Source organism: Salinimicrobium aquimaris (assembly GCF_035607535.1).
Taxonomy (GTDB): domain Bacteria; phylum Bacteroidota; class Bacteroidia; order Flavobacteriales; family Flavobacteriaceae; genus Salinimicrobium.
Genome location: NZ_JAYDZX010000017.1, coordinates 346030 through 403700, shown reverse-complemented (window position 1 = coordinate 403700; position 57671 = coordinate 346030). Strand labels below are relative to the sequence as shown.

The 57671-nt window shown below is 40.8% G+C and carries 58 protein-coding genes (2 of these 58 only partly in view); 30 read left to right on the top strand and 28 right to left on the bottom strand.

Annotated features, from left to right (window positions below; genetic code table 11):
• From VR862_RS15485 to VR862_RS15420, 14 genes are all read right to left on the bottom strand, one after another.
• Positions 1–784 carry the 5' portion of a glycosyltransferase family 2 protein gene (locus VR862_RS15485; protein ID WP_324721946.1) on the bottom strand. Its footprint begins 161 nt before the window's first position, so 784 of the gene's 945 nt are visible here — the first part of the coding sequence; it begins with the start codon at positions 782–784; the stop codon falls past the left edge of the window.
• Positions 785–1588, bottom strand: a complete 804-nt coding sequence (locus tag VR862_RS15480) for a glycosyltransferase (protein WP_324721945.1) — start codon at positions 1586–1588, stop codon at positions 785–787.
• Positions 1588–2691 carry a glycosyltransferase gene (locus tag VR862_RS15475; protein ID WP_324721944.1) on the bottom strand — a complete coding sequence of 368 codons (1104 nt, stop codon included), beginning with the start codon at positions 2689–2691 and terminating at the stop codon, positions 1588–1590. The genes VR862_RS15480 and VR862_RS15475 overlap by 1 nt, the downstream gene beginning before the upstream one ends.
• Complete coding sequence (locus tag VR862_RS15470; RefSeq protein WP_324721943.1) at positions 2688–3596, bottom strand: glycosyltransferase family 2 protein; 909 nt, start codon at positions 3594–3596, stop codon at positions 2688–2690. The genes VR862_RS15475 and VR862_RS15470 overlap by 4 nt, the downstream gene beginning before the upstream one ends.
• A gap of 32 nt (positions 3597–3628) precedes the next feature.
• Positions 3629–4672, bottom strand: a complete 1044-nt coding sequence (locus VR862_RS15465; protein ID WP_324721942.1) for a glycosyltransferase family 2 protein — start codon at positions 4670–4672, stop codon at positions 3629–3631.
• A 9-nt stretch (positions 4673–4681) separates the two neighbouring features.
• On the bottom strand, positions 4682–5182 hold the full coding sequence (locus VR862_RS15460; protein WP_324721940.1) for a DapH/DapD/GlmU-related protein: 501 nt from the start codon (positions 5180–5182) through the stop codon (positions 4682–4684).
• Positions 5183–6109, bottom strand: coding sequence for a hypothetical protein (locus VR862_RS15455; RefSeq protein WP_324721938.1), 927 nt, complete (start codon positions 6107–6109; stop codon positions 5183–5185). It lies immediately after the preceding gene.
• 30 nt (positions 6110–6139) lie between these two features.
• Entirely contained in the window at positions 6140–7204 is a 1065-nt protein-coding gene (locus tag VR862_RS15450) for a DegT/DnrJ/EryC1/StrS family aminotransferase (RefSeq protein ID WP_324721937.1), read from the bottom strand.
• Positions 7188–8423 carry an ABC transporter ATP-binding protein gene (locus tag VR862_RS15445; RefSeq protein ID WP_324721936.1) on the bottom strand — a complete coding sequence of 412 codons (1236 nt, stop codon included), beginning with the start codon at positions 8421–8423 and terminating at the stop codon, positions 7188–7190. The genes VR862_RS15450 and VR862_RS15445 overlap by 17 nt, the downstream gene beginning before the upstream one ends.
• A gap of 1 nt (position 8424) precedes the next feature.
• Positions 8425–9267 (bottom strand): ABC transporter permease, encoded by an 843-nt coding sequence (locus VR862_RS15440; RefSeq protein WP_324721935.1) that lies wholly within the window; start codon positions 9265–9267, stop codon positions 8425–8427.
• Between the two features lie 37 nt (positions 9268–9304).
• Positions 9305–10228: a glycosyltransferase family 2 protein gene (locus VR862_RS15435; protein ID WP_324721934.1), complete on the bottom strand. Its 924-nt coding sequence runs from the start codon at positions 10226–10228 to the stop codon at positions 9305–9307.
• Positions 10218–10880, bottom strand: coding sequence for a class I SAM-dependent methyltransferase (locus VR862_RS15430; protein ID WP_324721933.1), 663 nt, complete (start codon positions 10878–10880; stop codon positions 10218–10220). The genes VR862_RS15435 and VR862_RS15430 overlap by 11 nt, the downstream gene beginning before the upstream one ends.
• A 13-nt stretch (positions 10881–10893) precedes the next feature.
• Positions 10894–11730 (bottom strand): class I SAM-dependent methyltransferase, encoded by an 837-nt coding sequence (locus tag VR862_RS15425; RefSeq protein ID WP_324721932.1) that lies wholly within the window; start codon positions 11728–11730, stop codon positions 10894–10896.
• A gap of 113 nt (positions 11731–11843) precedes the next feature.
• Positions 11844–12683 (bottom strand): polysaccharide pyruvyl transferase family protein, encoded by an 840-nt coding sequence (locus VR862_RS15420; RefSeq protein WP_324721931.1) that lies wholly within the window; start codon positions 12681–12683, stop codon positions 11844–11846.
• Positions 12684–12842: 159 nt separating this feature from the next.
• On the opposite strand from VR862_RS15420, the gene VR862_RS15415 reads away from it, so the two are divergent.
• The 4 genes from VR862_RS15415 to neuC all read left to right on the top strand — a co-directional run bounded on the left by VR862_RS15415 (position 12843) and on the right by neuC (position 18512).
• On the top strand, positions 12843–14240 hold the full coding sequence (locus VR862_RS15415) for a CDP-glycerol glycerophosphotransferase family protein (protein ID WP_324721930.1): 1398 nt from the start codon (positions 12843–12845) through the stop codon (positions 14238–14240).
• Positions 14231–15535, top strand: a complete 1305-nt coding sequence (locus VR862_RS15410) for a hypothetical protein (RefSeq protein WP_324721929.1) — start codon at positions 14231–14233, stop codon at positions 15533–15535. The genes VR862_RS15415 and VR862_RS15410 overlap by 10 nt, the downstream gene beginning before the upstream one ends.
• 6 nt (positions 15536–15541) lie before the next feature.
• Positions 15542–16705: a glycosyltransferase family 4 protein gene (locus tag VR862_RS15405; protein WP_324721928.1), complete on the top strand. Its 1164-nt coding sequence runs from the start codon at positions 15542–15544 to the stop codon at positions 16703–16705.
• 649 nt (positions 16706–17354) lie between these two features.
• Complete coding sequence (gene neuC, locus VR862_RS15400; protein WP_324721927.1) at positions 17355–18512, top strand: UDP-N-acetylglucosamine 2-epimerase; 1158 nt, start codon at positions 17355–17357, stop codon at positions 18510–18512.
• Positions 18513–18842: 330 nt separating this feature from the next.
• On the opposite strand, the gene VR862_RS15395 is transcribed toward neuC, so the two are convergent.
• Positions 18843–18998, bottom strand: coding sequence for a GIY-YIG nuclease family protein (locus VR862_RS15395; RefSeq protein WP_324721926.1), 156 nt, complete (start codon positions 18996–18998; stop codon positions 18843–18845).
• Between the two features lie 110 nt (positions 18999–19108).
• Between VR862_RS15395 and VR862_RS15390 the strand changes: the two genes are divergently transcribed.
• The 4 genes from VR862_RS15390 (at position 19109) to asnB (ending at position 23847) form a co-directional block, all read left to right on the top strand.
• Entirely contained in the window at positions 19109–20092 is a 984-nt protein-coding gene (locus VR862_RS15390; protein WP_324721925.1) for a polysaccharide deacetylase family protein, read from the top strand.
• Positions 20064–20852 carry a formyltransferase family protein gene (locus VR862_RS15385; RefSeq protein ID WP_324721924.1) on the top strand — a complete coding sequence of 263 codons (789 nt, stop codon included), beginning with the start codon at positions 20064–20066 and terminating at the stop codon, positions 20850–20852. Before VR862_RS15390 ends, VR862_RS15385 begins: the two co-directional genes overlap by 29 nt.
• 312 nt (positions 20853–21164) lie before the next feature.
• Positions 21165–21863: an acylneuraminate cytidylyltransferase family protein gene (locus VR862_RS15380; protein WP_324721922.1), complete on the top strand. Its 699-nt coding sequence runs from the start codon at positions 21165–21167 to the stop codon at positions 21861–21863.
• Between the two features lie 280 nt (positions 21864–22143).
• On the top strand, positions 22144–23847 hold the full coding sequence (asnB, locus tag VR862_RS15375; RefSeq protein ID WP_324721921.1) for an asparagine synthase (glutamine-hydrolyzing): 1704 nt from the start codon (positions 22144–22146) through the stop codon (positions 23845–23847).
• Positions 23848–23937: 90 nt separating this feature from the next.
• Here asnB and VR862_RS15370 read toward each other — a convergent pair whose 3' ends face one another.
• From VR862_RS15370 to VR862_RS15350, 5 genes are all read right to left on the bottom strand, one after another.
• Positions 23938–24309 carry a four helix bundle protein gene (locus VR862_RS15370; RefSeq protein ID WP_324721919.1) on the bottom strand — a complete coding sequence of 124 codons (372 nt, stop codon included), beginning with the start codon at positions 24307–24309 and terminating at the stop codon, positions 23938–23940.
• A gap of 122 nt (positions 24310–24431) precedes the next feature.
• Complete coding sequence (locus VR862_RS15365) at positions 24432–26903, bottom strand: exopolysaccharide transport family protein (protein ID WP_324721918.1); 2472 nt, start codon at positions 26901–26903, stop codon at positions 24432–24434.
• A 3-nt stretch (positions 26904–26906) separates the two neighbouring features.
• Positions 26907–27656, bottom strand: coding sequence for a polysaccharide biosynthesis/export family protein (locus tag VR862_RS15360; RefSeq protein ID WP_324721917.1), 750 nt, complete (start codon positions 27654–27656; stop codon positions 26907–26909).
• A gap of 427 nt (positions 27657–28083) precedes the next feature.
• A complete protein-coding gene (locus tag VR862_RS15355; protein ID WP_324721916.1) occupies positions 28084–28782 on the bottom strand; it encodes an outer membrane beta-barrel protein in 699 nt (232 codons plus the stop codon).
• A gap of 120 nt (positions 28783–28902) precedes the next feature.
• Entirely contained in the window at positions 28903–29073 is a 171-nt protein-coding gene (locus VR862_RS15350) for a hypothetical protein (protein WP_324721915.1), read from the bottom strand.
• Positions 29074–29196: 123 nt separating this feature from the next.
• On the opposite strand from VR862_RS15350, the gene VR862_RS15345 reads away from it, so the two are divergent.
• The 12 genes from VR862_RS15345 (at position 29197) to VR862_RS15290 (ending at position 42180) form a co-directional block, all read left to right on the top strand.
• Positions 29197–31065: an ABC-F family ATP-binding cassette domain-containing protein gene (locus tag VR862_RS15345; RefSeq protein ID WP_324721914.1), complete on the top strand. Its 1869-nt coding sequence runs from the start codon at positions 29197–29199 to the stop codon at positions 31063–31065.
• A gap of 91 nt (positions 31066–31156) precedes the next feature.
• Complete coding sequence (locus VR862_RS15340; RefSeq protein WP_324721913.1) at positions 31157–32080, top strand: O-methyltransferase; 924 nt, start codon at positions 31157–31159, stop codon at positions 32078–32080.
• 729 nt (positions 32081–32809) lie between these two features.
• Complete coding sequence (locus tag VR862_RS15335) at positions 32810–33517, top strand: ABC transporter ATP-binding protein (protein WP_324721912.1); 708 nt, start codon at positions 32810–32812, stop codon at positions 33515–33517.
• Between the two features lie 135 nt (positions 33518–33652).
• Positions 33653–33817 (top strand): hypothetical protein, encoded by a 165-nt coding sequence (locus VR862_RS15330; protein ID WP_324721911.1) that lies wholly within the window; start codon positions 33653–33655, stop codon positions 33815–33817.
• 80 nt (positions 33818–33897) lie between these two features.
• On the top strand, positions 33898–34092 hold the full coding sequence (locus VR862_RS15325; protein WP_324721910.1) for a hypothetical protein: 195 nt from the start codon (positions 33898–33900) through the stop codon (positions 34090–34092).
• A gap of 438 nt (positions 34093–34530) precedes the next feature.
• Positions 34531–35106, top strand: a complete 576-nt coding sequence (locus VR862_RS15320) for a cob(I)yrinic acid a,c-diamide adenosyltransferase (RefSeq protein WP_324721909.1) — start codon at positions 34531–34533, stop codon at positions 35104–35106.
• Between the two features lie 153 nt (positions 35107–35259).
• Positions 35260–35481 carry a DUF2795 domain-containing protein gene (locus VR862_RS15315; protein WP_008272287.1) on the top strand — a complete coding sequence of 74 codons (222 nt, stop codon included), beginning with the start codon at positions 35260–35262 and terminating at the stop codon, positions 35479–35481.
• Between the two features lie 87 nt (positions 35482–35568).
• Positions 35569–38928 (top strand): preprotein translocase subunit SecA, encoded by a 3360-nt coding sequence (secA, locus tag VR862_RS15310; protein ID WP_324721907.1) that lies wholly within the window; start codon positions 35569–35571, stop codon positions 38926–38928.
• A 586-nt stretch (positions 38929–39514) separates the two neighbouring features.
• On the top strand, positions 39515–40033 hold the full coding sequence (locus VR862_RS15305; protein ID WP_324721906.1) for a DUF4199 domain-containing protein: 519 nt from the start codon (positions 39515–39517) through the stop codon (positions 40031–40033).
• 218 nt (positions 40034–40251) lie between these two features.
• Complete coding sequence (locus VR862_RS15300) at positions 40252–40782, top strand: iron transporter (protein WP_324721905.1); 531 nt, start codon at positions 40252–40254, stop codon at positions 40780–40782.
• A 21-nt stretch (positions 40783–40803) separates the two neighbouring features.
• Positions 40804–41535 carry a VIT1/CCC1 transporter family protein gene (locus VR862_RS15295; RefSeq protein ID WP_324721904.1) on the top strand — a complete coding sequence of 244 codons (732 nt, stop codon included), beginning with the start codon at positions 40804–40806 and terminating at the stop codon, positions 41533–41535.
• A gap of 147 nt (positions 41536–41682) precedes the next feature.
• Positions 41683–42180, top strand: a complete 498-nt coding sequence (locus VR862_RS15290; RefSeq protein WP_324721903.1) for a DUF2383 domain-containing protein — start codon at positions 41683–41685, stop codon at positions 42178–42180.
• Positions 42181–42340: 160 nt separating this feature from the next.
• On the opposite strand, the gene VR862_RS15285 is transcribed toward VR862_RS15290, so the two are convergent.
• Positions 42341–42541 carry a hypothetical protein gene (locus VR862_RS15285; protein WP_324721902.1) on the bottom strand — a complete coding sequence of 67 codons (201 nt, stop codon included), beginning with the start codon at positions 42539–42541 and terminating at the stop codon, positions 42341–42343.
• A 107-nt stretch (positions 42542–42648) separates the two neighbouring features.
• Here VR862_RS15285 and VR862_RS15280 point away from each other — a divergent pair, with 107 nt between their 5' ends.
• Both VR862_RS15280 and tnpA read left to right on the top strand, forming a co-directional pair.
• Positions 42649–43233: a DUF2911 domain-containing protein gene (locus VR862_RS15280; protein ID WP_324721901.1), complete on the top strand. Its 585-nt coding sequence runs from the start codon at positions 42649–42651 to the stop codon at positions 43231–43233.
• A gap of 181 nt (positions 43234–43414) precedes the next feature.
• Positions 43415–43876 (top strand): IS200/IS605 family transposase, encoded by a 462-nt coding sequence (gene tnpA / locus VR862_RS15275; protein WP_324721900.1) that lies wholly within the window; start codon positions 43415–43417, stop codon positions 43874–43876.
• A gap of 331 nt (positions 43877–44207) precedes the next feature.
• Here the strand turns inward: tnpA and VR862_RS15270 are convergent, their stop codons facing one another.
• The 4 genes from VR862_RS15270 to VR862_RS15255 are packed head-to-tail and all read right to left on the bottom strand — an operon-like array spanning position 44208 to position 47451.
• On the bottom strand, positions 44208–44903 hold the full coding sequence (locus VR862_RS15270) for a peptidoglycan DD-metalloendopeptidase family protein (protein ID WP_324721898.1): 696 nt from the start codon (positions 44901–44903) through the stop codon (positions 44208–44210).
• 23 nt (positions 44904–44926) lie between these two features.
• The gene (locus VR862_RS15265) at positions 44927–46324 is read right to left on the bottom strand and encodes a YggN family protein (protein WP_324721897.1); all 1398 of its coding nucleotides are present in this window, start codon (positions 46322–46324) and stop codon (positions 44927–44929) included.
• A complete protein-coding gene (locus VR862_RS15260; protein ID WP_324721896.1) occupies positions 46305–46922 on the bottom strand; it encodes a hypothetical protein in 618 nt (205 codons plus the stop codon). The genes VR862_RS15265 and VR862_RS15260 overlap by 20 nt, the downstream gene beginning before the upstream one ends.
• On the bottom strand, positions 46906–47451 hold the full coding sequence (locus VR862_RS15255; RefSeq protein ID WP_324721895.1) for an RNA polymerase sigma factor: 546 nt from the start codon (positions 47449–47451) through the stop codon (positions 46906–46908). Before VR862_RS15255 ends, VR862_RS15260 begins: the two co-directional genes overlap by 17 nt.
• A gap of 207 nt (positions 47452–47658) precedes the next feature.
• On the opposite strand from VR862_RS15255, the gene VR862_RS15250 reads away from it, so the two are divergent.
• Positions 47659–47970, top strand: a complete 312-nt coding sequence (locus tag VR862_RS15250; protein WP_324721894.1) for a GIY-YIG nuclease family protein — start codon at positions 47659–47661, stop codon at positions 47968–47970.
• Positions 47971–48658: 688 nt separating this feature from the next.
• Here the strand turns inward: VR862_RS15250 and VR862_RS15245 are convergent.
• Positions 48659–50005, bottom strand: coding sequence for an FAD-dependent oxidoreductase (locus VR862_RS15245; protein ID WP_324721892.1), 1347 nt, complete (start codon positions 50003–50005; stop codon positions 48659–48661).
• A gap of 340 nt (positions 50006–50345) precedes the next feature.
• Here VR862_RS15245 and VR862_RS15240 point away from each other — a divergent pair, with 340 nt between their 5' ends.
• From VR862_RS15240 to VR862_RS15210, 7 genes are all read left to right on the top strand, one after another.
• Positions 50346–50501: a lmo0937 family membrane protein gene (locus VR862_RS15240; RefSeq protein ID WP_029038389.1), complete on the top strand. Its 156-nt coding sequence runs from the start codon at positions 50346–50348 to the stop codon at positions 50499–50501.
• A 315-nt stretch (positions 50502–50816) separates the two neighbouring features.
• On the top strand, positions 50817–51572 hold the full coding sequence (locus VR862_RS15235) for an SDR family oxidoreductase (protein ID WP_324721891.1): 756 nt from the start codon (positions 50817–50819) through the stop codon (positions 51570–51572).
• A 412-nt stretch (positions 51573–51984) separates the two neighbouring features.
• Entirely contained in the window at positions 51985–53931 is a 1947-nt protein-coding gene (thrS, locus tag VR862_RS15230) for a threonine--tRNA ligase (RefSeq protein ID WP_324721890.1), read from the top strand.
• Between the two features lie 58 nt (positions 53932–53989).
• The gene (infC, locus tag VR862_RS15225) at positions 53990–54511 is read left to right on the top strand and encodes a translation initiation factor IF-3 (RefSeq protein ID WP_324721978.1); all 522 of its coding nucleotides are present in this window, start codon (positions 53990–53992) and stop codon (positions 54509–54511) included.
• Positions 54512–54577: 66 nt separating this feature from the next.
• A complete protein-coding gene (rpmI, locus tag VR862_RS15220) occupies positions 54578–54775 on the top strand; it encodes a 50S ribosomal protein L35 (RefSeq protein ID WP_324721889.1) in 198 nt (65 codons plus the stop codon).
• Between the two features lie 134 nt (positions 54776–54909).
• Positions 54910–55254, top strand: a complete 345-nt coding sequence (gene rplT, locus VR862_RS15215; RefSeq protein WP_324721888.1) for a 50S ribosomal protein L20 — start codon at positions 54910–54912, stop codon at positions 55252–55254.
• Positions 55255–55377: 123 nt separating this feature from the next.
• The gene (locus VR862_RS15210; RefSeq protein WP_324721887.1) at positions 55378–55608 is read left to right on the top strand and encodes a hypothetical protein; all 231 of its coding nucleotides are present in this window, start codon (positions 55378–55380) and stop codon (positions 55606–55608) included.
• Between the two features lie 67 nt (positions 55609–55675).
• Here VR862_RS15210 and VR862_RS15205 read toward each other — a convergent pair whose 3' ends face one another.
• Both VR862_RS15205 and bshC read right to left on the bottom strand, forming a co-directional pair.
• The gene (locus tag VR862_RS15205; RefSeq protein WP_324721885.1) at positions 55676–57052 is read right to left on the bottom strand and encodes a pyridoxal phosphate-dependent decarboxylase family protein; all 1377 of its coding nucleotides are present in this window, start codon (positions 57050–57052) and stop codon (positions 55676–55678) included.
• Positions 57053–57057: 5 nt separating this feature from the next.
• A protein-coding gene (gene bshC, locus VR862_RS15200) for a bacillithiol biosynthesis cysteine-adding enzyme BshC (RefSeq protein ID WP_324721883.1) crosses the window boundary here: on the bottom strand, positions 57058–57671 show its final stretch. Its footprint extends 1006 nt past the window's final position; 614 of the gene's 1620 nt are visible here — the last part of the coding sequence; its start codon lies beyond the right edge, outside the window; it ends in the stop codon at positions 57058–57060.

Below are 57671 nucleotides of genomic sequence, written 5' to 3'. Positions count from 1 at the left end.
ATTTTTTAAAGCTATTCAAGAGATATTTTTTTAAGAAATTATCAGCTTGTACCCCATACTTCAGATTTTTATTTCTGTATATTTTTAACCTCGCTAAAAAATAGTGCCAGCTTCGCTCTTTTTCATTTTCCTGATAAGTAATACTTTGGTTATGTTTTCTAATAAAATCTAAACTTTCTTCTAAACTATGGTAATTTGGATACTGTGCTAAAACCCTTGAATGGAATTCCCATTCTTGTGCTGCCCTGAGATCTTCATCAAAGAGATATTTCAGATTTTCTAAGGTTTTTTTTCTCCATAATACAGAAGGTGTCATCCATCCAATATTCATTTCTAAATAATCCTGAAAAGGTGTGGCTGAATTCTGCCTCATAAATCTGAGTCCTTCAATATTTTTACGAGAATTTTTGAACGTAACCGCTTTACATACACAAAATGGAAAATCACTTTCAGAAAGTGCTACTTTTTGCACCTCAAGTTTTTTTGGATGCATTAAATCGTCATCATCAAACCAATTGACATATTCTCCCTTACATCTTTCGAATCCATAATTCCTGCAGGCATTTGCACCTTTTTTTCGATTTTTAGGCCGTTTATAATAGATAATTCTGGAATCTAAATTTTGATAGAATTCCATAAGCTCTCCCGTATTATCGGTAGAGCCATCATCAATTACCAAACACTCCCAATCCGTATAAGTTTGAGAAATTATAGAATCTAATGTTTCCCCAAGCAAATGGGCACGATTAAAGGTTGGAATAATAATAGAAATTAATGGCTGCACTTAAACTGCTTTGCGGTAATTCTTCAATATTTGCTTTTTAAGCCTGTAATAAAGTACATTTAAGTTATACTCAATGCCAAATGAAAGTTTCTTTACCGGAACACTTTTTAACCGGGAGGAAAAGACCAGATCACCTTTAAACCTATTAGCCATGTTTTTACTATGTGTCACCTGTAGCCATGCATCCTTAAGGTCAACAGGGTAGATCATAAATTCACTATCCCACTTGTCATGTTCAGTGCAAAAAACTGTTTTAAGTTCCTTTTCTCTATTTTCTAACAGGCTAACAAACTGGTTAAGCGGGTAGTAGGAAGATGCTAATCGATTATTATTACGAAGATCAAGAAACAGACCACGAGGGAAATGCAAAACTTTATTATGTATTGGAATATTTACAGATTTCTGAAGCTCAAACATAAAATCTTTGTTCAATGCATCATCATTATCAAGTCTTGTGGTAAGTACAAACTTTGAGTCTTTTGACACTCGTTCCTCTATTAATCCTGAAAGCCTTATTTGAAATTCTGTGTAACCATTAACCCTAAGGGGTTCAATAAAAGGATAACTCTTAATTTCCTCAGTTAACCTCTGGATTTCACTTCCGGAATTTTCTTCAAAAAAAATAAGCCATGTAAATTTTTTTGTAGTCTGCCCCAGTACAGAGGGTAGGCAAAAATTTTTAAAAAGTTCGATCCGATTGGTTAACCATTTTTCGTTCAAAACTTCCTCTGAGTTTTTATCTTTTCTCCAGTCTTCTTTTTTTAAGTTGAATCTGGTAATCAAAAAGTGATCTAAGTTCTTCATTAACTATTTTGAACTGCTTTTTGTATAAGGCCGTCTAATACTGAAATATGACGACCTATAGTATAATTCTCAATTATATTTTGTTTTCCTTTTTCTCCAAGTTCTCTAGCTATGGATCGATCCCTTAAAACCCTTTTCAAATTTTCCGCCATACTCTTCACATCATGCTCCTCTACCAGTAAACCGGTTTCCCCGTGTATAATTATATCAGGAATTCCTGCATGTTTCGTTGCAATTACTGGCAGGCCTGCTGCACTTGCTTCCAGGATTGATACCGGGGTACCTTCAGTGTCACCATTTTCAGCTGTTACAGAATGTTGTACAAAAGCTAATGATTCATCCAGGTATTTTTGGAATTGGCCGGGGTTAATTATTCCGGGAAGCTCCACATGATCTTTAAGACCATAAAAATCTCTAAGATTTTTACATGTATTCCACAACTCCCCATCCCCGGCAATAATCAGTTTCGCCTCCTTAAACTCCTTTACAACCTCCAGAAAAGAAAGAATTAAATAGTAAGGTGCCTTTTTATCTACAAACCTACCAACCGCAATGAATTGAGGTTTTGAGAACTTTGGGCTAATCTTTAGAAAATCAGAATGCGGGCCATATACATTGTATTTCAGTTTACTTCTTGGACATCCCAAATCCAATAGGTCTTTTTCCATTTTTCTGGAAACACAAATGATATATTCGGCATATTCAAATACACTTCTATAATTCTCGTAAATGTCCAACTGATCTTTGCGGGCTGCATCAAAACCATGAAAGTGAACGATTAAAGGGATTTTTAGCTCTTTACACACTGGCACCATCATTTCACCAGTCCCTCCATATTCGGCAAAAACAAGTTCAATCTTATTCTTTTTAAAAGAAGTAATTAATGCCTGTTCTTCCAAAGAGAATTGGTTTAGCCTGTAATGCCCCTTAACAATATCAAGAATTCGCTTCTTTCGTGAATTAATAACTAACCCTCCTTCTAATTTCGTAGGCACTTCCCCTGAATAATAATGAAAGATATTACCTTTCAAATAGTTTGTATGAGCCTTAATAAAAGTTTCAGAATAAGCATTACGGGAAGGAGATACTAGGGCAATATTCATTCTCTTATTCCTTTTTTAAATAATTTAAAATAGAGTTTTAAAAGCTCCTTAGAATTGATATATTTTGAACATATAATGAACTGTTTTAAGTTTAAAAAATAATACTTCGGTTGAATTTCTATAAAAACAGAAGCCTTCTTTAATTTCAGATTAAGAAAATCTATTTTATCTTTCGACATTAATTTTCCTTTTGACATAAGGTCTTTCTCTAAATGATCAATACACCCCAGGTATTTATCCAGTTTTTTTAAAGACCTTTTTTTGAAAATATCAAATGTTGAATTATCCTTACCAATATTCCACTGAGAAGTTATGTCATCAATCGAAAAAAAGGAATGATCTTTTAATAATCTGATCCATAAATGTTGATCTTCCCAATATGAAAATTGAGAAGGAAAAAATTCTCTTTCAAATAACCTTTTTGAAATACAAATTCCATTCATATATAAGGCCTTTCCTTGAATCAATTTCTCAACCACCTCTTTATTGTTCAACCCTCTAAACCAGTTTTCCTTTTTATTTTCTCCCTTTATATTCTTAATGATCTGAGTATGGAACATTCCTTCGGGAAATTCACGCAATTGAATATTTTTATACAGTACTGATAAATGGTTAGAATAAAAAACATCATCGCTATCAAGAAAGCAAATATATTCTCCTTGAGCATTTTGAATTCCAAAATTTCTGGCTATACTTCTTTCTTCATTTTGCTTGTAAAAATATTTGATCCTTGGATCTTTAAACTGAGAAACTATATGGTTAGTATTATCAGTTGAACCATCGTCTATTATTAAAAGTTCCCAATTTTCATATTCCTGATTAATTACACTTAAAATGGCCTTTTTTAGATAATTCCCCCGATTGTAGGTAGGAATGATGACAGAAAACAAAACCTCATTATTCATTCGCTATAGCTAATTTCACAAGGGTTTATTTTTCAAACTTTACTTAGGCTATTTAAAAATTTCCTTCGGAAAAAATGACCTTTACCAGTTGCTTTTTTCGTCCCCTTATAAAGGGTATACCAGAATGACATCATGTAGTGTTTGTCAAGGAAAAAGCGATTACTCACCTGAAGGTCTTGGTTAAAAGAAAATAGATGTTCCATGAAATAAAAACTTCTGGAATAATATTTATCATAAAAATATTGCGCCATCAATGTGTCGCCTTTTTTATCATAAAAAACTTTTAGCCAATAATAAGTAGTTAATTGATTCACCAATTTTTTTATCTCACTTTGGGAACTCCACATACCGGAACCGTGATGCCTGTAACAAGCTTTTCCTAAGTCTGAAATAAAATATCCCTTCCCAAAATTCCCCAACATGCTTAATAAAAAAACATCACCGTTAAGTACTTTAAAAAATTCTTCTGGAAAATCTTTTATTACATTTCGAAAACACAGAGTTAATGGTAAAATATAAGGACCTTCTTTCAATCTCCTATTGTTCAAAACACCCCTGAGAGATGGATTGACATAACAGTCTTGAATAGTTTCATTGTTATTAATGATTTTCGCTTCATGAAAATTTAAAACGAGATCTTCATTGTTTTCTAAACAATCAACCTGTTTCTGAAGTTTTAGGGGATCGACCCAGTAATCATCACCTTCGCAAAATGCGATAAACTTTCCTCGGGCAGAGGACATATTATATATAAAGTTAAACCTCCCTGTGGGTCTTCCATTTATATATATATTATTCTGCCGATGATGAAGAAAAAGTCTTATCTTATCAGGATACCTTTCTGCATATTCCACACAGATATCTCGGGTTCCATCGGTACTATCATCTTCTCCAACTAGAATTTCAAAAGGGAAATTGGTTTTTTGTTTTAAAACTCCTTCCAGACAATCTTTTATGTAACTGACATGCTGGTAGGTCTGGACACAAATACTTACTAGAGGCTCGGACGGAACTGAATTAGAATACTCATGAGGCTTAAGCTTTTGATACTTTTTTTTGAAATCCTGGAAGTCCATTTATCCTTTTTATTCATTCATTTTGAAAAATTTGGCGGGATTCCCATACCATATTTCTTTATCCCCTATATTAGATCTAATTTGTGAACATGCACCGATTATACTTTCCTTCCCTATAGAAAAACCAGGCATCAGGGTAACATTCGCACCTATTAAGGCACCATCTCCAATTGATCCTACCTCTTTAATACTTCCTTTCTCCAAATTCGGAGTATCCGTTAAGACAAAACTATATTTAACTACAACATTTTTACCAATTTTAGCATTAGCAGAAATGGTGCACCTACTTCCAAAACTTGTATTATCACCTATTATTACATTTTCCCGAATTTCACAATAAGCGGTAAATTTACAGTTAGCTCCAATTCTCGCACCTTTTCTTATAATACAAAAAGGGCCGATTATTGTATTATCTCCTATTACAGAATTTTCTTCTATAATAGCCATAGGATGGATTTCAACATTTTTTCCTATTTGAACATCCGGAGAAATTGATAAGAAATTTTTCATTTACTTTCTTTTATAACTTGGAACTCCAGTTAAGTTATTCTTAGAAGTTGTCTCTTTTGCAGGTACCCCAATTAAGAGTGAATTTTCTTTGGAAGTATTTTTAACTACTACTGCTCCTGCACCAACTACAGTAAAAGGATGAACCTCAACCTTTGGTCTGAATGTGACGGAAGAGCCCACAAAACAAAAGTCATTTATTTTCGAATTTCCGCCTGTTACCACATTATTAGCAAAATGCACACTCTTACCTATTTGAGTACCATGACCTATTCTAGCTCCTGGGGCAATAATTGTATTTTCTCCTATGGTGGTCTTTTCATTAAGAGAGCCTCTTACTATTGTGGAATTTGCACCTAAAAAACAATTGTCTTTAACTATCACTCCCCCCAATTGAGGTTGCTTGATCTTTACCCCATCTCCACCCATTGCCCAGGCCGTACCTGTGGCACCAACTGTACAATGTGGTTCAATAATAACATTTTGCCCTATGCAAGAGTTATCGGTAATCACAGAATGACTTTTTATAATTGTATTATTCCCAATAACACAATTACCTAGGACTGCATAAGAATCTATTTGGACATTCTTTCCGATTATTGCATTCTTATGTATAACAGCAGTTTTACAAACTTCACCTGTGGATTTCTCTCCAAAATAATAATCCGTAATCATATAATATACTACTTGCGGATTTTCATTAATAACGAGCATCGCATTATCCTTACTAATCTCAAAATTTGTTGATGATAAAATAAGAGATTTTTTAATTTTAGAATTTAAATTATTTCCAATTACAAAATAAAAACCATTTGACTCTGGGTAAAACAAGGAACAGATTTTATAATTAGATTGTAAATTTCCTTTTATAGAAAACGCAATTCCTTTACAATTCAGAAAGTCCTCGATTTGATTGTAAGATATTTGCAATGTAGCCTGTTTAAGGAATATTATTTAAGTTTAATTAAGTATCGAACAAATTCTTTTTAAATCTCTCTTACCCAAATTATGGTATAAGGGTAAACATATGATTCTTTTGGAAATGGAATTTGCTACAGGCACTTCTTGACTCTTGAGGTAATTTAAACTACTTAAACTTGGATAAAAATAGCGTCGTGGATGGATTCCAGATTTATCGAGTTTTTCCTTAATGTTAACTAGTTGTTTTTCACTCTCAAAAATTAGTGGATAGTAACTATAATTCCAACTAGTTTCTTCCCTTAACTTTATAATTTTTGGTCCAGAAGTGGAGAGCAGCTCATTATAAAGTTCTACTGCTTTCCTTCGGCCGTCAATAATCTCTTCCAGGTACGGAAAAACAGCCAGTCCCATGGCTGCCTGCAATTCACTCATCTTAGCATTTATTCCCAAACCGTAAAAATCCTCCTGTCCCTTATGTCCAAAGTTATGATGATAGAACAATTTGTGATGAAGATCTATATCTCTTGTAAATATCGCTCCACCTTCCCCCGTATGGAAAAGTTTCGTAGCGTGAAAACTACAGGTACTGATGTCGCCATATTCAAAGATCGAACGTCCTTTATATTTTACTCCAAAACAGTGAGCAGCATCATAGATTACCTTTAATTTATGCTTTTTAGCAACCATCTCTATTTTTTCCACATCGCAAGGATTACCAAAAACATGAGTGGCAAGGATAGCGGAGGTTTTAGGGGTGATTGCAGCTTCAATTTTTCCTTCATCTATCGTCAGGTAATCAGGATGAATATCCACAAAAACCGGCGTACAATTCTCCCAAACTATACTGCTGGTGGTAGCAACATATGAAAAAGGAGTGGTAATTATCTCTCCTTTTAATCCAAGAGCTTTAATGGCTATCTGTAATGGCAGGGTACCATTAGTGGTTGCGATCATATTTGGCACTTCCAAGTAAGCTTTTAACTTTTCTTCCAGTTCCTTAACCAGCATTCCCCGATTAGTAATCCATCCTTGGTCCCACGCCCTTTTAAGGATAGTCTGATATTCCTTCTGTGGAGGTAAAAAGGATTTAGTAACCGGAATCATCTAATAATTTGTTTTTCGATATTCTGGTTTCTATTTTTTCAAATTGAGATTTAAGCAAGAAAGGCTCCCAAATCTCATCCTGATGGATAACCTGGAATGACAGAGCCGAATTAACCCGTAATTTTGGTTCCTTATTATCCAAGGATCGTAATGCCACACTAATTGAGTAAACTCCCTTAGATAACTGAATGTTTTTATGAGTGACCATAAACTCCATCTGATTTTCTTTAAAAGATATCCCATCGTCACCATTATTTTTTTCTAATATAGCCACCGGTCTTTGTTCCTTATCAGAAATGATAACAAATATTTCAGGTACCTCCTTGATACTATTATGATTAAAATTTAAATATAGTTTCAAATCTTCCCCCCATTTTAAACTGTTAGAGTCATTTGGACTAACCAAATTAATTTGTTCTAGTCTAAATTGACCATCTGAAAAAACCTCATCCATTTCGTTATTTGCAAAATGACCATAATATTTATCAATAGCTCCTGCCACATCTTCTCCCTGAAAAACAGCTTTGCCTCGCTCCATTAAAATTATTTTACTACAAAGTCTTGAGATCATAGGCATACTGTGAGAAACAAAAATGACAGCCGTATTGGGAAGAATATTATCTATGGTCTTAAAACATTTAAGGACAAAGCCCAAGTCTCCTACAGCCAATACCTCATCAATAATTAACACATCAGGTTGCATCTGAGCAGCTACGGCAAATCCCAAACGAACTTTCATTCCACTACTATAATTCTTTACCGGCATGTCAATAAATTCCCGGATCTCAGCAAAATCAATTATCTCCTCTACCTTATCATCAATTTCCTTACGAGTAAATCCCAAAATGGCTCCATTGTTATAAATATTTTCCCTCCCTGTCAAAACCGGGTTGAAACCCGCCCCTAATTCAATAAGAGCACCTACTTTACCTTTGATAGTCACTTTCCCTGCATCAGGTTTGATCAAACCATTCAGAATTTTTAAAAGAGAAGATTTTCCAGCGCCATTATGTCCAATCAATCCAAAACATTCGCCTCGCCTAACCTCAAAATTGATATCCTTAAGTGCCCAGAATTCCTTGTCTCGCAACAATCGCTCATTTTTATTGCCTGATAAATTAGAGAATAGATCTTTTACTCCATACCAAAGACTAGTCCTAAGATCCTTGCAGAATTTTTTAGATAATCCCTCTACTTTTACCAAAACTTCATTTTCCATACTAGGCGCTCCTTTCAACAATAATTGGTATTGAGACCCGGTAAGACAATAGGGCGAAAATAAAAAGGGGTAAGCTAAGCCCTAACACTATAAAATAATAGGTGAGATATTCAGGAGTTGTTCCTGTAATAAGGTCTCGGCTTGTTAAAATAACTGGAGTAAGAGGATTCCACTCCATAATGGTTTTCATCACTCCACTTTTGGGAATTGCATAAACTACCGGTGTAACATACATCAAGAAACTAAATCCCATACCAACGATCTTTCCAACATCATTATACAACATACTTAGAGGAGTTAGAATTAAGCCTATGGTTGTACCAAACAACAATGCTCCCAGAATGGCAAAAGGCAATAATAATAGACTCCAGTGAAAACCTATCCCAAATATGAATACAAATATTAATAACAATAGAACTTTAAAGGAGGAGTTGAACAAAAGCTTATAAATACCTGAAATAATCAAAGCCTCCTTGGGAAAATTTATTTTACTCATTATTCCCCTGGCTGAATTTGTACTGGTAGTAGGTGAATTAATGGCTTCTCTTATAATAGACCAAAGTAAGGTTCCGGAGAAGGCATAAACCGGATAAGGCACACCTGTATCTGTAACTTTCACAGTTCCTGATAAATTTAGGAAAATCCAAACAGCTGCTGTAGCCAAAGGTGTAATAAAAGCCCAGATAATCCCTAGGTATGATTGACGATATTGAGCCTTGATATCCCGTTCAGCCAATTGTCGTGATAAAAAGCGTGACTTCCAGATATCATTCAAACTTTCAGTAAGCATAGCTCTAAAACTGCTATTGTTTTCTTTTTGATATATTTTGGTTTCCAAAGCCATGCTACTCTATGAATTCTTTAAACTTATTCATGAACATTTAAAGATCAAGATAAACTGGTCCCATTTTTTTGTTACGGGATCTGCTTAATTTTACCTGAGGATAAATCTTTTTTAATGTATTTAATTTCTTTTTATACAACCCGGCCTCATAAAAATTAAGCTTTACAACAGATTTAAAAATATCCCATTTGAATTGTCTGATAAGTTTTTCAAGATCCGGAAGGGTATCCATATTTATATTGGAATATTTCAATTTTTGAGACAATTCATATTTATCAATATCAAACTTTTTAATTGGCTTGATATCATTATCTCTATCATTTCGATCATGTTTTAAAAAGCTATTACGCAAAACTCCGGCTTTATATCCATGAAATTCTAAGCGATGGCAATAATTATTATCTTCTCCATAATGAAAGAATAGTGGATCAAACCCTCCAACATTCTCGAGAGCGGCTTTAGAAATCAACCATCCTGCTGCATTAATAAAGGATATTTCATATAGTAAGGTGTTACTAAAACCTAATATTAGATCAGAAAAGATATGTGGTTTTGAATTATTGTTAAGATAACCTGAAAAGCTTTTATCAAGCCTATTTCCGTGGCCATCTAAATGAATCGGACTAATTACACCATAATTAGAATTCTTTTTTTGAGCTATTACAAGCATTTCGATTGTTTCTGGAAACAAATAAGCATCTTGGTTTAGCAAGAACACATGGTTTGCTCCGAGTTTTAGAGCATGAGAGATTCCTATATTATTTGCTTTACCAAACCCCAGATTCTCCTCTTGTTCCAACAAAATGACCTTAGGATAATTAGCTTTAATAAATTCAGGAGTACCATCATTTGAATTATTATCAATTAAAATTACCTGATACGGATAAGTTGAATCCAGGCATTTTCGTAACCACTTTAAACCATTAAAGCTTACTACAATTATATAAACTTCACTGTTCACTTGTTCCGACCAAAATGTGTTGAAAAGTCACCCAATCTTTATTTATCATTTTGATAAGCTTATATTTCAAATTAAATGTTGAGTTTAAAGAATCTCGCGCTCTTAATTTCCTTTCATACTTTACGACTTTAATACCACAATTCCTCATTAAACCACAAATATCTTTCTTCGTAAACCACCTCAAATGTGTCTTGTCAAAAATTCCTCTCGAATTTAATGGCCAGGTGCCCTTAATATAAACTTGAATAAATAATTCGATGTGGCTAATATTTGGAACTGAGATTACAACCTTACCATCCGGCTTTAAAAGTTTACATATATCTTTAAAAACATGCTCCGGGTACACTAAATGCTCTAAAATATCTCCAAATAAAATATAATCAAACAATGGGGATTCGTCAACAACTTTTTGACGGAAGGATAGCTCATTTAAATCTCCATGGAAAACTTTATTTATTTTATGAGATGCCTCATATACCATACCCTCTCCAAATTCAATTCCATAAACCTCTTTAGCCAACCGATTTCGTAATAAATAAGCACCATTTTCTCCAGTAGCACAGCCTACATCTAATATAACATTGTCCTTATTTTTAATATACTTTAGTAAATCACCTCGAAGTCCAGTATAAGAAGCATTAAAAGATTGCATATAATTAAGCAATTTAATTATTTGGGAGTTTGTATTTTATTAATTGTCCTCTGGCAAAGGAATTATTCAAAAAAGATGGCAGGCTCCGTTCTTTTTGAAGCGACCAGCGTTTATAATTATTCCGTCTTTCCCCCCAGGCAAAAACCCTGCTGAATCTTTCCAAAGATCCAACAGTAATTATCCTTGTCTTTTTAAAGAACTCCTCTCCCGCCTTACGAAAATGAGTACTACTCAGACTCCTTTCAGGATGGGGGTCATTAGCCTTCCATTCCAAGAAGGCCGTTTTATTAAATTTTGAAGGCCTCCCTCCTATCGGGATATGCCATCTTATTTCATCAAGAAGTTTTGAATTCACGGCGGGCTCAAAAAAACGGGCTTCCCCTTCAGGCTTCAGCAGTCGTGCCGTTTCTTTCAAAAAACTCCGTTCCACCGGCAGGGTCAGGTGATGCAAAAAAGCCTTTCCCACCACATAATCAAAACTGTGAGAAGGCAGTTCATTTTCGAGGAAGTCCCCTTCCACAAAGACGATGGGCTTTTGAAAATGGAAATTTTCATTCAGCCTTCTTATAATTTCCCCGCTTGAAGAAGCGATGTCATTTGCATATACCTCTGCTCCTAAAGCTGCCATCACGGCTGCATTTATGCAATTACCGCAGCCCATCTCCAGCACCTTCTTCCCTTTAAGCTTCTCCCGGAAATTTCCCTGGTATAAAGCGAACCAACTCGTTTCTGTAGAGGTGGCCGAATCCAGAAATTCATCAAGGTGGTTTATCCAGTAAAGGATGTTCTTAATGTCATAGTTGGCATAAAGCTTCTCGTAATGTTCCTTATTTTTTTCCTGGTTGTCCATTATATCTTAATAGCTGTTAGCCTTTAGCTATTGACCATTGGCAAAATTCAGGTACGGCTTCGCCACGGTCACTCCCATAAAGTAACCCGCCAGTTGCCAATTCTTTCAAAGCTTTAAAACGGGCAGGCCGCTTTAAGATCTTTTTTAATTTGTTCCAGCTTTTCCTTCTTTGGCAGAGATGGATAAGCGAATATTATTTTATACAGATCTTCTACTGATAATTTTCCTTTTAAAAACTCGGGTTCATAGGTTTTCATATCTACTGATTCAAGATAATCTGCAAATTTCACCCCGTCTCCAAAAAGCTTATCTGAAAATTCCACCCAAACCGAAGGTATACCATACGCATGAGATACTATAAGTCCGTGCAGGGAGGAGGAGATCGTGTTTTCACATTCCAGGATCTGCCGGGTTACCTCTTCCACATCAAGTGTCAGCAGATCTATTACTGTAATATCAAGATTTTCTTCATAATCTACTACTGCTTTTTTATAATCGTGGTAATGAGGAATAATTCCCAAATTGTATTTTTTATCAACTTGAGGTTTGTAAAATATAGGCAGTAAAAGAGCAGGATCTCCATAGACCTCCGGACACAAAAGCCCTTGTTCTAACAAATAATTGCGAGTTTGGGGTCCACGTACGGCATGAAAATCAGCCGGGGCAATTTTCCTCGTGCGATCAATAATTCCACTCCCCCACACTATACTGTTTTTGGTAGCATGATGAAGAATGCTCCCAGCTGACACAAAATGGGATTTATCCCATTTATACCAGGGCTGTTTTTTGGGATGAACAAATTTTACTGGCCGTTGGGAAATTTTTTCCGCCAGGTACTTTGAGAGCAAGTCGCCATAGTTCTCTTTATCTCTAAAGATAAACCTGATCTCGCTCCACCAGAATAGCGGAAGTGGTTTATTTTCCATTAATTTATGAAGCTGGTCCTGAGCCATTTTTTCCTTTCCCCTTAATTTCCTTGTTTAATGGATAACAGGCCTTAATTAACCTTTTCTTAAGTTACAATAGTAACCTCTTTTTGCAACTACTGCAAGAATTAGAGACAGAAAAAGAGCACAACCAGGGGAAACATTTTCCCTATCTTTGGATTCCAAATGAACCCAAAAAAGATCTTCATCCTTTTACCTGACGGAGTTGGCCTGCGAAACTTTGCCTTCACTTCGTTTGTGGAAATAGGAAAACAAAAAGGTTCGGAGATTATCTTCTGGAACAACACCCCTTTTGATCTGGAAGAGTTGGGATATTCGGAAATTAAGCTTCGGGGAAAACCCAGGGCAAAGACTGATCTATTAAAGCGGGCAAAAATAAATGCTGAACTCGATCATTTTTCAGAAAAGTTCAACGAACCCATTTACCAGACCTATAAATTCCCTTCCTCGAATAAAGGAATCAAAAAAACACTTAAGAACGGAATTGTCAGCGTCTATCAGGAAAAATATAAGGGCGAGAAAGGCCTTGAAAAATTGAGAAAGGAGTTAAAAAATTCCGAGAAAAAAGGGGAATTCTATAAGCACTGTAGAGATGTTCTGGAAAAAGAAAAACCCGATTATGTTTTTTGCACCAACCAACGTCCGGTGACTGCCATAGCTCCGCTAACTGCGGCCCAGGACCTGGGAATTCCAACCGGTACCTTCATTTTCTCCTGGGATAACTTACCCAAAGCGACCATGGTAGTAGAAACCGACCAATACTTTGTGTGGAGCGAACACATGAAAAATGAATTATTGCAGTACTACCCCTTTATTCCTTCGGAAAACATTTTAATAACCGGGAGCCCCCAGTTTGAACCCCATTTTGATGAGAGTTTAAGGAAATCAAGGGAGGAATTCTGCCGGCAAAATGATCTGGATCCCGACAAGAAATATCTTTGTTTCAGCGGCGATGATATCACTACCTGTCCCGATGATCAGCATTATTTAAACGACATCGCCGAAGCTGTTCAAAAGTTGAACCATGAAGGATATAACCTGGGAATTATTTTCAGACGAAGTCCGGTGGATCTTTCAGATCGCTATGATCATGTGCTGGAAAAATATTCAGAAACCATCACTCCGCTTGCTCCCATATGGAAAAAAGCAGGACAAAACTGGAATGCCATATTACCAACCAAAGAGGATCTGGAATTACAAATTAACACCATTTTACACTCAGAGGCCGTGATAAACCTGGCCTCTTCCATGGTATTTGACTTTGCTATTTTTGGCAAACCCTGCCTGTATCTCAATTATGAGGTGGAAAACACAGAGGATAAGAAATGGAGCCCTCAAAAGGTATATAATTTCATTCATTTCAGGTCAATGCCTTCCAAAGATGCGGTAATCTGGTTGGAATCAAAGGATGAAATTAAGCTCAAGATAGTTTATTCTCTTCAGGGGGCTATCACTAACGTTAAATGTGCACAGGAATGGCTAGATAAAATAAATTCTAAAGGAGAAATGAGGCCTTCAGAAAAAATAGTTGAAGATTTAATAAAAATTCTCGAATGGAAATAAACAAGGTTAATTCAGATTCTAGTCTGTCTTTTATTTCAAAAGCTTCTTCTATTGTTTTCATTTTAACCTTGTCCCTATTTACCTTCTTTTTATTCACCAATAATTTTTTTGATCCTCATTTTGCAGGTGATGAAAGTAAGTACCTATCAGATCTTACAAATGCTAATAAATATGGACTCGGTAAGGCAATTTTAGATGGGGCATCCATTACCTATCTAACTATCTCCTATTACCTTAATAAACTTATACAAGAACCTCTTTATGCTCTGAAAATAACCAGTATTCTTTCCGGAACTTTGATGTTTCTTTCGCTGTACTTCTATAATTCAAAATATTTAAAAATAAGAGGAGTGTTAAAGAAAACTCTGTTCTTATGGATTTTCTATCTTTTTGTAATTCAAACCACGTTTTTTGCAGGAGTTAATGACATCTTGTTAGACCTTTTTGGAACTTTATTCTTAATTGTCATTTCCTTACCTGTAAAGCAGAAAAATACGTTTAGAAATGCAATTCTTCTGGGTTTTTTAATAGCCCTAATTTTAGGTACAAGAAAAATGGCCTTGACATATATATTGACCTTTTGGGTAATCTTTATTGCTTTTTCCATTACTATAAAAAACAATAGAATCTTTAATGCGAAAATTGGGCTGATTATCTTACTATCATTTATAGCATTTTTTACACTACTTAATTTTTACCCGCTTTTACATCAAAAGAAGTTCTCCTTTGATGACAAAGTTCTAAAGGGTACAGTAAATTGGGCTCAATGGGATTACCATAATGCCCTATTAATTGACCGAGGAGTTCAGGAAAGATTTCAACACACAAACATTCCAGAAACTCAAAAATTTATTCTTGAAAATGGGGATAATTCACTTCCTTCAACTTTTCTTGAAATGATCTATTTTGATCCTGCTTTAACCTTCAAAGAATTTTTCATAGATCTTTTTACTAGTTTAAAATACATTTTTAGACAGACTGGTTTTTTAGCTCTCCTTTTTCTTTTTATTTTAACAAGTCATGTCCATAGAATATTTAAAACCAAAACAGTATTAAGTAGTGACTTCATCTATATATTCAGTGCAACTTATTTACTACTTATAAGCTTTATTGTTATTACTAATATTCAAGGAAGGTGGTTCATGTTTTTTTTACCCATGCTAATATTGTCAGTTGGAAAAGACCTTAGTCAATTAAAACCTCAAAAGCAGCAGCTTGTTATTATCTTAAATAATGTATTATTAAGTATTATGTGTTTTCCTTATTTATTAAATAAGTTAGCGTTTTACTTTTAGCTAATTATGCATATAGGATTCCTCACGTCCGAATACCCTCACCCCCGCACCGGCCCGGCCGCGGGCATAGGCACCAGCATCAAAAATATGGCAGAGGCCCTAGAGGAAAAAGGAATCCAGATCTCTGTTTTTGTCTACGGGCAAAAAGAGAATGCCATCTTCACGGAAGGCGGCATAAAGTTCCACCTCATCCAACATCAAAAATTCAGGTTCTTCGGCTGGTACCTGCACCGCAAGTTCCTTCAAAATTACCTCAACAAATATATAGCGGTCGACGGGATCGATACCATTGAAGCGCCTGACTGGACAGGGATTACGGCCTTTATGAGCCTGAGATGCCCTTTAGTGATCCGCATGAATGGCAGCGATACTTATTTCTGTCACCTGGAAAAACGCCCACAAAAAAAGAAGAATTTCTGGTTCGAGAAAATGGCGCTGCAAGGAGCAGAACATCTGCTGTCGGTAAGTCATTTCACTGCCCGGGAATCAGCCAGGCTGTTTAATTTTAAAAGAAAGATAAGGGTCATCCCGAATTCCATAGATACAAATAGCTTTCAGCCTTTGGAGGGGAAAACAATTCCGCGGTCTGTGCTTTACTTCGGAAGCATAATCAGAAAGAAGGGCGTGCTCGAACTGTCAGAGATCTTCAACTTAGTGGCCGCCAGGAATCCGGAAGCCCACCTTCTCCTGGTCGGGAAAGACGTGGTGGACCGAAAAACAGGAAGATCTACAAAAGAACTTATGCAGGAAAAGTTTTCTCAGGAGGCTGCCAAAAGAGTGTTATGGATTGAAAATCTGCCTTATGATCAAATTCAGGAGGAAATTGCAAAAGCGGAAGTAGTGGTACTCCCCTCTTTTGCAGAGGCACTGCCCATGATCTGGATCGAAGCCATGGCCATGGAAAAAGCCCTGGTAACTTCAGATATCGGCTGGGCAAAAGAAGTCATGGTCGATGGTAAAACAGGCTTTACGGTATATCCAAAAGACCATAAAGCTTACTCGGAAAAAATCCTTTTGCTCCTTGAGGACGCTGAACTGTCGGAAAAAATGGGAAAAGCTGCGAGGAAAAGAGTGCTGGAAAAATTTTCCACGGATGTAGTTGTGGAGCAGAATATCAAGTTTTACGAAGGAGTTGTAAAGAGTGGGAAGAGGACTGAGAAGAAGAATTAGTTATAAGTTCTCAGTTGTCAGATCTCGGTTGTGGGGATGGATTAGTTTGTGGTTTATGGTTTGTGGTCAAAAAGTGAATTAAGGTCCTCTACACAAATTTTCCCGCTATTAATTGGCCTACGAAAATTTGATGTCAAATTTCAAGTGAACCCCGATAGCTATCGGGAGTCAAATTTTAGGCTGTTTGAGCGGAACGGCCATTGTTATTACCCAAAATTTCCATCCGCGAGTCCCTAAAATCTAGGTGCCGAACAAAAAATTTAGTCAAATTTCCGTAAGCCTAGAGTTTTTTGGTTCTTTTTTGGGCGATGCAAATAAGAACAAACTCTTCTTGGGAAGGATCTATCGTAGCTAAATTTGCATATGTTCGTGACTAATCTTACACAGATTGCTTCGGCTTTGCCCTGCCTACGGCAAGTAAACTCGCAAGGACGCCTTCGCAATGTGGACTGTCATTGCGGGCCTGTGGAAAGCAGGCGTGGCCTTCCCTACCGGAAGGCAGAATCTGCCGTAGTTTACTCTACACATGATCGTGCCTAACCTACAACAGATGGCTTCGGTCCTTCCTCCCTCGCAATGACGTTCCACAACGACATTTTTAGTACTTTAGCCTAACCGATAACCAAGAACTCACAACTGAGAACCATATATGTCCAAAAGAAAAATCTGCGTGGTTGTCACTGCCCGACCTTCATACAGTCGGATCAAAACGGCTTTAACCGCTATTCAAGATCATCCTGACCTGGAACTGCAACTGGTGATCGCGGGATCGGCACTACTGGACCGATATGGAAATGCGGTTGACTTTATCGAAAGGGACGGTTTTCCTATCGCTGCCAAAGTATTTATGGTCCTGGAAGGAGAAAACCCCACTACCATGGCCAAGACCACCGGCCTGGGTGTAATGGAACTCACCAACGTTTTTTACAATCTGAGACCGGATGCCGTGCTGACCATAGCCGACAGATTTGAAACCATCGCCACTTCGATCGCCGCGGCATACCAGAACATCCCGCTGGTTCATGTCCAGGGAGGAGAAGTGACCGGCAGTATTGATGAAAAAGTAAGGCACTCCAATACTAAACTGGCCGATCTGCACCTGGTGAGTTCTGAAGATGCCCGGGAACGGGTGATAAAATTGGGGGAAGACCCTGAAAAAGTTATAAATACCGGCTGCCCTTCGATCGACCTGGCGAAAGATATAATTCACGATCCTCAACTTGACTTCGATCCGATAGAAAAGTACGGCGGGGTCGGCGAAAACCTGAACTGGAAGAACGGATATATTGTCGTTATGCAACACCCGGTCACCACCGAATATAAAGAGTCAAAAAAACATATTACAGAAACCCTCAAAGCCGTCAAAGCCCTGAACTATCCAACTTTCTGGTTTTGGCCAAACGTGGATGCGGGATCTGATGGGACGTCGAATGGAATCCGAACCTTCCGGGAACTTGAGAAGCCTCAGAATATCCACTTTTTCAAGAACATGAATCCCATTGACTTTTTAAAATTGCTGAAAAATTCCAAAGCTTTGGTCGGGAATTCCAGCGCCGGATTAAGAGAATGCGCGTACTTGGGAATTCCGGTAATTAACATCGGAAACCGCCAGCACAGAAGATGCCGTGCGGAAAATGTGACAGACGTGGATTATAACGAACAGGAGATCCTTGAGGCCACGAAGGAAGCCATTGAAAAGGAACATTCCGGTTCTTCAGAGATCTACGGAGATGGGAATTCAGGAGAGAGAATAGCGGAGATCCTGGCAACGGTGGAGTTGACGTTCAGTAAAACAATTACGTATTAGTGGAGAGAGGAAAGTGGAAAATAATCAGATGAATCCGGGATGGAAGGATTTGGCTGAAGAGTGGGAGTAACTTTCTCTTTATTGTGAGGTGCGGTATGTACTGAAAACGTCATTGCGAACCTGTCTGCCGATAGGTAGACGGAGCGAAGCAATCTGTTGAGGTTTACTAACGCACATGTTCAGAGTTAGCCGTAACAGATTGCCGCGCCGGCCTTTGGCCGTCTCGCAATGACGGTTCGCATTGGAGATCACCTTTTCCTTGTTCGCTCTGTTCCCGGCTTTTAATTTTTTCTCGTATTGTATGGCATCCCTGATATCTTCAAAAGCCCGCTAATAGACGAGTTGATCACAATTGTAACGGGAGGTGAAGGCTTTATAGAATTTCGTCTTATGCTGCTTTATCCTTTTCCTAAGGTCTGATGTCACTCCCACGTACAGCACAGTGTCGTTTTTATCGGTTAGGATGTAGGCATGAGAAGTACGCATACTTCAATTTAGGAAAATAGTGGCAGATTGCCACGGGCGCAAAAGCGCCCTCACAATGACGTTCACGAAGAGCATTTTTACTACTTTAGCTTGAACAGAAAACCTTTTTCATGCTCATCGTCTCCAACTACCATTACATCCGCGAGGACTTCACAGCAAAGCATCCCAGTATTTTTGGACTCACGCCGCGGCAGTTCAGAGAGCAGTTGGAGGAACTGGCAAAGCACGGCAGTTTTATTTCCCCGGAAGAACTTATTCAGCACAAAGAAAAGCCTTTCAAAAAGGACCTGATCCTCATTACTTTTGATGACGGGCTCAAAGAGCAGTATGAGCTGGCAAAACCCATCCTCGATAAAATGGGAATTCCGGCGGTTTTTTTTATAAACACTTCCAACTTCAAAGAACAGAACGTATCACTAGTGCATAAGATCCATTTACTGCGCTCACGGCTTTCTTCGGAAGACATCCTGCAGGAACTAAAAATAATCCAATCCTTGCCACTTTCAGAAAAGGACAGGCAAGAGGCCATCTCCCATTACAATTATGATGAAGAGCAAACCGCGCTCCTGAAATTTCTGCTGAACTTTAAAATGTCCCTGACGGAACAGGAAAAATTCATCTCTCCCCTTTTTGATGAAATGTTTGAAGAAAAGAAAGTGGCTTCGGAATTATATTTCGAGAAGAACATGCTTCAGGAATTAAATGATCTAAATATGCTGGGATCACATTCCCACCGGCATTTGCCTCTGGGGCAGCTTTCCGCAGAGATCCTTCAGAAGGAATTAAAAGATACACAGGATTTTTTCCGGAATAACTTCGGAAAAATGACAAAAACAATTAGTTACCCATATGGTTCTTATGAAGCAAGCCGGGGCATTTCCGAAGAAGTGGAAAAGGCGGGCTTTAAACTCGGATTCACCATGGAAAGGGCCGCTAGTAAAAGTCTGACGGAAGATTCCCTCCTGCTTTCCCGTTTTGACTGCAATGACCTGCCGCTGGGTAAAAATGATCTTTTTGAAGGACAACATATATTTACGAATCCGCGTTTGCGAAAATGGCACAACCATGAAAGTAGTTTTATTGACAAGCGATAGCCTGAGACATAGATATATTGCGGCCTCCATAGCGAACGAATTGGAGCTCGCATCGATCATTACTGAAAACAAGTCACCAAAAATTCAGGACACCTCTGCATATGGAAAAAAAGATGCCGAATTCCTGGCTGCCCATTTTAAGGCCCGGGCTGAAAGCGAGCAAAAGTTCTTTGGTGAATTCCGGGAATTTTCAAGGGAGATTCCGCTAATAAATGTGCCTCACGGCCAAATAAATAGTGACGAAGTCTTCCAGATCATTACCGATACCGACTCTGACCTGATCGTACTTTTTGGAACTTCCATAATAAAAGATCCCTTGTTAAGGCATTTTAAGGACCGGATCATCAACCTACACCTGGGACTTTCGCCTTACTACAAAGGTTCGGCCACCAATTTATACCCTTATCTTTTTGACGAACCCGAATGCATTGGAGCTACCATTCACCTGGCAACGGAAAATGTGGATGAGGGAGCTGTTTTATATCAGCTTCGGCCTGAAATAAGCGAAACCGATGACATGCATGAGATAGGGAATAAAGTGATCGATAAAGCAGGAAGGGTACTGCCGACTGTTCTGCGGAAATATTTTGAAGAACAGATCAAGCCTCAGCTGCAGTCGGGTGAAGGAAAGATATGTCGGAATAAAGATTTGACTCCCGAAACGTTGCAGAAAATCTACGGAAACTTTGAGCAGGAGATGATCGGGAGATACCTGGAAAAGAAGGAGAAGAGGGATAAGAAAAAACCAATTGTGCAGTAAAATTAGTTTGTTTGTGATTTGTGCTTTGAAGTTTTCCAATTGTCTTTCAAAATCAACGGAAGCCGACGGAAAAGCCGATGTAAAAGCCAATGCGGAACGTCATTGCGAGCGAGGCTGAAAGACGAGCGTGGCAATCTGTTGTGGTTTACTCTGCACATGATTGTGACGATCAACGACAGATTGCTTCAGTCGCGAATGCTCCTTCGCAATGACATTTCCAAACATACTATTGCGACCAGCTTTTTTACTACTTTAGCCTTGATAAGCAGAACAAAAACGGAAAACAGAGAACTGTAAACAGAAAATCGACAAATGAAAATTCTCGGACTCATCCCTGCCCGCGGGGGCAGTAAAGGCATTCCCGGCAAGAACATAAAACTGCTAAAAGGGAAACCCCTACTGCAGTACACGATCGAAGCGGCAGAAAGAGCAAATCTGCTCTCAACAATCGTTTTGAGCTCTGATGATGAGGAGATAATTATTTGTGCTAAAAAATTAGGATTAGAAGCCCCTTTTCAAAGGCCTGAAGAGTTAGCGGGTAACAGCAGCAGCAGTCTGGAAGTGATACAACATGCTATAAAATTTTTCTCAAAAGAAGCTGAAAAATTCGATGCGGTTTGTCTGCTGCAACCTACCAGCCCTTTTCGAAGGGAGAGGTTGATTGACGAGGCCATAGAAAAATTCATTGGGGGAGAATTCGATTCGCTGATCTCAGTAAGGGAAGTCCCTGCGGAATTCAATCCGCATTGGGTATTTAAAGAGAAAAATGGCAGCCTAAAGATTGCCACAGGAGAAAAAGAGATCATCAGCCGGCGACAGGAGCTGCCAAAGGCTTATTACCGGGATGGTGCCATCTACCTGACCAGAGCAGAAGTTCTCATGAAGCAGAATTCACTATATGGGAAGAAGGTCGGTTATATTGACACTACCGGAGATCCCTACGTAAATATTGACACACCTGAGGATTGGGAGAAAGCGGAGCGGCTTTTGTCAATGATCAGGGAAAAATAAATAATTATCAGATTTTTCCGCAGACTGTTTAGAGTTTACTATTGGTTTGTTGTTTTTAGTTTATTATCTGTTGTTTTGAATTTTCTGAATTTGTTTTTGGGCTTCCCGGCCGGCCGGCCGGCGGCTTTAGGGTGAGGGGCAAAACCAAAAAACGGTTGTGTGTTTTTCTTTTTGTTATCTCAAATACAACACTAAATTGGAATTTTGTGCTTGTTTATTGGTGCTTTTCATAGCTTTGAAAACATTATACAATATTCATTATACAATATACAATTAAGGAATGTGCGGAATAGCAGGTATTATCGGTTCTAATCTATCTGAAGCACAACTTCAAAAAATGCTTTGGGCACAGAAACATCGTGGTCCCGATCATACCGGCACCTACGTTGATCCAGGTTATGCAGCTCTCGGTCATAACAGGCTTTCCATTATAGATCTTTCCCCTCAGGCAAATGAACCTTTTGTAGATAATTCCGGCAGATACTACCTCAGCTTTAACGGGGAGATCTACAACTACAGAGAACTAAAGGAAGAGTTGAAAAGCTTTTACGATTTTAAAACTGCCTCAGACACGGAAGTGTTGCTGGCAGGCTACATGAAATGGGGAAAAGATTGCCTGCACAGGTTCAACGGGATGTTTGCCTTTGCCATTTGGGATTCACAGGAAAAGAAACTTTTTGCCGCCCGCGATCGCTTTGGCGTGAAGCCTTTTTATTATTCACAAACTAATGAAATTCTGTTTTTCAGCAGCGAAATAAAGACTCTCCAAAATGTTATTTTTGACACTTCTCCTAACCTGCAGGTTTGGGCCAATTATTTCAGTTTCGGCTCCTACGGAATGCCCCATCAAACTATTTACAAAAATATTCAGCAGCTGCCCGGTGGACATTACCTGGAATACTCGGATGGCAAATTAAAAATTGAGCAGTGGTATGATTTTGTCAGCAGGGTCAAAGATGTTAAAACCTTAAACTCTTTTGAGAATACCAAAGCAGAATACCTGGAGCTTCTAAAGGACAGCGTACAACTTCGATTCCGTGCCGATGTCCCGGTAGCCTTTAACATCAGCGGCGGAGTAGATAGCTCCCTGCTTCTCGCCCTGGTGAATATATTTGAAGATAAGCAACTAATAAATGCTTATACATTTTATACGGGAGATGAGCGATACGATGAACTGCCATGGGTGGAGCAGATGATCGCCACCACCCGAAACCCTTTGCAAAAAGTGCTTTTTTCAGCTTCAGAAGTGGAGGAAACTGCGCGACATATCAGCAGCTTACAGGATGAACCATTTGGCGGAATTCCCACCCTCGCCTACTCCGCTATTTTTAAACGAGCTCAGGCTGACGGAGTAAAGGTCTTACTGGATGGGCAGGGAATGGATGAACAATGGGCAGGATACGATTATTATCAAAACTCGGGCAGTACTATCCAGGGAACAGGAGGAAGGTCTCCTTTCCGCCCGAACGTCTTACACATGGATCTAAAGACCCTCGCAGAAAAACCGGAATATCCCAAATCCTTTAATAATGACTTACAAAATCTGCAGTACCGCGATCTATTTTACACTAAAATTCCGCGGGCCCTACGATTCAACGACAGGATTTCAATGACCTACAGCACAGAACTCCGCGAACCATTTCTGGACTACCGCCTGGTAGAATTTGCCTTCGCACAGCCGGAAGTATATAAGATCAACAACGGCCAGGGAAAACATCTCCTCCGGGAATTATTATCTGAGATGGCACCAAAGAAATTATCCTACGCTCCCAAACGCCCTCTCCAGACTCCGCAACGGGAATGGCTGGGACATGAATTGCAAAATTTTGTGGAAGAGCAGCTTCAGCAGCTTAAAAATTCTACTGTTTCAGAGTGGTTTAATCATAATGAAATTGAGAAGGAGTGGGATAAGTATTTGGCGGGGGATAATGGGAGTAGTTTTCATGTTTGGCAGTGGGTGAATGCTTCGCTGTTGCTCAGCTAGAGGGAAGTGAAGAGAGGAAAGAGGATAGTCTGTGAAAACACTTTCTTAGTAAATAGGGGAAAGTGGTGAGAGGATAGTCTTTAAAATAACTTATTTCTTTTTAGACTTCAGGTATCGTTGCAAGCTACTTATCATCTTTAAAATTTCAAGCAGCATGAGTCTGGCCTTTTTATTTTCTTCCTCTCGAATATACTTTCTCCTAAAAGCAACTGTGGAACAAGTCACACATTCCCTAACAGAATCAGCGGCTGCTTGAAGATATCTGTGGAATTGAGCATCTGTATCTCCAGAACCTTCGGAGGTATTCAGCGCAATAGATACAGCTGAACGGTTAAACTGGGAAGTTAGTCCGTAAAGCTCTTCCCTGGGAAACTCAGCAGTCAAGGAATAGGTGTAATCAATAAAATCCAGAGCTTTTTGATATACTTTAAGATCTTCAAAATTAAACTTCACTTCTTCCATTGGATCTTTATTTGGTTTGAACTTTCGCTTTCCTCTATTGCGAGCCACGTGAGAAAAGCTCCTTAAGGTACAGACTTTCCACTCTCCTCTCCCCTCTCTCCACTATTGCAGCAAAGCGAGAACTATTCGAAGTTGCGAAGAACCTCCCTCCACTTCTTCTTCCAACGCTTTTTCAAAGTATTATCTTCCTGTCCGTATCCTTTTCCGTATTGGCCGTAACCATAGCCATAACCGTAACCATAGCCGTAGCCATAGCCGTAGCCATATTTGGCCCGGTGAATAAAGTGGTTCAACACAAACGAGATATTTTTAACTTCGCCCTTGTTGTATTTTTCATTAATTACCTCCAGCATGCCCCGTTTTGTGTAATCCTGGCGGATTAGATATAAAGTAGCATCGGCATATTTGATGAGGTTAAGCGCATCGGCAACTACCCCGACCGGCGGGGTATCCATGATGATATAATCGTAGCGTTCTTTCAATTTATTCATCAGGGTTTCCATCTGCTCATTCATAAGCAATTCGGAAGGGTTCGGCGGAATAGGCCCTGCCGTTATCACGTCCAGGTGTGGCACCATACTGGGCTGAATAATATTTTCAAGAGACTCCTGACCAATTAAATAGTTGACTACTCCCACGTCGTTGTTGATCTTGAAATCATCAAAGATCTTCGGCTTTCGCAAGTCAGCACCCAGTAGCACGGTTTTCTTCTCGCTCAGGGCAAAAACCGTTGCCAGGTTCATGGCACAGAAGGTTTTCCCTTCCCCTGAAACAGACGAAGTAATAAGTACTGTTTTTGAGCCGGTAACACCTTGTTTTTTATACATAAACTGCAGACTGGATCGCAGTCCCCTAAACCCTTCAGCAATAGCGGATTTAGGTTTATTAAAAACTGCAAGATTGGTATCCATTCTGCTTTTCCCGATCATCCCCAGAATAGGAATTGGTGAAAGCCTCGTCACCTCCTGTGCGTTATGCACGTTTGTATTCAGGAACACCAGCAGGAAGACGAATGTAAGAGGAATCATTCCACCTACCATTAGCGCCATTACATAATTGAGCTGTGTGTTGGGTCCTATCTGTCCCCCACCGGTATCTTTGGCGGTATCGATCACCATCACATCACTTACGTTCGCCGCTTTAATGAGTCCGGCTTCACTGCGCTTTTCCAGAAACATATTGTAAGTGCGCTCACTTATAGAGTACTTACGTTGAATCTTAAGCAGATCCTGCTCTTCCTGTGGCAGTTTCCTTATCTCCCCTTCGGCCAGGGCAATATCGCGATTGATTTCCCTAAGCTCCCTTCTTAGCAGGTCCTGGGAGGAAGCCATATTCTCCAGTAAAACATCTTTTACTGCATTGATCTGCCGATCTATGTCATTAAAAACAGGAGAATTTTCCTGTAAGGAATACTCATATTTCCGCCGCTCTTCCGCCAAAGTAAGAATCCTTCCCACGCCACTAACAATACTTCCTTCAGCGATCCCGGCTACAGATGGCGCAGGCACATCGGAATAATCACTCCGTGTTTGCAGGTAATCCTGAAGGGTTTCGTAATAGGCCAGCTGCCGGGCGATATTTTCCTTGCGCACATCTAATGCTGTCAGCTTTGAATTCAACTGACTGCTTTCCGCAGAAATATCGAGAATGGAATTGGTGTTTCTGAAATTGTTCAATTCATCTTCCACCACCTTAAGCTCCATTGCTTTTACGTTAAGGGAACTGTCAATAAACCTGATTGTCTTGGTCGCAAAAAGGTTTTTTCGCTCCAGCATATTTTGGCTTAGCACTCTTACTGTGCCGTTGAGATAGTCAACTATTTCGGCTTTATTATCTCCTGTAAGAGAAAGATTTAATACAGAAGCCCCTTGTGACTGGGGACTTACAGAAACCCCTTTCCACCGTCCCACCGTTCCATCAAAGTGCTTAAAATGTACATAAAAGGGTTTATCTATTACGGGTGAAGTTTTTGTGGGAATGAGAGTTCCGCTGAAAAAAGGTAGATTTATTGGCTCGTTCAATCTGTATTCCCTCTCAAACAACCCATCTTCAACCACTACAGAAGAATATTCTTTTGTTCGGTAATTAAATACGGAAGTACTGCCTCCGGAAAAATTTGTGCTCAGGGTAAAGGTCTCAGGGTCCTTAAATCTGATGGTAAAGGTTTTTCCCTGAGCCTGAAAAGCTGCAGTATCAGCCACTACTTTAAAGGGTGTAAATCCGTAGGCATTCACCCGTTGATATTTCCCGTCCTGCTGATATCCAATATAATATTGAAGCCGCTCTACTACCTCTTCATTATGTGAGCGAGAGCGTAGAATAGTCATAGCAGTGTTAACCTTGTCGGAGGTACCGCCCCAGTTAAAGGTAAGACTGGTATTACTGGTAAAGAAAGGGTTCTGGTCGTCTTTAATGGAAATAGAATTTCCAAGTCTGTATACAGGAAGCTTTCTTACATTGTTATAATATGCTACCCCAACGCTTATAGCTATGGAAATCAAAATAAGCTGCCAGTAACTGAAAACCTTTAGTACAAAACCCTTAAAATCAAAGGTGGAGCCTACATCGCTAATGTGATCATCTTCATGTGCCATACGTCATCGTGTAAATATTAAAACACTACTAACAACTAATGCCAGAACGGAAGTTACGGTCCTGAAAACTTCCAGCCCAGTGGTACCAAGCCCAATCGTCTTTTGTGGTAGAGGATTTACTATGATGAGGTCGTTGGGTTGAATATAGTAATAGGGTGACCTCATAGCATCAATGGTTGTAAGATCTATATGGTGCCGCTTCTCCCCTCCCGGGTATTGCCTTACGATCACCACATCTGTCCTGTCCCCAAATTCTGAAATATCTCCTGCATTTGCAATAGCCTCCATGATCGTCACCTGCTCTTTATAGATCACCTGACTTCCGGATCCTATTTCTCCAATGGTAGTATATCTTATTCCTGCCAGCTTTACCGTAACAAAAATATTTGCCTGCTCTTTAAAATAATTCTCCAAAAGCGCTTTCTCAATTTTTTCTCTAACCTCATCAACTGTATATCCTAGCACATTTACCTCTCCCAAAGTCGGAACTCTTATGTTTCCATGAGCATCAACAAGAAATCCGTCATAGTAAAGTCTTTCTTCACCTGTAGCATTAGGATTCTCATCTCCAATAGGATTGAACATTCCCACTGCATCCTGATCGATCGCCTTAACCCGAATACTTAAGAGGTCATTTACCTGTATTATATAAGGCTTCTGGATCCTTTCTACTGTAATAATACTATCTGTTGTTGCCTCTGTTTCCTGAAGGTATTTCAACCTCTTTGTAGGCACACAAGAGGAAACGAACATTAACAAACTAACAATTGCAACTAAATGCCTGACACTCATTATGGATAAATAGGTATAGACAAATATAGGTTTTGAATGTTAATAATAAAATAATTGAAGCACTAGTTTGTTAAATGAAGTTAGTGGAAATACGATTTTAGAAGTACGGAGGGCGAAGTATGATTTTGTAGATGTCCAATGGGTATAAATTAATGAGAAGAGAGTCAGAGGAATAAAAGCCATTGGTCTTTAGCTATTGGCGGGGTTGGGTTTAAATTGCGAAATGTTATGTCCCCCGAACCACGTTTTTTTAGCGAAGGAGTATAACATCAGATGGTGGACTGGATTTTAATCACTGAGCACCTACCACAATAAAAAGTCTTGACTCTTGATTCTTGGCTCTTGTTTCTCTGAAAAACTGCCAACTTAGTACTGTGCACTGCTTACTTTAGTAACAGGCTCTCCTCCTTCTCTCGTTAAGACCGGGACCCCCTATTTTAAAAATAAGACTGACAATCACCTGATTTAGCCTAGAATCATTAAAAGCACCACGGTTAGCCCCACCCTGGTTTCCACCAAAAAGTTTGTTATCGAAGTCCAAACTCTGGACCTCTGGATCTGACAAAGAATGCTCATATCTTACATCCAGGCCGAAACGGCCAATTTCAACTTTCGCACCTACTTGAGCATTTATTGGGGTATTTTGAAAAACTATAAGAGCATTAGATTCATCTCCTTCAATCCGTGCATCAAGAACATTTGAATATACGGGTCCAGCATACAGATCGAGAGGACCCCAAATATTATATCCCACCATCATTGGAATAGTAAAAGTCTGCACCGAATATTCAGTATTTTCTTCTCTTTTAGGGATCTCAAATTCCTGGATTAAAGAATTATAAACCACCTCGGGACGAATGAAGAATTTGCCAAAGTTTACCTGCCCAAAAACCCCACCATGGAACCCAATTGCTCCCACACCTTCCGCAATCCCATCCCAATAGTTGAGAGTAGAGTCAAATCCTTCCACTTCTCCACCCATAGAATAATTGATTCCTCCTTTGAGTCCGTATTCGAAAGTAGTTTGAGAAAAAGCGGTAGAAGTAGCCGCAAAAATAAAAAGCAGGCCTAGCAGATAATTTTTCATAAGATTTGGAATATACTTCAAATTGGTATACAAATAAAAAGGATTTTTTTATATACGTCCAATAAATTGTCCAATTATAACGCAGGATTTAGAAAATAAGTATGTAAAGCGGGTTGCGAGTTATGTGTTGTGGGTTTTTTCTGTTGCAGGTAGGAGGAAAATGTTTGGTTCCAGTTGCACGATTTCAAGCTTGCGATTTTTTGAAGATCTCTCGTCATCAGGATTACCACCCCAACCTCCGGAAATGAGCCAAAGGCCAACAGCCAAAAGCCAACCCCTCTTTATCTTCAAATTTTCAAATTTTCAAATCTTCAAATCAAGTTTGGAATTTGGTGCTTGTAAATTGAAATTTCTCCCTTTAATTGTTATTGCTAATTGATCATTGAAATACCTACTTTTGCCAAAAATATCTGCGTGAATTATCTATCTGTTGAAAATGTAGCTAAAGCTTATGGCGAGCGGGAGCTTTTCTCGGGAATCTCCTTTGGGATCAACGAGGGGGACAAAGTCGGTTTTGTAGCCAAGAATGGAACAGGAAAAACTTCCCTGTTAAACATCCTTTCGGGGGCTGATATCCCTGATGCCGGAAAGGTAGTTTATCGCAAAGATATCACCACTGCTTTTCTTCCGCAGGAACCCAATTTGGATCCGAAGTTAACCGTAGAGCAAACTATTTTCGCTTCAGATAATGAGATCCTCAAGGTGATCGAACGTTATGAAAAGGCTCTTGAAAATCCTGAAGATGCCGATGTTTATCAAAAGGCTTTTGAACAGATGGATTCGCATCAGGCATGGGATTTTGAGACTACCTATAAACAGATCCTCTTTAAGCTGAAGCTGGAAGATCTGCACGCGATGGTCGGCAGCCTTAGCGGCGGACAAAAAAAACGTCTGGCGCTGGCTTCGATGATCCTAAATAAACCGGACCTAATCATTATGGATGAGCCTACCAACCACCTGGACCTGGATATGATCGAGTGGCTGGAGGAATTCTTCCGAAAGGAAAACTTCACCATCTTCATGGTGACTCACGACAGGTATTTCCTGGAGCGGGTGTGTAATGAGATCGTGGAACTGGAGGATGGAAACCTCTACACCTATAAAGGAAACTACTCCTACTACCTTAGCAAAAAGGATGAACGCGTTGCATTAGAGCAGACAAATACAGATAAGGCAAAACAGCTTTTTAAAAAGGAACTGGATTGGATGCGCCGGCAGCCGAAAGCCCGTACCACCAAATCCAAATCCCGGATTGATGATTTTTATGAGATAAAAGATCGTGCCTCAAAACGTCGCAATGACCATCAGGTACAGCTCGAGATCAATATGGAGCGGCTGGGAAACAAGATCGTGGAGTTCCATAATGTCTCAAAAAGCTTTGGAGATCTGCAGCTGCTGGACAAATTTAATTATAACTTTCAGCCGGGAGATCGTATTGGGATCATCGGAAAAAACGGTACCGGAAAATCCACTTTTCTGAACATCCTCACCGGCGGACTTCAACCTGACTCCGGAAAGATAACTATTGGAGAAACTATAAAGTTTGGATACTACACTCAGCGCGGAATTGAGGTCAAGGAAGGTCAGAAGGTGATCGACGTGATAAGGGAATTTGGAGATTATATCCCGCTGAAAAAGGGCCGGCAGATCTCTGCTCAGCAGCTGCTCGAGCGTTTCCTTTTTGACCGTAAGAAGCAGTATGATTATGTAGATAAGCTGAGTGGAGGGGAAAAGAAACGGCTTTACCTGTGTACGGTGCTTATTCAGAATCCGAATTTTCTAATTCTGGATGAACCTACCAACGATCTGGACATCGTAACCCTGAACGTGCTGGAAAATTTCCTGCTCGATTTCCCTGGTTGTCTGGTGGTGGTTTCCCACGACAGGTACTTTATGGATAAGATCGTGGATCACCTGTTCGTTTTCAAAGGCAATGCAGAGATCGAAGATTTCCCAGGAAATTATACCGACTACCGCGAGTACGAAGCGAGCCCCGAGAGCAAACCTGAAGAAAAGCCGGAAGCAGTTTCTGATAAAAAGTCCTGGAAAAAAGAAAGCAACACCGGCACCGGACTCACCTATAACGAGCAGAAGGAATACAACAAGCTCGAAAAGGAGATCCACAACCTGGAAAAGAAAAAGGAAGAAGTGCAGCAAAAATTTCTTCAGGATCTAAGTCCGGAGGAAATTGAAAAAACATCAAAAGAATTGAGCAAGATCGAAGAGGAGATCGAGCAAAAGACCGAAAGGTGGTTTGAGTTGGGAGACAAAGCCCTTGGCTAATTCCAGGTTCAATGTTTAAAGTTCAAGGTTGTGGCAGACTTGGAATTTGGTACTCGTATTTTGGAATTTTAAAAATCTTCATGATTAAAATATGATTCATCTCATACCAGCATATTTTGATTTTTTATTACGCTCCACCAACCAACATGGAGTGCATTCGCCGTTTGTTTATAGTCTGGTGACCAAATGTTTTTATGATAAAAAAAAATATCCCTCCTACTCTATTCTGAAGCAATACCGTCAATCTTTACTGCAGGACAAAAGAAAAATTAAATTAAAAGACTTTGGCGCCGGCAGCAGGGTCTTCACATCAGACGAACGGGAGGTGTCAAAAATGGTAAAAAACGCCGGGATTTCTCCCAAACGCGCCCGACTTCTGAATCGGCTGGTAAGGTATTTAGAAGTGGATCATGCCCTGGAACTAGGCACCCACCTCGGACTGGGAACAGCAGCCATGGCGGCAGGAAATGAGGTGAAGATCACCACCATTGAAGGATGTCCGGAAACTGCTGCAATAGCAGGGGAAAAATTTAATGACTTCAGAATCAATAATATTCAGCTTATCGTTGGGAGATTTGAGGATGTCTTAGAGAACAGGGAAAATTCCAAATTCCAAATCCCAAATCCCAATTCTTCTCCAACAGCAAATCGATCGTCCTTTCCTCAACCTTTTAAAGACAGTCAACCGATAACCGACAACTCACAACTGACAACCGACAACTTACAACTCAAAACTCCGAATTCCCAACTCCCAACTCCTAACTACGATCTAGTTTACATCGACGGTAACCATCAAAAAGAAGCGACATTATCCTATTTTGAAAAGCTACTTCCAACTATTCACAACGACTCTGTCATAATCTTTGACGACATCCATTGGTCAAAAGGTATGGAAGAAGCATGGGAAGAGATAAAGGCACATCCGAAAGTGAGAGTTTCTATAGATACTTTTCATTGGGGATTGGTATTCTTTCGCAGAGAACAGGAGAAGGAGCACTTTGTAATTCGGGTTTGATTGAGTTATAGCGACATTCAGAGCGCAGCTTTTTGCAAAGCGAATAATCTTTCGTATTCATTAGAGATTCCTCCTGCCGTCGGAATGACATATATGTGCTTTTGGCCATGGCCTTTAGCTCTTCTCTATCATTCAGAACGAAGCTTTTGCGGAGGGAAGAATCTCTCGTTTTCACTAGAGATTCCTCCTGCCGTCGGAATGACATATATGAACTGTTGGCTGTTAGCCGTTGGCCATTAGCTTTCCTATTAGCTTTTTTTTTTACGTCTTTGCGAGAAGCCGACAAGGCGACGAAGCAATCTCCCTCTTTAGGATTTCTTTACATCCTTCTTTCCTTAAACAAAAGAATTGTATACCGCTCCGCTGGAGCTCCTGGTAGTCCCAAAATTCATCTATAAATATTTCGCTCCTCCGGAGCTAGGTTTAAGTCCCCTTTAGGGGATTTAGGGGTAAAAAGTATAAGTTCAGTTCTTTTCGTTCTGGCAAAGGAGCCGGAACGGCGACTGAAGCCTACCTATCGCCAGACAGGTACTCTCCCTCTTCAAGGATTGAGAAATTTCAAACCCATTAATACTCAGCTTTTCTTCCCCATCAGGAGATTTCCGCGGTTGGATTGTCTCCTCCCTCACCACCAATTTAATCCTGTTAATTGGTTAATGCTAATTGACAATTGAACAAATTGTAACAAACTCCCTTACCTTGCGTCTAACTTCTGAATTCAACAGTTATATGAGCAGCGTAATTAAGATTAGGCAAATTACCCGGGACTTTTACCTGGGACAGGAAGTAGTAAAGGTTTTAAAAGGGATTGACCTGGACATTGAAAAAGGAGAATATGTCGCTTTTATGGGACCATCAGGTTCCGGAAAATCGACACTTATGAACATCCTTGGCTGTCTGGATACCCCAACTTCCGGTCAATATATTCTCAATGGAAAGGACGTTAGCCAGATGAGCGATAATGAACTGGCAGAGATCAGGAACAAGGAGATCGGTTTTGTGTTTCAGACTTTCAACCTGCTGCCTCGCACCACTGCCCTGGAGAACGTCGCATTACCCATGATCTATGCCGGGGCCTCCAAATCTCAAAGAAAGGAACGTGCAGAAAAGGTGCTTGCCGATGTCGGGCTGGCAGACCGGATGGACCACAAGCCAAATCAGCTTTCCGGAGGGCAACGTCAAAGAGTGGCTGTGGGAAGAGCTCTGGTAAACAATCCTTCCATTATTCTTGCCGATGAGCCGACCGGAAATCTCGATTCCAAAACTTCCGTAGAGATCATGAACCTGTTTGACGAAATCCATGCTTCCGGAAATACTGTGATCCTCGTAACCCACGAAGAAGACATCGCCCGCCACGCCCATCGCATCATCCGCCTTCGCGACGGAATGGTTGAAAGTGATGAAAGGAAGGAAGTGCTGTCGCACAGTCCTCAGTAATCAGTGGTCAGTAATCAGTAATCAGTGGACAGAAAATTGTGAGTCTTCACTAAAATTTTCTCTTTTTTAGTTCGTCCGTTAATTTCTTACATTTTAACTCCGAACTCATAACTCTAAACTCCTAACTAATAGAAAATGTCTTTCCTCGACAGCGATACCCTTCTCTACATCATCCTTATCGTGGTCTTTTTAATCTTTTTTCTTTGGAATAGAAATCAGTCCAAAAAGAACCGGGAGAATAAGAAGAACAGGAGCTTCAGGAATCGCTACAACGAAAGAAAAAGAAAGAACAGACAATAATTTATCCTGTTTTTAACACAGTCTAACTTTCGGGTTTCCAGTTATTTTCGCTAAATTAACTTCATCTAATTCCTAGCACCATGATGGAGTTTTTGACAAATGAGATCTTTTTATACCTGGCACTTTTCTGTGTGGGTGTATCTTTTTTCTATTGGCTGCGAAGCATAAAAAGGAGAAAGAAAGAGCTGGAATGGCGTCGTTCTTTAAGTGATAAGATCCGCGGAAAATTTAGCAGAAAGCACAAGAACAGAACTCCTGAAGTTAATTTTGAGTGACATATTTTCTTGAGACCATTTGGCTTTCTACAAATACTTTTAAGAACATTCTGAAGAACACTTCCCAAAAATAACCTTTTTGGCACCCCTTGTTTTATACTTAAAACATCTCCACAAGATAAAACTCTACAACCTGAAATCTTTAAAGTTCACAACCTGCAGTCCTCAACTCGCTACAAGCCGATTTACCAAAGTTCATTTCTACAACACTTTCTGGAAAAAGTTTACTGTTTTGTGAGAACCCTTAAAACTTTGGCAAATCTGGCAACAGGCAACCAGCAACGGGCAACAGATTTGTCAAACCCGTAACTCGCAACGCCCAACCCGGATAACCTCCAACTTGAAACCTGCAACCTTTTCAGCTGTTAATCATTATTCAAAACGCCGGATTTTTCCTATTTTAGGCAGCTTTCTGAAAAGGAGATAAAAAAACAAGCAATGAAAATTTACACCAGGACCGGAGACAAAGGCACTACTGCCCTTTTTGGCGGCACCAGAGTCCCGAAACACCATATACGCATTGAAAGTTACGGCACAGTTGACGAGCTCAATTCCAATCTCGGTTTATTAAGAGACCAGAAAGTGGATGAGCACACGTACAACACGATCATCAGGATCCAGGACCGGCTTTTTACCATAGGCTCTACTTTAGCCACAGATCCCGAAAAAGCTGTTCTTAAAAGTGGTAAAAAACGGCTTGATATTCCGCAGATCTCCAAAGAGGACATTGAACTTTTAGAACAGGAAATGGACAAGATGAATGAAAGTCTGCCGCCAATGACTCACTTTGTGCTTCCCGGAGGGCATCAAGCGGTGTCAGTTTGTCACGTCGCACGCTGTGTATGCCGTCGCGCCGAGCGCTTGGCTACGGCCCTTTACGAAATTGAACCTTTTGAAGAACAGGTTTTGCAGTACCTCAACCGCCTAAGTGACTACCTTTTTGTGCTGGCACGAAAGTTGACTCATGACCTACAGGCAAAAGAAATCAAGTGGATCCCGCAAAAGGATTCCTGAAAAAATTTTGACTGCCATTCTACCTAAGACCTTTATTTTTAAGGGATTTATGTGTAAGAAAAACGTTCTTTAAATTAATGATAAAAACATGATTTTTTTCTTGACTATCTCGTCAAAAAAATTATTTTTGCAAAAATTTAAACCGATTAACCGATGTATTGGACATTAGAATTAGCATCCTATTTAAGTGATGCGCCATGGCCCGCCACAAAAGATGAGTTAATTGATTACGCCATCAGGACGGGTGCTCCCCTGGAGGTTGTTGAAAACCTGCAGGCAATTGAGGATGAAGGAGATTCCTATGATTCAATAGAGGAGATCTGGCCCGATTACCCTACAGATGAGGACTACCTCTGGAATGAAGATGAATATTAAACGCACACCACAATAACGCAGAAAAAAGTCTCAGATTTGAGGCTTTTTTTTTGCTTAACTTTGACATATTAAAATCCACAAAAACATATGAGTTTTTTAGATACCGTATTGAAAGTTTTTGTCGGCGACAAGTCTAAAAAAGACATCAAGGAAATTCAGCCTATTGTCAACAAGATCCTCGCTCTCGAAAAAGAATTTGAAGCTCTTTCTCTTGACGAGCTGAGAGCGAAGACCCTTTCTTTTAAGACCAGAATACAGGAGGCCATTAAGGAAGTGAATGAGCAGATGGAGACCTTGAATGCTGAAGCCGATGCCTTTGAAGACATTACCCGAAAAGAAGATATCTACGCCGAAATAGACGCTTTAAAAGAAAAGTCCTACGAAATTTCTGAAAGTGTTTTAAATGAGATCCTGCCGGAAGCATTTGCGACTGTTAAGGAAACAGCCAAGCGATTCAAAGAAAATACTGAACTAAAAGTAACGGCTTCGGCCTACGATCGTGAGCTATCTGCCGAAAAAGATTATGTGACTCTGGATGGCGATCACGCCATCTGGAAGAACTCCTGGGATGCTGCAGGAAAGCCTGTGACCTGGGATATGGTGCACTACGATGTACAGCTTATTGGTGGAGTTGCCATGCACCAGGGGAAAATTGCAGAGATGCAGACAGGGGAAGGTAAAACGCTTGTAGCGACGCTTCCTATGTATCTCAACGCTCTTACCGGAAATGGGGTCCACCTGGTTACAGTGAATGATTACCTGGCCAAACGTGACAGCGCATGGATGGCTCCATTGTTTCAGTTCCATGGATTAAGCGTGGATTGTATTGATTACCACAGACCGAACTCTGCGGCGCGTAGAAAGGCTTATAATGCCGATATTACCTACGGAACCAATAATGAATTCGGATTTGATTATCTGCGGGATAACATGTCGCATTCCCCCGATGATCTTGTGCAGCGTCCACATAACTACGCCATTGTGGATGAGGTGGATTCCGTGCTAATCGATGATGCAAGGACGCCTTTGATCATTTCGGGTCCTATTCCGAAGGGAGATGTACATGAATTTGATCAACTGAAACCTGCAATTGCCAATATTGTTGACGTACAGAGAAAATATCTTACCGGAGTTCTTGCTGAAGCTAAAAAACTTATAGCTGCCGGTAATACTGAAGAAGGCGGCTTGCAATTGCTGCGCGTTTACCGCGGACTTCCGAAGAATAAAGCTCTTATTAAATATTTGAGTGAAGAAGGGATCAAGACCTTACTTCAAAAGACCGAGAACAAGTACATGGCCGATAACAACCGGGAAATGCCTACGGTTGATGCCGAGTTGTATTTCGTGATCGAGGAAAAGAACAACCAGATCGATCTTACCGATAAAGGAATCGAATTTCTTTCAGGAAAAGATGATCCCGATTTCTTCGTGATGCCCGAAATCGGAATGGAGATCGCCAAGATCGAAAAAGAAGGTCTTTCCAAGGAAGAAGAAGCTGAAAAGAAAGAAGAGCTTTTCCGTGACTATAGCGTGAAGAGTGAGCGTATCCACACCATGCGTCAGCTATTGAAAGCTTATACGCTGTTCGAAAAAGACACCGAATATGTGGTGATGGATAACAAGGTGAAGATCGTTGATGAGCAAACGGGACGTATCATGGAAGGTCGTCGTTACAGCGACGGACTCCACCAGGCGATTGAGGCTAAGGAAAATGTGAAGATCGAAGATGCTACCCAAACCTTTGCTACGGTAACGCTTCAGAATTACTTCAGGATGTACAGCAAACTTTCGGGTATGACAGGTACTGCTGTGACCGAAGCCGGAGAATTCTGGGAGATCTATAAACTTGATGTGGTAGAGATTCCGACGAATCGCCCGATTGCCAGAAAAGATAAAGAAGACCTGGTCTACAAGACCAAGCGTGAGAAATACAATGCCGTCATTGAGCATGTGACCGAACTTTCCAGAGCCGGAAGGCCGGTGCTTATCGGTACAACTTCCGTAGAGATTTCAGAGTTGCTCAGTCGTATGCTTAAGCTGCGGAATGTACCTCACAACGTTCTCAACGCAAAGCTGCACAAGAAAGAGGCCGATATTGTTGCCGAAGCAGGTAACAGTGGCGTGGTGACGATTGCCACCAACATGGCCGGTCGTGGTACAGATATCAAGCTTTCGAAGGAAGTTAAAGAAGCGGGCGGTCTTGCCATCGTAGGTACAGAGCGTCACGATTCACGACGTGTCGACAGGCAGCTTCGGGGACGTGCCGGTCGACAGGGAGATCCCGGAAGTTCGCAGTTCTACGTATCTCTTGAAGATAACCTGATGCGGCTTTTCGGTTCAGAAAAAATTGCGAAACTTATGGACCGCATGGGTCTGGAAGAGGGAGAGGTTATTCAACACTCCATGATCTCCAAATCCATTGAGCGGGCTCAGAAAAAAGTTGAGGAGAACAACTTCGGGGTTCGTAAGCGACTATTGGAATATGATGATGTAATGAACGCCCAACGGGAGGTGGTTTACAAGCGCCGTTATCATGCCCTATTTGGAGATCGTCTGCGCGTGGATATCGCCAACATGATCTATGATACTTCGGAAAGCATTGCCGAAACTAATAAAATGGCGAATGACTTCAAGAACTTTGAGTTCGAGTTGATCCGTTATTTCTCGATGAGCTCTCCTATTACTGAAGAGGAATTCGACAAAATGGATTTTCAGAAGATCGCACAGGTGATCTATAAAGCTGCTTATGAGCATTATCGTGCAAAAATGAAGAGCAATGCCGAAGCTGCCTATCCTGTGATCAAACAGGTTTGGGAAGATAAAGGCAATAGCTTTGAAAGGATCGCGGTACCGTTTACCGACGGAGTAAAGACTCTACAGGTGGTAACAAACCTGGAGAAAGCTTATGAAACTGAAGGAAAACAACTGATATCCGATTTCGAAAAGAACATCAGTTTGGCCATTATTGATGATGCCTGGAAGACGCACCTCAGAAAGATGGACGAATTAAAGCAGAGCGTTCAGCTGGCCGTACACGAGCAGAAAGATCCTTTATTGATCTACAAATTCGAGGCTTTTGAATTGTTCAAGGTGATGCTTGACCAGGTAAACAAGGATGTTATTTCCTTCCTTTTCAAAGGGGAACTTCCGGCACCAAATCCGGCACAGATCCGTGAGGCAAGGCAGACTAGGAAAAAAGAGAACATTGAAACTTCGAAAGAGGAGATCCCTAACATGGACGAAAGAGCTGCACAAAGCAGGGCCGCAGGGCAAACTCAGCAGCGTCGTCCTCAGGTAACCGAAACCATCACCAGGGAGCGTCCTAAGATCGGCCGTAATGATAAAGTGACGATCAAGAATGTAATGACCGGGGAGAATAAGAGCATGAAGTTCAAACAAGCCATTCCGTTACTTGACAAAGGTGATTGGGTGCTGGTTGATGAATAGTTTTTAGTGGTCGGTGATCAGTGGTCGGCGATCAGTGGTCAGTGGTCAGTGGTCAGTGGTCAGTGGTCAGTGGTCAGTAAAATGAAAAGGTCTGAAAGATAAAATTGTCTTTCAGACCTTTTATTTTTTGATGATGTATCTCGGCAGGACCTTATTAGAACCTGAAACAAGTTCAGGTTGACGTTCGGAATTCTCGTCATGCTGAATTCATTTCAGCATCCTTTTTTAGAAATCCCATCATGCTGAATTATTTATAGCATCTCTTCAATTAATCAGGTTAGAGTATATCTCAAAACAAGTTCAGGTTGATGAATCCCTACCCGCGTCATGCTGAATTCATTTCAGCATCCTTTTTAGAGGTCCCGTCATGCTGAATTAATTTCAGCATCTCTTCAATTAATCAGGTTAAAGTACATCTCAAAACAAGTCCAGGTTGATGAATCCCTACCCGCGTCATGCTGAATTTATTTCAGCATCTCAACACCTGAAACAAATTCAGTTTGAGGCAAGCCTGCGAATTCTTTTATTCTTCAGTTTATTTAACAGTTGCTTTTTTTCGTATTTTTAAAAAACTAACCTTCACGACATGAGCAAGTATCGCATTGAGATCAAATGGGCCATTATATTTTCTGTTGCTATGATCCTCTGGATGATAGGAGAGAAACTATTTGGGTTACATGATGAGTTCATAGCAGATCATGCGTTCTACAGCAGCTTTTTTGCAATAGTCGCAATTGGCATCTACCTCTTGGCACTTTATGACAGGAGGAAGAATTTCCATAATGGCTTTATGAGCTGGCAGGAAGGCTTTAAGTCGGGTGCTATTCTTACTTTGGGAATTGTAATTCTTTCCCCTTTTGTACAATTGCTCATCAGCGAGTTAGTAACCCCCGATTACTTCAGGAACATTACCGAATATTCCATAGAAGCCGGAGAAATGAGCCGGGAGGAGGCTGAAACTTATTTCAGCTCGAAAAATTACATCATCCAGAGCATGGTCTGGGCTGCAATAACAGGATTAATAACGGCAGCCATTACAGCACTGATCCTTCGGCGGAAGGTGCCGAACCCACATCAGGTAAAAGGCACTACTCCTTACAGGTAAATTTAAATAATACTCCTGTAGAAATCTTCCGAGGAAAAGTCATTTTTGACAGGATATTGTTTCAATTTCCAACCTTCAGGAACCTCTTTTCCCGCTATGACTTCAGAAATAAAGTGGATCAAAAATGGCTCTTTCAGGCACCTGTTTTAACAGGGCATTAGCAGGAAAAGTACCTACTTCTTCTTACCTTAAAGAGACTAACCTGTAAGATTAAAAAAATGGAAATTGAAGACAACCAAAAAAAGATTAAACTGGCCGAAGATCAGGGGAAAGCATATTCCGCAGCCCTGGATTATATGAAAGAAATCGATAACCACGCCGAGAAGGAGGTGGATGACTACATCATTAGCCTCGCTTCGGAAGAGGCTGAAGGCACTTACCAGCTCGAGGCCGGAAAACTGGAGTGGAAAACTCCCAAAGAAGGCTTTAATACACACCTGGAGGTGGTGGTAAGAGATAAAAAGGACAAAAGATTTATTCCGGGGCTAAAGATCCGCGGAAAGGTACTGGATGAAGACGGGAAGCAGATCATTGAAACAGATTTTCCACTTCTGTGGCATCCTTTCCTGCTTCACTACGGGGCTTTCTTTAAAATTCCGAAGGAAGGGAAATACAGGGTCCAACTGGAGATCCCCGCTCCCGAATTCCACAGGCATGACGAGATTAAAGGCAAGCGGTACGAAAAAGATGTGAATGTGGAGATCGAGATCGAGATGGAAACCGGGAGAGAACCTCACGGTCCCGAATAAAAATCTGCCAATTCTAACCAAATGAAGGAAACTCAACTTCATTCCCGCGAAAAGATCTTCTTTTTCAACAAAGAATATATTTCTGAGTTCGTTTACGGTGGCATTGACGGCGCTATAACTACTTTCGCCGTTGTTGCGGGAGCCGAAGGTGCCAGCCTGGGAATTGAGGTGGTAATCATTTTGGGACTTGCCAATCTTATTGCCGACGGCTTTTCCATGAGCGTCGGCAATTTTTTTTCCACTAAAGCAGAAAGAGATACATTTGAAAGGCATAAGCAGGTTGAATACTGGGAAATTGAAAATCTGCGGGAAAAGGAGATCCAGGAAATAAGAGATATCTACTCTGCTAAAGGCTTTCAGGGCGAACTACTGGAACAGGTTGTAGCCGTGATTACAGCCGACAAGGATATTTGGGTGGATACCATGATGAAGGAAGAACTGGAGATGGTGAAAAGCGATAAAGCTCCCTGGAAAACAGCAGGAATGACTTTTTTCAGTTTTGTTGTAGTAGGTTCCGTTCCCTTACTCTCCTATGTGTTCACAGGCACGGGACCTTCCATTCAGCAAGACCTTTTTCTTTATTCCTGCGTCTTAACGGGAGTGGCTTTGGCTATAGTAGGAAGCCTTAAAAGTATAGTGACTGAAAAGAATGTCTTGTGGGGTATTGTCGAGACCTTATTATTGGGCGGATTGGCTGCCTTTCTTGCTTATTTTGTGGGAGATGTTCTTGAAAAAATGTTTGTGGCGCTGTAGGAAGATTCCATGTATCCAATTTCTTAACAGCACCTTTCATATTCTTAAATTTTACTGAATATTCTATTAAAAATCAGCGATTTAACAATTGCTTGGCAGAGAGGAATCCGGTTCTGTAATTATCTTCGAACCATAAAGACACTAACTATGGAAGATCGTTACTCAAAATTTAAGAAGTTGAATTGGCTGCTTACGGAAAGTTTTGAAGCAGAGCGTATTTATTATAACGCTGGCGAAGATGTACAGCAAGTTGAATTGAAGCGATTTTTCAATCACGAGACTGTCAATAGGAACCGCTTTAGCTATGAAATTTCTGAACAGCTGGTACAGGCCGGGGTAGAGCCCGCCAAAGAATGGGTTCAAAAAGGAAATCTCGACCGCGACTGGCGGCAGGAGAGAAAAGCCCTTGTGAAGACCAAGCCTCTAAAACTGCTGAAAAAATGCAGAAAAAAAGACGAGGAAAATCTGGAACTATACAACGAGCTGCTGGAAGCTAAAACGCTACCGAAGGAAATTCTAAAAATCCTGAAGAAGCAAAAAGAGACTATTGAGAGTGCAGTACAGAAATGCCTGAAGTATGAATCGGGCGAGGAAGCTTTGGATCCTCAAAACAGGCCGAGAGTGCGTAAACTAAAGGCAATGTAGTCTCTCTACCAACTATGTATTTTCCAAAAGCCCCTAAAAGGGGTTTTTTATTGCTGTCCATGAACCTTGCTACAGGAACTATTTCTTTTCAATTGCAAAAGTGCTTGTAAGCTCCTGAAACATTTATTTTAAAAGGAGGTTTAGTTCTGGTTTAGGTCTCTTACTCCCCCTCTGCTTCTTTATGAAATTTTTTCTTTGCAGCGACTCCTACCAGCTCCCTCTCAAATATGTTATAGAACAACAATAGATCTATTGTCTTTGGTTTATTGCACCTATTCTCATGTAACACTCCATTGGAATTTGCCCTTTTTGGAGCAGGTTCTTTCATCACCACCTTAACTGCCAGATATGCTGCACCCACCAGCGAAGTTAGCTGTTCATTTCACAGAGTTTATTTTTCTAGTTAAACCTTAGTCATTAAACCTTATTCCTTAAAAATGCTGGCCTGGAAATTGTTTACCTTAGAGTATGCAAAGTGCTATTAAAAAAAGCTTTTTAGGATTCTTTATTGTGTTGGGAGCAGTAATGCTCACCTATATCATCTATAAGAACAACACCAAGTCCTTTAGTCCTGAAGATACGGTAGAGTTTAGCAGTGGAGATCTGGAGCTGGAGGTTTTCTACAACCGTCCCTATAAGAAAGGCAGAGAGATCTTCGGCGCACTGGTACCGTATAATGTAGTCTGGCGCACGGGTGCAAACGAAGCAACAACCTTTTACACCTCCAAAGATATTTTGATTGATGGCTCCCCTCTCCCTGCGGGCACCTATACATTATGGACCATTCCGGGGCCGGAGTCATGGAAGGTGATCTTTAATTCCGAAATGTACCCCTGGGGCATCACCGCCGATAAGCTCCCCTCCCGCATTCCGGAATACGACGTTTTAACAGTAGAGGTGCCGGTGAGAAAACTGGAAAATCCTGTTGAGCAATTCACGATTTACTTTGAAGAAAAACAGGGGCTAATTAATTTTAACCTGGTTTGGGATCAAACCCTTATCCGGGTACCATTAAAAGATCCGCAGACGATTGAGCGGGTAAAGGTCGGGTGAAAAGGGTAGTTTTGGGAGGTTCTTTTAATTATTATTGAATTTGGCTAAAGCCGTCACGATTTCCGGTATTCTTGTAAATTCTTTTCATCTTTCTTTTGTCCCGGTAGGGACCACCTTTGAGTAGAAGGATTAGATTAATTTTTTTTACCGTGCCTTTAGGTACGGGATATGAGCTGATATTATGGCAAATACCTACACACAAATCCACATCCAGGCCATCTTTGCCGTACAAAATCGGCAAAGCCTAATCAAATCTGATTGGGAAGAGGAATTGTATAGGTATATAACAGGTATAATTCAAAACAACGGACATAAGGTGCTACAGATAAATGGAATGCCCGATCATATACATATTTTGTTCGGGATGCGGCCCACCCAATCTCTAGCCGATTTGATGAAAGAAGTTAAACAAAATTCCTCTAAATGGATAAACAACAAAAGAATGGTTCCAGGAAGATTTTCCTGGCAGGCAGGATATGGTGCCTTTTCCTATTCCAAAATCCAATTGCCAAGGGTGATACGTTATATTCAGAATCAAAAGGAGCATCATAAAATGGAATCATTTCAGGAAGAATATCTAAAGCTTTTAAAAGTTCATGAAGTTGAATTTGATAGACAATTTATATTTCAGGCACCAAAATAATCACATCCTGTACCTAAAGGCACAGTGCCTATCTTCTATTATACTTTTTTACCTATAGATAGTCCCTACGGGACAATTGAATCATCCTGCTAATAAAATATTACTTTCCTAATCTTTCTAAAATAAGTTGCAAAAGAAACAATTTAGAGAAATTGATTAGAAATTTTTTTATCCGTGTCTACAAGTGCGGGATATTCCATTTTGGAAAAATTCCATAATAGTATTCCTTGCCTGTCGGCCCAGTGTTTTTCTATTATTATACTTTTTACCTATAGACGGTTCCTACGAGCCTATCATCTTTGTATTCTTTTCAACCATTGAGATATCATGCCTAATTGATCTTATCAATCTTCAACAACAACCCAGGATCAGGGCAATTGTTGAGATAAAATTCTAAATCTTTCGTATTTGACACTCCCGGATAATCTCCCTCTTTACCCTGCAGGTCAAGAATAATTTGGAAATGAAGATGTGGCGCGTAGTTGCCGTTTTCTGAAGCATCACCCAAAGACGCGATTCGCTCGCCCTGCTTTACCTCCTGCCCTACCTGTAAGTGCTCTAAGGACTTTCTTTGGAGGTGACCATATAAAGTATAGAATTTTCCGGCTTCAGATTCATGTTCAAGGATAATTGTAGGTCCATAGTCCCCAAAGTTGTTATTGTCTTTGAAACTATGGATCCTCCCATTTAGCACTGCCAAAATGGCTGTTCCTGCAGGTGCCCAGACATCTATACCTATGTGCCTGTTCCTTATCAATCCTTCCTCTTCAGCAGCAGAAAAAAGTCCGCTGCGCTTGTAGAGTCCGCGATGTTCGTTATAGCCTCCCCAGGCAATCGTTCCGCCTTTCTTCCGAAGAAATTCATTTAGATACTCCTGCATAGCTTCAGGAGAATCCAGCTGTGCCTGAGATAATTCAGCATTGTTCACCGACAGGTCAACATGTCGATATCGATCAAAAGAAAAACCGGCATCAATCACAGGCGTAAATCCTGAGGTGAGGCCGGTTAAGAAATTAGGATTTGGCATTAAGATCTTTTTGCCAAAAATAATTACTTCAAGTTTACTTCGCTGAATTTCGCATGAATATTTATTGTGGCACCTGCATTTTGATTACCGTAATAACCTTTCAGCTTTTGATTGTCATAGGAATTACTGGAAGTAAGCTTCAATCCTTTGGGATATGCTACTTCGCTGTTCGTCCCGTTGTATGTGAAATTAAAAGCACTCTCCGGAAGATCCAACACGAGATCTGAATTTTCTAATGTGATATCCAGGTTCTTGAAATTAGGTGCTACCTTATCAATTCTCAATTCACCGAAAGTTCCTGCGAGGATTCCCGTCTCTCCCAGCTCTCTAATATGTACATCACTGGCATTGCAATCCAGCTTCAGACTTTCAGCCTTTTCGATTTTCAATTCCTGTACATAAGCTGCATTCAGAACCCCATATTTCCAATTCCTGATCATCACCGGGGAATAAGCCACTTTAAGATTTGTATTTTTTCCGCCGATCTCTGATGCACTAAATTTAGAGTGAGAAACCTCACCTCGCAAATTGTTAGTAGTACCTGCCAGCTTCACTTCTCCGTGGCGAACGTTCAGTTTAAGCTGTCCATCCCGGGGCATTTTAACCTGCAGAACTTTTTTAGCAGAGGAGTGGTCTTTTAGAATGATCACCTTTTTTCCTGTTTTTGCTTCCTGTGCTTTTGCCTGTTTCTCTATATCGGCAGCCCAGGCCTCCATTTCTTTTCCAAAGGATTCACCCCATTTCTCCATGTCTTTCCCAAAGGATTCACCCCAGGCTTCCATCTTTTTCCCGAAGTCCTCACCCCAGGCTTCCATTTTCTTCTCATGGCTCTTCCACAAGGCTGAATCTTTTTCAAAATTCTGAGCCCACTCCTCCATTGCTTTTTCGAAGTCTTTACCAAAATTCTTTTCAATTCGCTGTTCAAACTTCTCAATATATTTGTCACCCTCCTTCTGGTATTGCTCATAATCGAAATGGATCTCTCCCATGCTCGAATAGAATTCCGGCGGAAGTGGATTACCGGAAAGATTTTCCAGTAGCGGACCCATTGCCTGAGTGAGTGGTCCTATCATTTCTGTCAATTTTGCCATAGGAGCCTGAAGTGAAGCCATATTAAAATCACCCGGTCCACCTGGTGTAGCTTGAGAATTTATCTTCACTTCTGAAGCCGATGCATTGACGTCAAATTTCCAGGAATCGAGGGATTTGTTCTTGTTCTCCTCCCCTCCTTCAAGATAAGCCGAAACCTGTACCTGGTTTTGATCCCAGTATTCAACATTCACCAGAGTGTGGCGCGCATCGATGTTCACAGTCACATCTTTATTTGTCTTATAGGTTTTATTGTGTTTGCTTGTCTGCGCCAGTGCCGTAGTCGCACAAAGGAGCGCAATGATCGCAGTTTTAAGCCTGATAGTTTTCATTTTCTTTGATTTTTGATTGATTGATATCTTTGATTTTGTTCTTCAGTTTATATAGTAGTTCCAGTCTAAGCTGCAGGTTGGAGATCAATGCTTCCACACTGCTTTCTGAAAGTCCGGTTTCGTTGATCTCGGCATTCAGCTTTTTGTATTCTTCATCCAGTCCTGCCAATTGCTTCATAAAAGAATCCACCAGGGCCTTATTGGTGTCATTCACTTCCAGTTTGGCCAGTTCAATATTCAAGCTTGCCAGGTAGAAATCTTCTATCTTCTTGAATTCGGGAGATTCATCGCTTAACTGATATTCTTTAGTTACCGGAATCTCTTCTGAAGAATTAAGCTCATCCTCAACAGGAGCATCGGTAACTTGTGGCCCTGTGAATTCAGCCTCCCGGTTGAGGAAGAAAAATCCAGCTCCCAGTACCACTACAAGGACTGCAGCTATTTTGAGGAAAAAGAAATTCCTGTTAGAGGAGCTTTCCTGCTCTTCCTGTGGAAACGCCTTTTCCAGCCTTGCCTCAAATCTTTTTTGATGTCCTTTTGGGGGTTTGGAAGGCAACGATCTGTCTTCCTGCAACATCTTTCTAATATCCTGTGCCATCTTTTTTAACTTTAAGTTCTTCCTGTAGTTTTTTATTTCCGCGGTGCACCAGGGTCCTGGAGGCTACCTGCGAGATATTTAATATTTCTGAAATTTCTTCGTGATCATAACCTTCAACCAGGTACAACATCAGTGGATATCTGTACTTTTCGGGCAGCTCTTCCATAGTTTTCTTTACATCTTCGAGTCCTATCCCGTCATCCACATTCCAGTTATCTTCCTCTTCTACCGTCCCCAGGATCTGCTCATTCACAGCTACTGTTTCCAGTTTACGGGCTTTTAGTTTATCGAGGCATTTGTTGATCACAATCCTCTTTAGCCAGGCACCAAACGATACCTCTCCGGTGAACTGCGCCAGCTTCTCAAAGGCTTTGATAAAAGCCTCCTGCATGGCATCTTCAGCTTCAAACGGATCATTGATGAACCTCTGAGCCACATAGTACATGCCGTCGCAATACTTGTTATAAAGCTTGAGCTGCGCCCTGCGGTCATTCTGTTTGCAAGCCTCTATTAATTGATGTTGTATCAAAATAACTTCAGTTTGGTTGGGTTTCACTTTAAAGACGACAGGAAAATCGCCGTGTTGCAAAATATTACAATAAATGTAGATTTTTTTCTGAAGGTTGGTAACTAGAGGGAAAAAAGCTGTAGGTTTAACTTGAATGTCACGCTGAGCCCGACCGCAGGGAGGATGAGTCGAAGCGCTCGTTATCTTATTTTTACATATCTTCCTCTAATGAAATTTTATTACGTCTACATCCTCAAATGTTCAGAAAAGTCATTTTACACAGGCTTTACTTCAAATCTTGAGAAGAGAATAATGGAACATAACCGTGGCTATGATGTGAATGCATTTACTTTTAAAAGGAGACCTGTAGTTTTGAAATGGTTTGAGCAGTTCACAGATCCTAATCAGGCCATACTGGTAGAGAAACAGATCAAAGGTTGGAGTCGAAATAAAAAAGCAGCACTTATTGAAGAGGAGTGGGAAAAGTTAATTAAATATTCGCGAAACAGGTACAAGAGAGAAAAAGAGCATGAAGATTAACTTAAAGAGCTAAGCTCGACCGAAGGAAAGATTAGCCTCTCTTGAATAAGAGGAAGGACTGAAATACTGGTAATTAAATATTTCATTCCAAAAGGACTACGACTTTTCGCCTGTCGGCGGCTCAGTCTGACACTTCATGCGTCATCCATTTGTCGTCTCCATAATGCTTTTTTATTCAAAGGAAAAAATACATGTTGAAAAAGACATTTTTGACAGCTAATTCTGCGGAAGGTTTTTCAAGGTTTGCCTGTTGCCGTCTGATGATTAGCAGTTGTAGGATACGAGTTACCATTTCCCTGAGTTCTACTACGATTTTATTCAATATGAACACCTATGGTCCGTACGGGTCTATATAGTTCTATCCTATTATTTCTTTACCGATCTCTTGTCCCTACGGGACAGGTTTCTCTTCTTTAGAAAATGTCTTCAGCGGATATCTGCGAGATCGGCGGGAAAGAGAGATCCAATGAGATTCTTCGCTCCGCAAAGGCTTCGCTCTAAAAGACAAAGAAAGAGAGCAGTGGTCGGAGGTTAGCCACCGGAAAGAGGTGCTGAAAAAAGCCTTTTTGGAAGGTAACTTAGCGGGATTCTGTATATCTGCGGGAAACGGAGATTGCAGGAGATCCTATGCTACGCAAAAGCTTCGCTCTGAATGACAAAAAACATTCGTCCTTCGTACCTCGTACTTCTAACTTTCTTCCAGCAGCTTTAGAATTTTTTGCTCTACTTCAGCTGAGTTCCATTTTTCTTCGATACCAGGCATTTGCATCACTTCATCCATAATGGCAGCCTGCCGGTCGCCAATTTTGAGGGCTTCAGAATAAGGCGCTTCAGAAAAAGTGACACGCGAATAGACAGGGATCCATTCTTCAGGGTGTTTTTCAGCAAAATGTTTTTCGATCTTTTTCCGGAGCAAGAAGCGCGGATTCGCTGTTTTGCTGCTCATTTCCATAAAATTCCGGTAGCTGAGCTCAGCAATGGCATCGGCATTTGGTTTTCGCAGCTTTTGATATTGTGCAAAGATCTGCTCCCAGTCCTCTCCAAACTCGTTTTCAAGTCGGCTAAGTTCAGAGATATCTTCGAATCCCGCGTTCATTCCCTGTCCGTAAAACGGAACAACAGCATGTGCGGCATCCCCTACAAGAGCGATCTTGTCATAGTAGGCCCAGGGAAAACATTTCACCGTCACCAGGGCACTCGTGGGATTTTTGAAGAAGTCGCGCGTAAGATTGGAGATCTCGTCCTTGATATCGGGAAAAAATTCGGTGAAAAAGTTTTCGGCTGCAGCTTCAGTAGTAATGGTTTCAAAAGAATGCTCCCCTTCAAAAGGCAGAAAGAGCGTACAGGTAAAACTCCCGTCCAGGTTGGGCATAGCGATTAACATAAAGTTGCCACGGGGCCAGATGTGGAAGGAATTTTTATCGAGTTTGTGCGAACCATCGGCATTGGCAGGAATACGCAGCTCCTTGTAACCAACATCGATGAAATGCTGTGAATAATTGAACCGGCTTTGGCGCTGCATCTTGTGCCGAACCCGGGAAAAAGCGCCATCGGCCCCAAAAATGAGGTCAAAATCGTACTCCTGCCAATTACTTTTTTCAGATTCCCCGGTGTATAGTTTAGCTTCTGAAAGATCCACGTCCCATACTTTCTCCTCAAACCTGAATTCGGCCCCGGCAGCTTCGGCAAGGTCGATCATCTTCCGGTTAAGGACTCCTCGGGAAATCGAATAGATCGCCTCTCCTTCTTTCCCATAATTCTGAAAATATACCGGACTGCTGTTCACGTGCATGGCACGCCGATATAAGGGAATCGCCAGCTTCCTCACCTCCTCCTCGATCCCTGCCTCCCGCAGCGCTTTCCAGCCGCGGTTGGACATAGCCAGGTTAATGGAACGACCGGAAAATTCAACAGTGCGAACATCGGGCCGCCTATCGAAAACTGTAACAGTATGTCCTTTTTGTTTGAGGTGAAGGGCGAGTAAAGACCCGACGAGGCCGGTACCTACAATGGCAATATTTTTTGAGTGCTGCATGTTGTTTGCGAAAATACAATTTTTTCCGGTTGCCGGTGGTTTAGAGGGGTGTTATCAGATTGGAGACCGGAGATCGGAGTTCGGAGATTAAAGTATCCAAGATTTTATTATAGATGAGAAGACAAAAACCTGAATTTTACCTTTTGAAACCTTGACTTTTGGATTCGGAATAGCCGCAGGGCGGCTGCCGTTAAACCTCCGTTAAAGTAGAATTTTGTTAAAGAACCTTTCGTACATTTATTAGATAATCTGTAAGAAAGGGTATAAAAACAACTTCTCGCAGGTGCATTTACCAACTAAACCTAACCCGCAATCAACGAATTGCATAAAACTGAAAGTTATGAGAGATCTAGTATGGCTTATTATCGTTTTACTGATCATTGGATGGCTGATAGGCTATTTCGCCTTTCCCGACCTTGGCAGTATAATTCACATCCTGATCGTGATCGCCGTGATCCTGATCATTTATAAACTTTTGACCGGAAGAAGTCTGTAATCGATTTCCCGAAATAGAACAGAGGCCGCCTCGTTAAGTATTGAGAAGAATACTGAATCTACCATTGATTTAGAATGGTTTTTTAATTTTTCTTGTCTTTATTTGAGGTGGTCTCTCCGCTTTATGAAGTTAGAGCTTAGAACTACGAAGTTAGAAGTAGAAATCAGTAGGCAGTGGGCAGTCAATAGTATGCAGTATTTATTGAAAAGCCGTAAACCATTATTACCGCGATAGCCTCGTCACGGATTGCAAATCCGCGCCAGCGGCGAAGATTTTCATTATACATTATTCAATATACAATATACAATAAAGAAGATGTGGAACTTAAAAGGACAAACAGCAGTCATCACCGGCGGATCTAAGGGAATTGGTCGCGCCACGGTACTTGAATTTTTGAAGCTTGGTGCAGAGGTGCTGTTCACCGCAAGAAATGCTGATGATATATTAAAAACGGAAGATGAATTCTCTGCGGACGGACATACCGTAAAAGGCATAGCAGCTGATGTTACCAGGCCCGAAGATCGTGAAAAAATTGCCGCCTGGACCCGGAACAACTGGAAGGCAGTGACCATTCTTGTAAACAACGCCGGGATCAACATCCGGAAAAAAGCTACAGATATTTCTGAAGATGAACACCGGCAGGTACTTGAAACAAATTTGATTGCACCTTTTTTGTTGGCTCGTGAACTATATCCTCAACTGGTAAAATCCAAGAACGGAAAAATCATCAATGTGTCCTCGGCTGCCGCGACTCAGGATGTCGGTACAGGTACGCCCTACGCTATGGCCAAAGCCGGACTCCTGCAGCAAACCCGAAGTCTTGCCGTGGAATGGGCGAGGGATCATATTAGAGTAAACGCCGTTTCTCCCTGGTACACGAGAACTCCCTTAACCGACTCTATTCTTCAAGGGGAACGCAAGGAAATGATCCTGCGTCGCACTCCGCTGCACCGTATCGCAGAGCCGGAAGAAATAGCCTCAGTAATTGCATTTTTGGCTATGGATAGGTCTTCTTTCATTACGGGACAAAATATCATAGCAGATGGCGGGATGAGTGTTAAAGCTCTTTGAAGTTAGATTTTAGAAGTTAGAAGGACGAAATGCTGTCACTTCGAGTAATTTTTAAAACCGGTTCTCGATACTCTTTCACAACTGCAAAGCAGTCTTGAAACAACTCGAACTGACGGTTTTAAAAATTGATTTGAGAAGAAAGGGGTAGTTTTATTTCTATTAGCCTTTAGCTTTAATCGTGGTGTCGTTTACAGTTACAGATCAAACTTGCTGCCGGTTGCGAGTTGCAGGTTATTAAAGCTGTTGACTCTTAGCTATTGGCCTTTCGCTTTTTCTGCGAAAATCTGCAATATCAGCGGGAAACAGAAGATTCACTTTAGCAAAATTGGAAACACCAAAAAAATAACACATATAGCTAATAGTATTGTAAAGCACCCATTATCCTGTTATCTTTGCAGCTTAATTGAAGATTATGATCAAAATTACGTTGCCCGACGGCAGTATAAAGGAATTTGAAAAAGGAACAACTCCTATGGAGGTTGCTAAGAGCATTAGCGAAGGACTAGCGCGAAATGTGATTTCGGCAAAATTCAACAATACTACGGTAGAAGTTACCACTCCCCTTAATACCGACGGCAGCCTTACTTTATATACCTGGAACGACGAGGAGGGGAAAAAGGCTTTTTGGCACTCCTCTTCTCACGTAATGGCGCAGGCAATCCAGGATCTTTATCCCGGAGCAAAGCTCACCATTGGCCCCGCGATTGAAAACGGTTTCTATTATGACGTGGATTTTGGGGATCAAAAGATCTCTGAAAACGATTTTAAAAAGATCGAAGACCGCATGCTCGAGATCGCTCGCGGAAAGCACGAATTCACAATGCGCTCGGTTCCAAAAGAGGAGGCGCTGGGCTATTACAGGAGAGAGAACAATCCATTCAAAGTTGAATTAATTGAAAATCTTGAGGATGGAACTATCACCTTCTGTGATCATGATACTTTTACCGACCTCTGTCGCGGCGGACACCTTCCAAGTACTGCTCCTATTAAAGCAGTGAAGTTGATGAGCGTTGCAGGGGCTTACTGGAGAGGTAATGAAAAAAATCCGCAGCTTACAAGGGTGTACGGAATTTCCTTTCCGAAGCAAAAGGATTTGAAAGAGTATCTTGAAATACTTGAGGAAGCAAAGAAAAGAGATCACCGAAAACTTGGACGCGAACTTGAATTGTTCACCTTCTCTCAAAAAGTTGGTCAGGGACTGCCATTATGGCTTCCAAAAGGTGCAGCCTTAAGAGAGCGCCTGGAGAACTTTTTGAAAAAGGCTCAGAAGAAAGCGGGTTATGAAATGGTGGTGACTCCACACATTGGTCAGAAGGAACTATATGTGACTTCAGGTCACTATGCGAAATATGGAGAAGATAGCTTTCAGCCGATAAAAACTCCGAACGAAGGAGAGGAATTTTTGCTGAAGCCTATGAACTGTCCTCATCACTGTGAGATATATAACAACGGTCATTGGAGCTACAAAGATCTTCCGAAGCGGTTTGCTGAATTCGGAACTGTATACCGCTACGAGCAAAGTGGGGAGCTACACGGACTTACCCGGGTTAGAGGTTTTACACAGGATGATGCTCATATTTTCTGTACTCCCGATCAGCTGGATTCTGAATTCAAGAAAGTGATTGACCTTACTTTATACGTCTTCAGTTCATTAGGGTTTGAAGATTTCACTGCCCAGGTTTCCCTGAGAGATCCCGAGAACAAAGAAAAATACATAGGATCTGACGAAAATTGGGACAAGGCAGAGAACGCCATTGTAAATGCCGCAAAAGAAAAAGGACTTAATTATATAGTAGAGACCGGGGAAGCAGCATTTTATGGGCCTAAGCTCGACTTTATGGTTAAGGATGCCCTTGGCAGACAGTGGCAGCTTGGAACCATCCAGGTGGATTATAATCTTCCGGAAAGATTTGATCTAACCTATAAAGGCAGTGACAACGAGATGCACCGTCCTGTAATGATCCACCGTGCTCCTTTTGGAAGTATGGAAAGGTTTGTTGCCGTTCTTTTAGAGAACACAGGTGGTAATTTCCCGCTGTGGTTGATGCCAGATCAGGCTATTATTCTCTCCCTCAGTGAGAAATATGAAAAATACAGCCAAAAAGTTTTAACTTTACTGGAAAATCACGAAATTCGCGCCCTTATAGACAACCGGAACGAGACGATTGGGAAGAAGATCCGGGAGGCCGAAGTAAGTAAAGTTCCGTATATGCTGATCGTTGGAGAACAGGAAGCAGAAAACGGAACGGTTTCTGTACGTAAACACGGGGAAGGCGATATTGGCACAATGTCAATAGAAGACTTTGCCCAAATAATAAAGAAAGAAGTAGATAGTACTTTAAAAGCATTTGAAGTTTAACCAAAATTTTTGAGCCATAGCAATACGTAGAAAAAGATCAAAAAGACCTCTTAGAGAAATCAAAGAAGATCCGCACAGAATTAACGGAAAGATACGTGCGGAAGAAGTTCGCCTTGTAGGCGACAACGTGGAAATGGGTGTTTACCCAACCCGAAAAGCATTAGCCATTGCCGAAGAGCAGGAACTGGACCTGGTGGAGATCTCTCCCAATGCCAATCCTCCCGTTGCCAAGGTGATGGACTATAAAAAGTTTCTCTATGAACAAAAGAAGCGTGATAAAGCCTTAAAAGCAAAAGCAACCCAGGTTGTGGTAAAGGAGATACGTTTTGGTCCCAATACCGATGATCACGATTATGAGTTTAAGAAAAAGCACGCCGAGAAATTCCTGAAGGAAGGTGCCAAATTAAAAGCATATGTTTTCTTTAAAGGCCGTTCCATCGTATTCAAAGAACAGGGCGAGATCCTTTTACTTCGACTGGCGACAGATCTGGAAGAACTTGGAAAGGTAGAGCAAATGCCAAAACTTGAAGGGAAGCGAATGACGATGTTCATTTCTCCTAAAAAGTCAAAATCGAAATAATATCCTGCAGCTTTTGGGCTGCATGATCTACAATAATAAGTGAGATAATTAAAAAAGAAGGACACAATGCCTAAAATGAAGACAAAATCCAGTGCCAAGAAGCGTTTTAAGCTTACCGGTACAGGAAAGATCAAAAGAAAGCATGCGTTTAAAAGTCACATCTTAACAAAGAAGACCAAAAAACAAAAGCTAGCTCTGACTCACAGTACTTTGGTACACGAGGCAGACGAGAATAATATCAAACTTCAGTTACGTTTAAAGTAATTGAACCTTTGATGGTTTAACAAATTTCATAACCCTGGAGTCGGGCAAAACGAACTTAGAATTTAGAAGTTAGATTTTAGAAGTTCTTTTAAAAGTGCTGAAATAGCCGCCTGCTACAAAAAAATTTTAAAAATATGCCAAGATCAGTAAATTCAGTTGCGAAGAGAGCCAGAAGAAAAAAGGTTCTTAAGCAAGCAAAAGGTTACTTTGGACGTCGTAAGAACGTTTGGACAGTAGCTAAAAATGCGGTTGAAAAAGCAATGCTATATGCTTACAGAGACCGTAAAAACAAGAAAAGAACCTTCCGTTCACTTTGGATCATGCGTATCAACGCTGGTGCAAGACAACACGGAATGTCTTATTCGCAGTTCATGGGGAAAGTAAAAGCCAGTGGAATCGAATTGAACCGTAAGGTCCTTGCAGATTTGGCTATGAACCACCCGGATGCGTTTGCAGCTATCGTCAACAAAGTAAAATAAATTAAACTGTTATCTCACTTATAAAGATCCCGCTCTTTCGAGCGGGATCTTTTTTTTAAAAGACATGAAAAGATCTGCGTCCTTTTGACAGGTGTTTCGTCATAATAGTATAACAGAAAAACTATGAAGAACCTAAAATGGATGCTGACGCTCACTTTTCTACTTGCCTTACAGATCTATGCTTCACCGGTAGACAACAATGTTGAATTGGCGGCTACTTTCTGCCATTTTTCAGAAACAGGATTACGCTGCTCCTGCCCAGAAGAAGCACGGGAGAACAGGATCGAAGAAAAAAGAACAGCAAGAAAATTAAGGCAGCAAAAAAAGAGAAACCTCCTCACCTGCATTAGATAATTGAAAATGCAGGATAAAGGAGGTATAATTAAACCGAAAGCTGAAACTCCATAACCCTTACATGGAACTACCTCATTGTCTCCAGGATGATGTCAATATCAGCCTCTGTCGTTTCGGGATTAATAAAGCAGAAGCGGGAAATCGTTTCGTAACCGTCCTTCCCCATCCATTTGGTGGGTGTTACGAGAGCAACTCCGTTTTTATGATTCCTGTAAGTCCAGTCCCTGTAATCTTCGGGTGTCCAGCCTTTTCTCCGGAAGAGAACCACAGATAAACTGGCAGGTCTCACCAATTCAAGATTTTCATCCTCTTCAATCTTTTGAGCGGCGATCTTTGCCAGCTGAATTCCTTTTTCTATTGCATTTTGATATTTTTCGGTCCCGTGCATAGCCAGCGAAAACCATAAAGGCATTCCGCGGATCCTCCTGGTAAGCTGGATCTGGTAATCTGCCGGATTAAAGCCCTGAGCTCCCTCATCTTTAAAGATTTCGAGGTAAGAGCCCTTTTGAGAATGGGCTTCGGCTGCAAGTTCCATATCCTTGTAGATAATAGCGCCGCAATCATAGGGCGAAAAAAGCCATTTATGAGGATCGATCGTAATACTATCTGCCCTTTCTATCCCATTGAAAAGATGGCGCACCGATGGGGCTGCAAGGGCTCCACCTCCATAGGCAGCGTCCACATGAAACCACACCTTCTCCTTTTCGCAAACATCTGCAATAGAATCCAGTTCATCTATAATTCCGGCATTTGTTGTCCCTCCTGTTGCTACCACCGCAAAAAGTCTTTTTCGATCCTCTTCTTTGAGTTCATCTATTGCCGATTGCAAAGCATGACCTCTCAGGTTTTCATCGGGGCAGTCGATCATCACTACGTCGGCATCCATTACCTTTGCCATAGCCTGAATGGAAGAATGGGCTCCGTTGGAGGTCAAGAGCAAAGCTCTCACCCCAATATTAGCCGAATCTCTTTTTCTCCAGGCCTCTCTGGCAGCGACCAATCCGGATAAATTCGCAGCAGTTCCCCCACTGGTAAATACTCCAAATGCTCCTTGAGGCAGTCCCGTAAGAGAAACCAGCCATTTCATAGCCTGATTCTCACAGAAGATCCCTCCTGCACCTTCCATCCAGTAGGCGCCATGGATACTGGAAGCAGAGGTCACAAGATCGAACATGATTGCGGCACGCGTTGGTGCTGCCGGCACAAAGGCCAGGTGACGGGGATGATCAATAGGAACTGTGGCTTTTACCAGAATATCCCGGAACATTTTAAAAGCTACTTCCCCTCCTATTCCTTTTGGAGTAACAGTTTCCCCGATCATCTCAAAAAGTTCCTCTTCTTTTTTAGGAGATCCGAGTTCCGGAGTGACATTAGAGATACGGTCAACAGTATATTTCATTACATCGAGGGTCATTTCTACCAGATCGATGTCTATCTTATGCATTTTCGTCATAGCGAAAGAATATCAAATTTTAATTCAAGCGGCCTCAGGTTCTCCAGTAGCGTCGGGATCAGACGATCTCCATATTCCAGGTAAAATTCAGAAAAGTTATGATGCCTTTCCTGCAGTCCTTTGCCGGGAAACAATTCATTTTGAAGCGCAGCAATTCTGAAAACCTCATCCCCGAGTTTCCGCTTTTGGGCTCTAAGCAAACGTTTTTCCAGGTGATCAAGTCCTTTTAATTGTTTTACTTCCTGTGCCTTTACTGCGTTTAAAAAAGACTTATCAGTTTCTTCAGCCAGCTTGTAGAGATCCTGAAATTGTTGCACCAAATGCTCTTTTTGAGGAGAAAAGTCGATGTCGATATTTGAAATGCGGCGGACTTTCCTGTTGATCAATTCATGAGACTTCAGGAAAAGTTCAGGCAAAGAGATGTTTAGTTTTTGTCTTTTTTGGTCCTGCTTTACTGTTTGAAGTAAAGCGGAATTCCGCAATAAAACTATAGGAAAGCTGACCCCTGCTTCTTTAAAAAGTTCCTTTAACTGAAACCAGTAGGCAATTTCTCCCCCACCTCCTATATAGCACAAGTTTGGTAGGATAACTTCTTCATAAAGCGGGCGCA

Excerpts from the sequence above, each read along its gene's own strand:
- rplT (WP_324721888.1), top strand. The coding sequence starts at position 54,910 with ATGCCAAGATCAGTAAATTCAGTTGCGAAGAGAGCCAGAAGAAAAAAG.
- VR862_RS15330 (WP_324721911.1), top strand. The coding sequence starts at position 33,653 with ATGTCTTTCCTCGACAGCGATACCCTTCTCTACATCATCCTTATCGTG.
- VR862_RS15395 (WP_324721926.1), bottom strand. The coding sequence starts at position 18,998 with ATGCGTACTTCTCATGCCTACATCCTAACCGATAAAAACGACACTGTG.
- VR862_RS15480 (WP_324721945.1), bottom strand. The coding sequence starts at position 1,588 with ATGAAGAACTTAGATCACTTTTTGATTACCAGATTCAACTTAAAAAAA.
- VR862_RS15335 (WP_324721912.1), top strand. The coding sequence starts at position 32,810 with ATGAGCAGCGTAATTAAGATTAGGCAAATTACCCGGGACTTTTACCTG.
- tnpA (WP_324721900.1), top strand. The coding sequence starts at position 43,415 with ATGGCAAATACCTACACACAAATCCACATCCAGGCCATCTTTGCCGTA.
- VR862_RS15240 (WP_029038389.1), top strand. The coding sequence starts at position 50,346 with ATGAGAGATCTAGTATGGCTTATTATCGTTTTACTGATCATTGGATGG.
- asnB (WP_324721921.1), top strand. The coding sequence starts at position 22,144 with ATGTGCGGAATAGCAGGTATTATCGGTTCTAATCTATCTGAAGCACAA.
- VR862_RS15265 (WP_324721897.1), bottom strand. The coding sequence starts at position 46,324 with ATGAAAACTATCAGGCTTAAAACTGCGATCATTGCGCTCCTTTGTGCG.
- VR862_RS15460 (WP_324721940.1), bottom strand. The coding sequence starts at position 5,182 with ATGAAAAATTTCTTATCAATTTCTCCGGATGTTCAAATAGGAAAAAAT.
- VR862_RS15320 (WP_324721909.1), top strand. The coding sequence starts at position 34,531 with ATGAAAATTTACACCAGGACCGGAGACAAAGGCACTACTGCCCTTTTT.
- VR862_RS15315 (WP_008272287.1), top strand. The coding sequence starts at position 35,260 with ATGTATTGGACATTAGAATTAGCATCCTATTTAAGTGATGCGCCATGG.
- VR862_RS15305 (WP_324721906.1), top strand. The coding sequence starts at position 39,515 with ATGAGCAAGTATCGCATTGAGATCAAATGGGCCATTATATTTTCTGTT.
- VR862_RS15205 (WP_324721885.1), bottom strand. The coding sequence starts at position 57,052 with ATGCATAAGATAGACATCGATCTGGTAGAAATGACCCTCGATGTAATG.
- VR862_RS15410 (WP_324721929.1), top strand. The coding sequence starts at position 14,231 with ATGGAAATAAACAAGGTTAATTCAGATTCTAGTCTGTCTTTTATTTCA.
- VR862_RS15415 (WP_324721930.1), top strand. The coding sequence starts at position 12,843 with ATGAACCCAAAAAAGATCTTCATCCTTTTACCTGACGGAGTTGGCCTG.
- neuC (WP_324721927.1), top strand. The coding sequence starts at position 17,355 with ATGTCCAAAAGAAAAATCTGCGTGGTTGTCACTGCCCGACCTTCATAC.
- VR862_RS15385 (WP_324721924.1), top strand. The coding sequence starts at position 20,064 with ATGAAAGTAGTTTTATTGACAAGCGATAGCCTGAGACATAGATATATT.
- VR862_RS15260 (WP_324721896.1), bottom strand. The coding sequence starts at position 46,922 with ATGGCACAGGATATTAGAAAGATGTTGCAGGAAGACAGATCGTTGCCT.
- VR862_RS15290 (WP_324721903.1), top strand. The coding sequence starts at position 41,683 with ATGGAAGATCGTTACTCAAAATTTAAGAAGTTGAATTGGCTGCTTACG.
- VR862_RS15300 (WP_324721905.1), top strand. The coding sequence starts at position 40,252 with ATGGAAATTGAAGACAACCAAAAAAAGATTAAACTGGCCGAAGATCAG.
- VR862_RS15360 (WP_324721917.1), bottom strand. The coding sequence starts at position 27,656 with ATGTTCGTTTCCTCTTGTGTGCCTACAAAGAGGTTGAAATACCTTCAG.
- VR862_RS15465 (WP_324721942.1), bottom strand. The coding sequence starts at position 4,672 with ATGGACTTCCAGGATTTCAAAAAAAAGTATCAAAAGCTTAAGCCTCAT.
- VR862_RS15450 (WP_324721937.1), bottom strand. The coding sequence starts at position 7,204 with ATGATTCCGGTTACTAAATCCTTTTTACCTCCACAGAAGGAATATCAG.
- secA (WP_324721907.1), top strand. The coding sequence starts at position 35,569 with ATGAGTTTTTTAGATACCGTATTGAAAGTTTTTGTCGGCGACAAGTCT.
- VR862_RS15280 (WP_324721901.1), top strand. The coding sequence starts at position 42,649 with ATGCAAAGTGCTATTAAAAAAAGCTTTTTAGGATTCTTTATTGTGTTG.
- VR862_RS15235 (WP_324721891.1), top strand. The coding sequence starts at position 50,817 with ATGTGGAACTTAAAAGGACAAACAGCAGTCATCACCGGCGGATCTAAG.
- VR862_RS15250 (WP_324721894.1), top strand. The coding sequence starts at position 47,659 with ATGAAATTTTATTACGTCTACATCCTCAAATGTTCAGAAAAGTCATTT.
- VR862_RS15370 (WP_324721919.1), bottom strand. The coding sequence starts at position 24,309 with ATGGAAGAAGTGAAGTTTAATTTTGAAGATCTTAAAGTATATCAAAAA.
- VR862_RS15380 (WP_324721922.1), top strand. The coding sequence starts at position 21,165 with ATGAAAATTCTCGGACTCATCCCTGCCCGCGGGGGCAGTAAAGGCATT.
- VR862_RS15420 (WP_324721931.1), bottom strand. The coding sequence starts at position 12,683 with ATGGCTCAGGACCAGCTTCATAAATTAATGGAAAATAAACCACTTCCG.
- VR862_RS15245 (WP_324721892.1), bottom strand. The coding sequence starts at position 50,005 with ATGCAGCACTCAAAAAATATTGCCATTGTAGGTACCGGCCTCGTCGGG.
- VR862_RS15440 (WP_324721935.1), bottom strand. The coding sequence starts at position 9,267 with ATGGCTTTGGAAACCAAAATATATCAAAAAGAAAACAATAGCAGTTTT.
- VR862_RS15355 (WP_324721916.1), bottom strand. The coding sequence starts at position 28,782 with ATGAAAAATTATCTGCTAGGCCTGCTTTTTATTTTTGCGGCTACTTCT.
- VR862_RS15340 (WP_324721913.1), top strand. The coding sequence starts at position 31,157 with ATGATTCATCTCATACCAGCATATTTTGATTTTTTATTACGCTCCACC.
- VR862_RS15405 (WP_324721928.1), top strand. The coding sequence starts at position 15,542 with ATGCATATAGGATTCCTCACGTCCGAATACCCTCACCCCCGCACCGGC.
- VR862_RS15425 (WP_324721932.1), bottom strand. The coding sequence starts at position 11,730 with ATGGACAACCAGGAAAAAAATAAGGAACATTACGAGAAGCTTTATGCC.
- VR862_RS15470 (WP_324721943.1), bottom strand. The coding sequence starts at position 3,596 with ATGAATAATGAGGTTTTGTTTTCTGTCATCATTCCTACCTACAATCGG.
- rpmI (WP_324721889.1), top strand. The coding sequence starts at position 54,578 with ATGCCTAAAATGAAGACAAAATCCAGTGCCAAGAAGCGTTTTAAGCTT.
- VR862_RS15270 (WP_324721898.1), bottom strand. The coding sequence starts at position 44,903 with ATGCCAAATCCTAATTTCTTAACCGGCCTCACCTCAGGATTTACGCCT.
- VR862_RS15325 (WP_324721910.1), top strand. The coding sequence starts at position 33,898 with ATGATGGAGTTTTTGACAAATGAGATCTTTTTATACCTGGCACTTTTC.
- VR862_RS15390 (WP_324721925.1), top strand. The coding sequence starts at position 19,109 with ATGCTCATCGTCTCCAACTACCATTACATCCGCGAGGACTTCACAGCA.
- VR862_RS15445 (WP_324721936.1), bottom strand. The coding sequence starts at position 8,423 with ATGGAAAATGAAGTTTTGGTAAAAGTAGAGGGATTATCTAAAAAATTC.
- VR862_RS15365 (WP_324721918.1), bottom strand. The coding sequence starts at position 26,903 with ATGGCACATGAAGATGATCACATTAGCGATGTAGGCTCCACCTTTGAT.
- VR862_RS15295 (WP_324721904.1), top strand. The coding sequence starts at position 40,804 with ATGAAGGAAACTCAACTTCATTCCCGCGAAAAGATCTTCTTTTTCAAC.
- VR862_RS15475 (WP_324721944.1), bottom strand. The coding sequence starts at position 2,691 with ATGAATATTGCCCTAGTATCTCCTTCCCGTAATGCTTATTCTGAAACT.
- VR862_RS15430 (WP_324721933.1), bottom strand. The coding sequence starts at position 10,880 with ATGCAATCTTTTAATGCTTCTTATACTGGACTTCGAGGTGATTTACTA.
- VR862_RS15210 (WP_324721887.1), top strand. The coding sequence starts at position 55,378 with ATGAAGAACCTAAAATGGATGCTGACGCTCACTTTTCTACTTGCCTTA.
- thrS (WP_324721890.1), top strand. The coding sequence starts at position 51,985 with ATGATCAAAATTACGTTGCCCGACGGCAGTATAAAGGAATTTGAAAAA.